The organism is Pseudomonas sp. GXZC (genome assembly GCF_026967615.1).
GTDB lineage: Bacteria > Pseudomonadota > Gammaproteobacteria > Pseudomonadales > Pseudomonadaceae > Aquipseudomonas > Aquipseudomonas azotoformans_A.
Genome location: NZ_CP114115.1, coordinates 5914238 through 5969682, shown reverse-complemented (window position 1 = coordinate 5969682; position 55445 = coordinate 5914238). Strand labels below are relative to the sequence as shown.

The following is a 55445-nucleotide window of genomic DNA, read 5'->3' as shown; positions in this document are numbered from 1 at the left end:
CTGAATTCGAAGGTTCCGACCTCAACCTGGCCGGCTGGACGCGCCAACTCACCGGCAAGCCGACCATCACTGTGGGCAGTGTCGGCCTGGATGGCGAGTTCCTGCAGTTCATGGTCAACACCGACAAGGTCGCGCAACCGGCCAGCCTCGAGAAGCTGCTGGAGCGCCTGAACAACGATGAGTTCGACTTGGTGGCGGTAGGGCGTGCGCTGCTGGTCGATCCGGATTGGGCGTTGAAGGTGCGCGAAGGCCGCGAGGGCGACATCCTGCCCTTCAGTCGTGAGGCGTTGACGACCCTGGTGTAAGCGGCGACAGGGCGGGCACCGGGTGCCCGTCCTTGCAGACCCCGCGCAACTGGCGTTCGAATTGCTCGATGATCGCTGGCCAACCCTGGCGACTCGCATGCTGGCGCGCATTCAGGCGCATGCGGCGCAGGCTTTCGGCGTCCTCCAGCAGCCAGTTGGCCGCCTCGCAAAACGCGTTCTCATCCCCCGGCATCGCCAGCACGCCGTTGTAGCCATGGCGAATATGCTGCGTCGCCGCTGCCTGATCGTAGGCCACCACACCCAACCCCGACGCCATCGCTTCCAGCACCACATTGCCGAAGGTTTCGGTCAGGCTGGGGAACAGGAACACGTCGCCTGACGCGTAGTGCCGCGCCAGTTCCTCACCGCGCAAGGTGCCGCAGAAAATCGCCTCCGGCAGTTCTTTCTCCATCGTCGCGCGTTGCGGGCCATCACCGACGATGATCAGCTTCATCTGACGCAGAGGATAGGTGTCCTGCAAGGTCTCGAAGCAGCGCTTGAGCAACCCCAGGTTTTTTTCCTGGGCCAGCCGGCCCACATAGAGTACGGCGGTTTGCTCACTGTTCAGCGCCCAACTTTCCCGCAATGCATTGTCGCGTTTGGCCGGGTGGAACAACTGGCTGTCCACTCCGCGCGACAACATGCCCAGACGCTCGAAATGCTTGCGTTCCAGTTCCAGGCGCTGGCTGGCGCTGGGCACCAGGGTCAGGGTCGAGCGGTTATGGAACCAGCGCAGATAGTGAGTGACCATCCGGCTCAGCATACTCATGCCATATTGGTTCGAGTACTGCTGGAAGTTGGTGTGAAAACCGCTGACCACGCTGATCCCCAGGCGACGTGCGGCACGCAGCGCGGACAAACCTAGGGGTCCTTCCGTGGCGATGTACAGCACGTCCGGGCGCTGACGGGTCCAGCGCCGCAGCAATTTGTGCATCGACGACTGCCCCCATTGCAGGCCCGGATAACCTGGCAGCGGCCAGCCACGGCACAGCAGCAGGGCGTCGTCGCTGGGGCGGCTCTGGTCGACACCTTGGCGTGGGCGCACCAGCTCGACTTGATGACCGCGAGCGCGCAAACCCTCGCACAGGCGACCAAGGGTATTGGCCACCCCGTTGATCTCTGGCGGGAAGGTTTCGGTAATGAGGGTGATGTGAAGCGAGGCTGTCGTCATGACCCACAGTGTCGCCGTGGGCCATGTCGTCATTGTGTCATCGAGATGATGGATTTATGACTGGGTCACTTTTTGCTGCTGTGCCATTGCCTCGGCACCTTGTTCACGCACCCAGAACAACGTGGCGCCGGCCACCGCTGCCGGCATCATCAACAGGTTGACCACCGGCACCAGCAGCACCAGGTAGACAATCCCACCGAAGCTCATGCTCTGCCAGCGTTTCTGGCGCAGCCAGGCGAGCATCTCGTTCCAGCCCAGCTTGTGGTTATCCGCCGGGTAGTCGATGTACTGGATCGCCATCATCCACACGCCGAACAGCAACCACAGCGGGGCGGCGATCAGGTTGACCACGGGTATGAACGACAGGATAAACAGGCCGATGGCCCGTGGCAGGAAGTAGCCCAGCTTGCGCATCTCGCGGGCCAGGGTGCGCGGGACCATGGCGATCAACTCGCCCCAGCTGAAGGCCGGGAAATCATCGGTGCCGCGTACCACCACTTCCACTTTCTCCGAGAGAAAACCGTTGAAGGGCGCCGCGATGATGTTGGCCAGCATGGTGAACGTGAAAAACACCATCAACACCACCAACACGACAAACAGGGGCCAGAGCAGGTAGTTCAGAAAGCTCAGCCAAGTCGGCAGCGTCGGCATCAGATGATCGACCCATAAGCTGAACTGATGACCGGCGAAATAGATCAAGCCGACGAACAGCACCAGGTTGATCACCAGCGGCAGCAGCACAAACAGGCGCAGGCCGGGGCTCAGCACCAGTTTGAGGCCTTCACGCAGGTATTGCGGGCCGGAAAGAGCAGGGGCGGGCATGGAGAACTCCGAACAAAGTGACGAACGCGCCGACCTTACCGGCTTTGTTTAACAGGCGAAAGCGGCGACATCAGTGGTAACAAAGGTGTTGATCAACAGCGGTGACTGCATAGAGACCACCTATGAGCTGGATTGTTATTCCGTATTTCCTTAATCTTGCCCCCCTCGATACGCTGCACCCATTATTTTTCAGGGTCTGCGAGTTGAAGCCTTCCCCAAGTGCTTCGTGGTCCCTTTTTTATTCCAGCCGCCTTGTAGTCTGGGTGGTCGATAGGAGTGAGTCATGTCTGATACCCGTCATTCGCGAGTGATTATCCTGGGTTCCGGCCCTGCCGGTTACAGCGCTGCGGTCTACGCTGCCCGGGCCAACCTCAAGCCGCTGCTGATCACTGGCATGCAGGCGGGTGGTCAACTGACCACCACCACCGAAGTCGACAACTGGCCGGGCGACGTCCACGGCCTGACTGGCCCGGTGCTGATGGAGCGCATGAAAGAACACGCTGAACGTTTCGAAACCGAGATCGTGTTTGACCACATCAACCAGGTCGACTTCTCCAAGAAGCCTTACAGCCTGACCGGCGACAGCGGCGTGTACACCTGTGACGCGCTGATCATCGCCACCGGCGCCAGCGCCCGCTACCTGGGCCTGCCATCGGAAGAAGCGTTCATGGGCAAGGGCGTTTCCGCCTGCGCGACCTGCGATGGTTTCTTCTACCGCAACAAGCCAGTCGCCGTAGTCGGTGGCGGCAATACCGCTGTGGAAGAGGCACTGTACCTGGCCAACATCGCCAGCACCGTGACCCTGGTTCACCGCCGCGAGACCTTCCGCGCCGAGAAGATCCTGATCGACAAGCTGCACGCCCGTGTGGCTGAAGGCAAGATCATCCTTAAGCTCAACGCCACCCTGGACGAAGTCTTGGGCGACAACATGGGCGTGACCGGTGCCCGCCTGAAGAACAACGACGGTAGCTTCGACGAGCTGAAAGTCGACGGCGTGTTCATCGCTATCGGCCACACCCCGAACACTTCGCTGTTCGAAGGCGTGCTGGAAGCCAAAGACGGTTACTTGGTGGTGCAGGGTGGCCGCGAAGGCAACGCGACTGCCACCAACATCGAAGGCATCTTCGCTGCCGGTGACGTGGCCGACCACGTCTACCGCCAGGCCATTACCTCGGCCGGCGCCGGTTGCATGGCGGCACTGGATGCCGAGCGTTACCTCGACGGTTTGAAGGATGCGTCGTTCTAAATCGTTGAAATAAAAAAACCGGCTGAGAGGCCGGTTTTTTTATGTCCGCGATTTGATCAGCGACGGGTCAGCGGCAGTGCGCTGAATTTCACACCGGCCAAGCCATTCGCAATCAACGCACGGATATTGCCGTGATCGCTGCCCTCAGGCGTCGCCACTACCGAGCGGTAATGCTCGCCAAACGCCAGCAGTGCTTCCTGATCGCTCAGACCTTCCAGCAGCGCCAGGCCCAGGGTCTTGCATGACCCTTCGTTCTGCCCGGCAGCGTTTTCCACGTCGCCATTGGTAAAGGCTTGCGGCTGGTAGTCATAACCGGCAGCGACAAATGCCAGGGTGTCGGCAAAAACATGTTCGCCACTGTTGAGGCTGGTGCGCAGGGTGTTCAGATCAGTCATGGGTTTTTCCTTTGGCGAACGCCGCCTGTTGGTCGGCGCTGGCTTCTTTCTGGTATTGGGCTTTCCACTCGGCGTACGGCATGCCGTACACCACTTCACGGGCGTCATCGAGGCTCAGCTCGATCTGGCGCTCGTCGGCCTCCGCCTTGTACCACTTGGACAAGCAGTTGCGGCAGAAGCCCGAGAGGTTCATCAGGTCGATGTTCTGCACATCCTTGCGGCTGTCCAGGTGCGCCACCAATCGGCGGAAGGCGGCGGCTTCGAGTTCGAGGCGTTGTTGGTCGTTCATAGGGCTCACTGATAATTCAGGGGTTAGCGGCTGGCCGCCAAAGTAATCGAAACCGACTCCGCAAAGCGCAAGGCATGGGGCTTGTCCACTTCGACTTCGGCGTACAGCACCGACTCATTGCTCATCACCAGGTCCAGCAGCTCCTGGGTCAGGCGCTCCAGCAGGGCAAAGCGGTTGCCCTCGACGTGGGCGATGATCGCCTTGGTGATGGTGCGGTAGTTCAGCGCATGGTCAATGTCGTTGTCGCGCACGGCTTCCTGGGCGGCATACAGGATGGTCAGGTTGATCAGCACATCCTGCTTGTTGAGAATCTCGTCCTCGTTAATGCCGATATAGGTGCGCAGGCACAGGTCCTTGACCCGGATGCGCGCCATGCCTGGTTGAAGTTGTGGCATTGCTACTTGCTCCGTCCGATCAGTTGCAGGAACTCCATGCGCGTGGTGTTCGACTCGCGGAACGCGCCGAGCATCACCGAGGTGTTCATGGTTGAATTCTGTTTTTCCACGCCGCGCATCATCATGCACATGTGCTGGGCTTCGATCACCACGGCTACCCCGGCGGCCTGGGTCACGTCCTGGATCGCGTCGGCGATCTGTCGGGTGAGGTTTTCCTGAATCTGCAGGCGCCGGGCGAACATGTCGACGATGCGCGCCAGTTTCGACAGGCCCAGCACCTTGCCGGTGGGGATATAGGCCACATGGGCCTTGCCGATGAAGGGCAGCAGGTGGTGCTCGCACAACGAGTACAACTCGATGTCCTTGAGGATCACCATCTCGTCATTGTCGGAGGTGAACAGCGCACCGTTGACGATCGTTTCCAGGCTCTGCTCGTAGCCGTGACACAGGTACTGCATGGCCTTGGCGGCGCGCTTGGGGGTGTCGAGCAGGCCTTCGCGCTCCGGGTCTTCGCCCAGGCCTTTGAGGATCTCGCGGTAGTGATGGGGCAGGGTCATACAACATCCTCACAAACGGCTTACTTGATATGCCGCCCGCCGTTGACGGTCAGGGTGGTACCGGTGACATAGGGGTTATCCAGCAAATAGCGAACGCTCTGGTAGATCACCTCGGGGCCGGGTTCGATGCCCAGTGCCGACTTGGCCAGTACCTTGGCGCGGTAGGCTGCGTCGTCGCCGTCGTTGAACATCACCATCGCCGGAGCAATGCCATTGACCTTGATCGTCGGCGCGAACTGCGCGGCAAACGACAACGTGAGGCTGTCGAGGCCGGCCTTGGTGGCGCAATAGGCGATGTGCTGGCGGCTGCCCTTGCGCACCACGTCATCGCTGATGTGCACGATGTCGGCGGGTGTCGAGCGTTGCAGCAAGGGTGAACAATGCAGGTTGATCAGGTACGGCGCAAGCATGTGCACGCTGAACATGTTGGTAAAGGCGCGGCTTTCGTCATCGGGCGTTTCCGCGATCCAGGCCGAGGCGTTGTGAATGATCGCGCGCAGGCGTTGGGTATGGTTGTTCAGCTCAGCGATAAACGCCAGGATGCCGGCCTCGCTGGAGAAATCGGCAAACACCCCGATCGCTCCGCGCTCGCGCAGGGCCTGTACGCCGGGCCGTTCGCTGCGGTAGCTGAAAATCACCGGATGGCCTTCGTCCAGCAGGCGCTGGGCGCAATGCAGGCCGACCCGCTGGCCGGCGCCGGTGATCAGGATCGGGGCGTTTGTCGCAGTCATGTGAGGCTCGAGTCGCTGGCAGATTGAAACTATACCAGCGACCGAGCGCCCCTGTACTCAAGCAGCGGCTTCGCTGGCCTTGCGTGGGGTCGGGGCAGGGTGCAGCCAATTGGCCAACAGATGGGTCGACAGTGGGATGAACCAGTACACCATCAGTGGCGTAAGGGCCATGGTGCTGACCAGCACGCGTGGCGCCAGGTCGAGCTCGCTGAGCAGGGGCCCCAGGACAAAATTGAACAGCAGCGACACCGGGAAAAACGCCAGCCAGATCGCCACCGCCTGCTTCCAGCGTGGAGGGCGGGCGCCGACTGCGCCAAACCAGCCATCGATACCACGTACGCGGTGCTCGGACGGGTCGGCAAACAGCTCGCTGCCACGGCTCAACCAGGCGCTGCGGGAGGCCGAAAACTCCCAGGCATGCAGGGTCTTTTCATCGGCGAAGCGGAAAATGATCTGGAATTCATCATCGTTGGGCGGCGGCGCGAGGACACCTGAACCCAGGTAGCCGGGAAAGTCCGTGGCCAATTGCTCGCCTTCGCGCAGCCAGGCCATCAGTTCTTCGTAGCGACCCTTGGCCACGCGGCGCGCAACCATCAGGGTGACGGGAGAGGTAGACATTGTGTATCTCCAAATAAGCGAGTGCGCTGGGCCGGGTAGGCGGCACACAAACGAGGCTGCGGGGTGTTGCAGCGACGTAGAAAAAACAGGCAAGGATTATTCCTGTTTTAGCGAAATACACCAGATACTTTGGTCGGTTCGTCGTTCAGCTTGTGTCGATCCGCTGAAAAAGCGTTAAATGGGATCCAAATCGACACGGATGTTTTTGACCTCTGATGCCCGAAACCATTGCTCCTCAACGCGAAACGACTTCCGACAACGGCACCGTTTGCGACGATCTTTTCCCTATCCGCGAAGTCGCTCGGCTGACCGGCGTCAACCCGGTGACCTTGCGTGCCTGGGAACGGCGCTATGGCCTGATCCAACCCACCCGCACCGAAAGTGGGCATCGGTTGTACTCGCGCACAGACATCGACACTGTGCACCGGATTCTCGACTGGATTGAACGCGGCGTGGCGGTGAGCAAAGTGGGGCGGATCCTGGCGCGCGACGCGTTGCTCAGCGAACCGGATGCCGCCCTCGGCGCGGAAGTGGAATGGGAGCAATGGCGCGGGCAATTGCGCCAGGCAATCAGCGCATTCGATGACCGCCAATTGGACCGTTTGTACGGCCAGATCTTTTCCGCCTATCCCCTCGCCGTGGTGTTCCAGGACATTCTCATGCCGCTCTGGCAGGCATTGTTGCGTCACCAAGGCCGCTTCGGCCAGGCCAGCGAGTGGCTGTTCTTCGATAATTTCCTGCGCTCGCGTACCGCACAACGTTTGCAGATGGCCGCCGCCGCACCGCTGCCTCGAGTGTTGCTGGCCGCCGTAGCCGGGGAGTGCCGCGAGCTGGAGTTGCTGGTCGCGGGTTTGTTGATGTCTGGGGAAAAACAAGCGGTCAAGGTCTTGGGCGTGGGCCAGCCATTCGATGAGTTGACGCTGATCTGTGAAAAGACCCAACCGCGAGCCTTGGTGCTGTTTTCCAATCGCGCCCCCAGCAGCGAGCTGCCGTTGCGGCTCAAGCGTCTGGCGCTGACCCTGGATTGCCCGTTGTTCTTGGCCGGCGATGCAGCGGACTTGGCGCAGGAAAGCCTCGCCGGTTCATCCATTGGCTGCCTGGGGAATGAAGGCCGGTTGATGCAGCGCCGCTTGCAGCAATTTCTGGGTGGTGGCCTGGATACCTGATCTCAGGCGTGGACTTCAGGATGGACCAGGCGGTGCTGGTGCAGGATGAACTGGCGCAGGCGCTCGGTTTCGTCGACGTCGCCCTGGCTCAGCCGATAGGCGAACAGCCCGCGCGCGGTTTCTCGTTCGAAGGTTCCGCGCAACGCAATGCGCTCGTAACCTGAAGGACTGAACCACAGTGAAAAGGTTTTCGGCGGCTTGACCCGGCCCCGAATCTCCACCAGCACACCCTTGAACGACACCTCATGCACCCACAATGCACCCGGGGTGCCCTTGATATTTTCCAGTGCCACCGGGGTTTCCAGCGCCAGGCGCCAGGGGCGGATCATCGGCCCGTCCTCGAAAATACTTGGTACGCCCAGGCGCAGGTGAACCGCATGGAACTCATCTTCCACCAAGTGCAGCGGGAAGGTCAGTTGCTGGTTGTCGAATTGCGCCTGGAGGGTGACGTGGTCATGAGCGGCGAGCCGAGTCAGCAAGTCGCGAATCTGCGCACCGCCGTTGACGGTCAGGCTCGACGAGGCATCCCGCAGGTTCAGTTGCGGGTTGTGTTGCATGTTCTGAATGAAGTCCAGTTCATCCTGGGTCAGAAGCGCGTCACGTTGCATCGCTCGTGCTCATTAGAGGGTACTAAAATGCCATTATCCCCCCTAATGACCTCCTTACCTAAATTTTGTTAGATCCGCTCGTCGCCTTGAGCACCGCCAGTTCAGCCTTGAGCTGCGCCAGCTCGGTCTCCAGCTGGGTGACGCGCTGCTGGGCTTTGACTTGCAGGGTGACGTCCTTTTGCACACCGACGAAGTACGTCTGCTCGTCCGCTTCGTTGTACACCGACGATAGCGACAGCTCGTTCCAGAAGTGGCTGCCGTCCTTGCGGTAATTGCGCAGGATTTCCCGGCAGGCCCCGCCATTTTCCATCGCTTCCCGAATCGCCATCAGCGCAGGCTGGTCACGGTCGCCCGATTGCAGGAAACGGCAATCCTGATAGAGGATTTCATCCGGGGTGTAGCCGGTCATGCGTTCGAATGCTGGGTTGACGTAGATCAGTGGCTTGTCTTTACCTTCGCGCTCGGCGATGACGATACCGTCATTGGAGGCATTGACGACCAGTTGCATCAGCTTGGCATTAATCATTGAGCGGTCCATGGCTTGTTTTCGAGCCTGGAGTTTATGGCAACTGTCGAATGTTGCACGGGCTGCGCCGAAATAATTGCCCCAGCTGTTAATATCCCAGGCTTTCACTCAACTACAGGATCAGATTGATGAAAGTCGCCATCCTTTCCGGCTCGGTCTACGGCACCGCTGAAGAAGTCGCCCGCCACGCTGCCGATATTCTCAAGGCCGCCGGCTTCGAGGCCTGGCACAACCCCCGCGCCACGTTGGCGGATGTGCAAGCGTTCGGCCCCGAGGCGTTTCTGGCGGTGACGTCCACCACCGGCATGGGCGAGTTGCCTGACAACCTGCAGCCCCTGTATTCGATGATTCGCGATCAACTGCCTGCCGCCTGGCGTGGCCTGCCCGGTGCGGTGATCGGCCTGGGCGACGCCAGCTATGGCGATACCTTCTGCGGCGGTGGCGAGCAAATGCGCGAGCTGTTTGGTGAACTCGGCGTGCGCGAAGTGCTGCCGATGCTGCGCCTGGACGCCAGCGAAAGCGTCACCCCGGAAGCCGACGCTGAACCGTGGCTGGCTGAGTTGGTCACTGCACTGCGCGGCTGACCGGAAATTCCCGCAATAACGCCAGCCAGGCCTGGGCGGCTTTCGACAGATAGGCGCCCGCACGCCAGGTAAACGCAATGTCCCAGCGCAGGTCGTCGGGCGCCTTGAGCGTCAGGCGCACCACGCCCGGTCGCACCAGCCCACGGGCAACCACACTGGGCAACAGCACCACGCCCTGGCCCGCCGCGACCAGGGCGGCGAGGAAATCCGCCTGGCCGCTACGGCCGATTTCCCTCGGAGTGAAACCCACCTGCTGGCAAGCCTGGATCAACCGATCATTGAGCACAAAGCTGCGCTGGTACATCAGGAACGGCGTGTCCGCCAGTTCCTCCAGGCGCACCTGGGCGTTTTGCGCCAGCGGGTGATCCATCGGCAGCAGGGCGTCGAGCGGCTCATCGCAGAAGGCTTGCCGGGCGAAGGCTGGATCACTGGAATTCAGGCAGCCACCCACATCCAGTTCACCATTGAGAATGGCCTGTTCGATCGTGCGGCTGCCGCCTTCCAGCAGTTGGATGGTGACCTTCGGGTAGCGCCTGCGGTACTCGGCAAACAGCCCCGCAAACAACGTATCCCCCGCCAATAGCGGCAGGCCCAGGCGCAACTCGCCGCGGGCCAGTTGCTGCATGTCATCCAGCTCACTCAGCAACTCCGTCTGCAAGCGCAGCATGGCTTCAGCCCGTTGCAGCACCACTTCGCCGGCAGCGGTCAGGCGAATGTGTGAACCGGTGCGCTCCAACAGCGGTGTGCCCAGGCTTTGTTCCAGTTGCGCCACCTGTTTACTGACGGCAGATTGACTGATGTGCAGGGTTTTCCCCGCTTGGGTAAAACCGCCTCGGTGGATCACTTCGACAAAGCTGCGCAGCTGTTTGAATTCCATGATCAGGATTCCCATTTGGAATAGTTGGCAGTCTAACAATTCGCTGTGGGGATGGGGTGCGCGTCTCTAAAATGGAGGCCTGCGAGGAACCAAAGCCCATGAAACGTTTCACCCGTCTGTTGATTGAATTGGTCGTGCTGTTGGCCATTTACCTGCTCGGTTGCCAATTGGCCGTGTGGCTGGCGTGGCCGATCCCTGGCGGCGTGGTGGGGCTGGGCCTGCTGCTGGCAACCTTCGCCAGCGGCCTGGTCAAGCCGGCGGCCCTGCAATTGGGCGCCGGCGTGTTGATGGCTGAAATGTTGCTGTTCTTCATTCCTGCGCTGATGAGCCTGCTGGACTACGGCGGCCTGTTGCGCAATGACGGCTGGCGCATCCTGCTGGTGATTGGCTTCAGCACCTTGGCGGTGATGCTGGTGACCGCGTTCACCGTCGAACTGGTGTGCCGCTGGAGGCTGCGCCATGAAGCTTGAGCTGATGCCGGTGTTCTGGCTCGCCTTGACCTTGGGCGCGTATGTCTTCAGCCGGTGGATCTACAGTCGTACCGGACGTTACCTGTTGTCGCCGCTGATCCTGGTGCCGGTACTCTTGCTGGCCGTGGCGGTGCCGATGAACACCGCCTACGCGGAATACTCCGCTGACACCCATTGGTTGATGCTGGTGCTGGGCCCGGTGACCGTGGCCTTCGCGGTGCCGATCTGGCAGCAGCGCACGTTGCTGGCGCGTTACTGGTCGGCCTTGTTGCTGGGCATGATCGCCGGCAGCGTGGCCTCCATCGCCACCTCGTTCGGCCTGGCCAAAGCCTTGGCGTTGGACGCCTCGGTGACCATGTCCCTGGTGCCGCGCTCCATCACCACGCCGTTCGCCATGCCCGTGTCGTCCGACCTCGGTGGTGTGCCTGAACTGACGGCCGTGTTCGTGATGTTCACCGGCGTGTTCGGCGCCATGCTTGGCGGTGTGCTGCTCAAGTGGTTGCCATTGCGCACCCCCTTGGCGCGCGGCGCGTTGTTTGGGGTGGGTGCCCACGGTGCGGGCGTGAGCCGAGCACACGAAGTGGGCGGTGAAGAGGGCTCCGTCGCGGGCTTGGTGATGGTGCTGACGGGGCTGCTCAACCTGTTCGCCGCGCCTTTATTGGCGGCACTTCTCTGACGTCGCTTGGATGGATTTCAACTATTCTCAACGCTGACTCGTACGGTCATCAAGCTGGCTGCCAAGGCAACTACGGCGGCCACGACGTCTGACTAGACTGGCCCATCACTCAAAAAAACAATAAGAAAATGCGCCAAGGAGGTCGTTGCCGTGAGCCTAGCCCCCGTTCTATCGCCACAGAATGTCAAAGATCAGGTCAGCGCTGCCGAATGGCAGACCCGTGTCGACCTGGCTGCCTGCTATCGCCTGGTGGCGATGCATGGTTGGGATGACCTGATCTTCACCCACATCTCGGCCAAGGTGCCGGGCACTGATGATTTCCTGATCAACCCCTATGGGCTGATGTTCCATGAGATCACCGCGTCGAGCCTGGTCAAGGTTGATCAGGCCGGCAACAAGCTGATGGACAGCCCCTACGAGATCAATCCGGCGGGCTACACCATCCACAGCGCCATCCACGAAGTGCGCCACGACGTAACCTGCGTGCTGCACACCCACACCGCTGCCGGTGTTGCGGTGGCGGCGCAGAAGCAAGGCGTGTTGCCGATCAGCCAGCAGTCGATATTCGTGCTGTCGAGCCTGGCCTATCACGCCTACGAAGGTGTGGCACTGAATCACGAAGAGAAGGCCCGCCTGCAGGCCGATCTGGGCGACAACAATTTCCTCATGCTGCACAACCACGGCCTGCTGACCTGCGGCAGCACCATCGCCGACACCTTCCTGATGATGTTCACGTTCCAGCGCGCCTGCGACATCCAGGTGCTGGCGCAAAACGGTGGTGCAGAATTGATCAACATCGGCCCACAGATTCTCGCTGGCGCCAGGGCAATGGTGGCGGCTGTCACAAAGAGCACACAAGGTATGGGGGGCGCGCTGGCCTGGCCGGCGTTGCTGCGCAAGCTGGACACTCAAGACCCTGGGTATAGAAGCTGATGCCACTCGCCGAGATCCCGCTGAGAGCCTGGCGCAAACGCAGCCAGACGTTCGACTTCCACGGCCGCACCATCCGTTATTGGGTGGCGGGGCAGGGCGAACCGTTGCTGCTGATCCATGGCTTTCCCACCGCCAGCTGGGACTGGCACTACCTGTGGCAGCCCCTGGCCCAGCGCAACCTGGTGATTGCCTGCGACATGCTCGGTTTTGGTGACTCGGCCAAGCCACTCGATCACGGATACTGCCTGCTGGAGCAGGCGGATTTGCAACAAGCCCTGCTGGAACATCTGCGTGTGGAGCAGCCGGTGCATGTGCTGGCCCACGACTACGGTGACAGTGTCGCCCAGGAACTGCTGGCCCGGCACTACGAGAGTCGCTTTCAGATGGCCAGCTGCGTGTTTCTCAACGGCGGGCTGTTTCCCGAAACCCATCGCCCGGCATTGGTGCAAAAACTCTTGCTCAGCCCGCTGGGCTGGATGATCGGCCGTGCCTTTGGGCGCAATGCCCTGGCGAACAGTTTCAGCCAGATCTTCGGCCCCAACACTCGTCCCAGCGAAAGCGCCCTGGATGATTTCTGGAGTTTGATCGACTGCCATGAAGGCACGCGCATCCTGCACAAACTCATTGCCTACATCCCTCAACGCAGGCGTATGCGTGAGCGTTGGGTGGCGGCGATGCAACAGGATGAAGTGCCGCTGCGGGTGATCGATGGCGAGATCGACCCGATCTCCGGCGCTCATATGGTGGAGCGTTACCGCGAGTTGGTGCCCCACGCCGACACGGTGCTGCTGGCCAATATCGGCCACTACCCGCAGATCGAGGCGCCGGTTCAGGTGCTCAAGCACTACCTGGCGTTCCGTGATCGGATTGGGCAACCGGCACCACGATTGGCCTATTCCTGAGCTGACGATTATCCCCCAGCCTTATCGAGCACCATTCAGCCCTGGCCGGCTTTATTGTGACCAAAGCCCCCGTGCCTGACACTCGACCCATTCCCATTGTCGCCTTTGGAGTTCGGTATGAGTCAGTCAGTGCAGTTCCAGGATAAGGTCGTGATCGTCACCGGTGCCGGCGGCGGGTTGGGCCGGGCGCATGCGCTGCTGTTCGCCAAACATGGCGCCAAAGTGCTGGTCAACGATCTGGGCGGTTCCACCCAGGGCGAAGGCGCCAATGCTTCGGCTGCCGACCGTGTGGTGGCACAGATCCGCGAAGCCGGTGGTATCGCCGAAGCCAACCATCACTCTGTCACCGACGGTGACAAGATCGTGCAGAACGCCCTCGACGCCTTTGGCCGTATCGACGTGGTGGTCAACAACGCCGGCATCCTGCGCGACAAGACCTTCCACAAAATGGACGACAGCGACTGGGACCTGGTTTACCGGGTACATGTCGAAGGCGCCTACAAAGTCACCCGCGCCGCCTGGCCCCATCTGCGCGAGCAAGGTTATGGCCGGGTGATCTTCACTGCATCCACCTCGGGCATCTACGGCAACTTCGGCCAGTCCAACTACGGGATGGCCAAGCTGGGCTTGTATGGACTGACGCGCACCCTGGCGCTGGAGGGCCGCAAGAACAACATTCTGGTCAACGCCATCGCCCCAACCGGTGGCACGCGCATGACCGAAGGCTTGATCCCGCCCCAGGTGTTCGAGCGCCTCAAGCCGGAGTTGGTCAGCCCGTTGGTGGTGTACCTGGGCAGCGAGGCCTGTGAGGAAACCTCGGGGCTGTTTGAAGTGGGCGGCGGCTGGATCGGCAAGACCCGCTGGGAGCGTAGCCTGGGCGTGGGCTTTGATCCGCAAGCGGGCTTCTCGCCCGATGACGTGGCGGCGCATTGGCAGCAGATTTGCGACTTCGAAGGAGCGGCTCACCCCAAGGACAACATCGAGGCGTTGAAGGAGATGATGGCCAATTTGCAGAAATTCAGCCTGTGATCGTTGCTTGAAAAAGCTTGAATGCTACGGGGCGCTGAGGGCGCCCCGTTTTATTCCAGGCATAAAAAAGGCCGCTGCATAGGCAGCGGCCGAAGTAAGACGTTGGATCAAGGAGCGACAAATCAACGTCAGTGAACACCGGTAACAGACTGAAAACAGGCATCAATCCATATGAATCTGGCTTTTCTTCCGGTTGTGGAAGCGGGCCGTTTGCCCTGAAAGCCCGGTAAGAATAGCCGCTTGTAACAAAATGAGTAATGCCGATTCGTGACAAGGACTGTTGCGCAATCAGCAACAGTTGCGCGGTCCTCCATACATTCCCCTGATAACCCACCATCCACCCAATGCATGCCTGTGCCCGAAGCCCAGGCCAGAGCGCCCTGTCATCCTTTCGAGCGACAACACGAATCCCTCCTTGGTGCGCTTATCGCTCCTGATGGGCGGCAGTAGGGTGGGGCCTTCTGTCACTCACCGGGGAAGACGCATGACAAGAACAACAATGCGCGCCATCTTCAGGCCACAGGCGCTGGCCGCTGCGGTTGCGTTGGGGTGCTGTGCCCAGGCACAGGCTGTTTCATTCAACATTGGCGAGATCGAAGGCCAATTCGATTCCTCGCTGTCGGTGGGCGCGAGCTGGGGCATGCGCGACGCCGATAAAAAGCTGGTGGGCACCGTCAATGGCGGCACTGGCCAGGCGTCTACCGGGGATGACGGGCGCTTGAATTTCAAGAAGGGCGAGACCTTCTCCAAGATCTTCAAGGGTATTCACGACCTGGAACTCAAGTACGGCGACAGCGGCGTATTCGTGCGTGGCAAGTACTGGTACGACTTCGAGTTGCAGGATGAAGATCGCGAATTCAAGCAGATCAGCAATCACCACCGCGATGAGGGCGCACGTTCCTCCGGCTACGAATTGCTCGATGCCTTCGTCTATCACAACTATTCGATTGGCGACCAACCGGGCAACGTGCGCCTCGGCAAGCAAGTGGTCAGCTGGGGTGAAAGTACCTTCATCGGTAACTCCATCAACAGCATCAACCCCATCGACGTCTCAGCCTTCCGCCGCCCCGGTGCGGAAATCAAGGAAGGGCTGATTCCGGTGAACATGCTGTTCGCCTCCCAGAGCTTGACCAACCAACTGACAGTGGAAGGTTTTTACCAACTGAACTGGGAAAATACCGTACTGGATAATTGCGGCACATTCTTTGGTGGGGATGTGGCGGCCCATGGCTGTAATGACAACTACACGGTGGGCAACCCGGCGATTGCGCCGTTGCAGCCAGTGGCCGCCGCGTTTGGGCAAGGCTTTCAAGTGACCCGTGAAGGTGTGATCGTGCAGCGTGCACGGGATCGTGATGCCCGTGACAGTGGTCAGTTCGGTACGGCGTTGCGTTGGTTGGGGGATGACACCGAATACGGCCTGTACTTCATGAACTACCACAGCCGCACCCCGACGGTGGGCACCATCACCAACAATACAAGCCTGGCCAGGCTCGGTGCGATCTCCGGTGCAGCCAATGGTATCGCGCCCGGCTCGGGTGCAGGGCTGGTCCAGAGCCTGATGCTCGGTCGTGGCCAGTATTACCTCGACTACCCGGAAGACATCCGCCTGTTCGGTGCGAGCTTTTCCACCACCTTGCCTACCGGCACGGCGTGGACCGGCGAGATCAGCTATCGCCCCAATGCCCCGGTGCAACTCAACACCACAGACCTGACCCTGGCCTTGATCAACCCCGTCGCCGGCCAGACCGCCTCGCCAATCCGCAGCAACTTTGGCGACGACAACAAAGGCTATCGCCGCAAGGAAATCACCCAGATCCAAAGCACCATGACCCAGTTCTTCGATCAGGTGCTGGGCGCCGAACGCCTGACGCTGGTAGGCGAGGCTGCGTACGTGCATGTCGGTGGGCTGGAAGACAAATCCAAACTGCGCTACGGCCGCGACTCGGTCTACGGTGCCTATGGTTTCCAAGGTGACACCGATGGTTTCGTCACCGCCAATTCCTGGGGCTACCGCGCGCGGGCGATCCTTGACTACAACAACGCGATTTTCGGGGTGAACCTCAAGCCCAACCTGTCCTGGTCCCATGACGTGGCCGGCTATGGGCCCAACGGCCTGTTCAACAAAGGCGCCAAGGCCATCAGCATCGGCGTGGACGCGGACTACCGCAGCACCTACACCGCCAGCCTGAGCTACACCGACTTTTTCGGCGGCGACTACAACACCCTGACCGACCGCGACTTCCTCGCCCTCAGCTTCGGCGCGAACTTCTGATCTGGCTTAAAGAAGGACAAGCATCCATGCGTAAGACAATTGCAGTGTTGGCCCTCAGCCTGTTGGCCGCCAACGTGATGGCAGCGGTATCGCCGGAAGAGGCGGCCAAGCTCGGCACCACCTTGACCCCGGTGGGCGCCGAAAAAGCCGGCAACGCCGACGGTTCGATCCCAGCCTGGACCGGTGGCATCCCGAAAAATGCCGGCGCCGTGGACAGCAAGGGCTTCCTGGCCGACCCGTTCGCCAGTGAAAAGCCGCTGTTCGTGATCACCGCGGCCACCGTCGACAAATACAAGGACAAACTCTCCGACGGCCAGGTGGCGATGTTCAAACGTTACCCCGAGACCTACAAGATCCCGGTGTACCCAACCCACCGTACGGTCAACCTGCCGCCGGAGATCTACGAATCGATCAAGCGCAGCGCGCTGAACGTCAAGCCGATCAATGACGGCAATGGCCTGGAAGGTTTCACCGGTAATCGCTATTACGCGTTCCCTATTCCGAAGAATGGCGTGGAAGTGCTGTGGAACCACATCACCCGTTACCACGGTGGCAACCTGCGCCGCATCATCACCCAGGCCACGCCGCAGACCAACGGCAGCTACACGCCGATCCGCTTCGAAGAAGAAGTTGCAGTGCCGCAATTGATCCCGGACATGGACCCGGCCAAGGCGGCCAACGTGCTGACCTTCTTCAAGCAGTCGGTGACGGCCCCGGCGCGCCTGGCGGGCAACGTGCTGCTGGTGCATGAAACCCTCGACCAAGTGAAGGAGCCGCGCCTGGCGTGGATCTACAATGCCGGCCAACGTCGCGTGCGCCGCGCGCCGCAAGTGGCGTATGACGGGCCGGGCACTGCCTCCGACGGCCTGCGCACCTCGGATAACTTCGACATGTTCTCCGGCGCCCCGGACCGCTACGACTGGAAGCTGGTGGGCAAGAAAGAGATGTACATCCCCTACAACAGCTACAAGCTCGACCAGCCGACCCTCAAGTACGACGACATCATCAAGGCCGGCCACATCAACCAGGACCTGACCCGCTATGAGCTGCACCGCGTGTGGGAAGTGGTCGGCACGGTCAAGCCGAGTGAGCGGCACATCTACGCCAAGCGCCACATGTACATCGATGAAGACAGCTGGCAGGTGGCACTGGTGGATCACTACGACGGCCGTGGTCAACTGTGGCGTGTCGCCGAAGGTCATGCGCAGTTCTATTACGACCACCAGACCCCGGCCTACACCGTGGAAACCCTCTACGACATCATCGCCGGGCGCTACATCGCGTTGGGCATGAAAAACGAGGAGAAGAGCAGCTTTGTGTTCGGTTTCGCGGCCAAGGCGGCCGATTACACCCCGGCAGCGTTGAGGGCCGAAGGGGTTCGCTGATCACCCTTTGATCTGGCCGGGACCCTTTAGGCTCCCGGCTTTTTTATGCCCGCCAATCACCCCGCTGAATACTTCTTCAACAACCACCGACCACAGGACTAGGGTAGGCGCCACGTTGCATAACAATAAAAAAGCAGGATGCAGCAATGACCGCCATGACACGCTGCCTGGACCGTCCTGGATTCATGCCTCGGCTGTCCGCCCATCATTTGTTGCGCCCACGCTTGGCCGAGCCTTTGCTGGTGGCGCAGGTCAGGGTCAAGTTGCTGTGCGCGCCCGGCGGCAGTGGCAAGAGCGCGCTGCTCGCCGAGTGCGCGTTGCAGGCACCCAAGGAGTGCCCGGTGTACTGGTTGCCGCTCAATGGTGTTGCCCTGAGCCCCCTCGATCTTTGCCAGCGCCTGGCGCAGAACCTGGGTTTGCCGTTCACCGATGAGGCGACACTGCTGTCGGACCTTGCGCGTTGGCAGGCTCCGGCCTGGCTGTTCCTCGATGACTTCTGCCGCTTGCCCGCGCCGGACACCGACGCCTTGCTGGATCGCCTGCTCACCGCCAGCAGCCCGGCCCTGACCTGGTGGCTGGGCGCGCGGCGTCGCCCGCTGTGCAATTGGCCGAGGTTGCTGCTGGACGATGAGCTGCTGGAGTTTGGCGCAGACTTGGCGTTCAGCCCTGCCGAGGTCCAGCAATTGCTCATTCATGCGCCGGGGCAGTCCGTCGACAGCGTGTTGCAGTTCAGTGCCGGCTGGTGTGCCGGTACGCGCATCGCCTTGCTGGGGGACGGCCACCCGGAAAAGACCTTGCTCGATTACCTGCAACACGAGCTGTTCAGCACCTTGCCAGCCGAGCTGGCCGAAGCCTGGCGCGTGCTGGCGCATCTGCCGCGTTTCAACGCAGGGTTGTGCGAGCACCTGTTCGGCTTTGGCGACGGTGATCAGTACCTGCATGATTTGCAGGCCCTTGGCGCGTTTATCCAGCCCTGGGAAGACACCGAGTGGCTGCAGGTCTTTCCACCCCTCGCCGATTTGCTGCGTGACGAGCCCTGGCCAGCCAAGCGTTCATGGCACCGCCGCGCCTGCCAATGGTTCACCGCCGAACAGGACTGGCAGGCCGCGTTTGAACAAGCGTTGCTGGCCGAAGAATATGAAGTGGCGGTGAGCCTGTTGCAGCACTTCAGTTTTGAAGACTTGTTCCGCCAGCAGAACGCGATGCTGCTGTTGCGCCTGCATGAACAGCAGGGTGATGAGCTGATGCTCGGCTCGGCGCAATTGGTCGGGTTGCTGACGGCGGCGTTGCTGTTCGCCGGGCGCTTCGAGCAAGCCGCGCAATGCATCCATCAATTGGCACGCTTTGCGCCGCAACCGACGGCGGCGCAACAGCGCTACCTGCTGGCGCGCTGGCAGGCGCAGTGGGGCTGGTTGCTGCATCTGGGCGGTGATGCCGAGCGCTCTCGCGAGCATTTTCTGGAAGCGCTGCAAGCCTTGCCCGACAGCGCTTGGACGTCGCGGTTAATGTGCCTTTCGGGCCTGACCCAGCAAGCCTTGCTGCGCGGTGAGCTGGATGTCGCCCAAGCCCTGAGTCGCGAAGCCTTGTGCCTGGCCCGTGCCCACGGCTCGTTGCTGCTCGAAGCCTTGTTGGAGCTGGACCACGCGCAACTGCTGGAGCAGCGTGGCGCCCCTTATCGGGCGCAAAGCCTGCTGGAAAATGTGCAGGCGATGTTGCTCAAGCAGCGCCTCAAGGCCGGGCCCTTGGTCGGGCGCATTGCCCTGCGGCGCGGGCACTTGGCGTTGCGGCAAGGGCAGGACAGCCTGGCCGCCGAGTGTTTCGAGGCGGGCTTGAAGATGTGCCTGCACAGCCAGGACAAACGCGTGCTCTACGGATTCCTCGGCCTGGCCCTGCTGGCCGCCAACCGTGGCGATTACGCCCAGGCCTTTGTGCAACTACGCGATGCCGAGCGGCTGATGCAGCAGCGTCAGGTGCCCGACACGGTGTACCGCGCGGTGTTGCTGCTGGTCAGCGGGCATTTCTGGTTGCAGCAGGGGCGTGCCGAATTGACGGTGGAAGCGGTGCGCCGTGTGCTTCGTCACTTCCGTGGGCCTCAGGCCCGGCAGGCGCCACCGGCCACGTTGGAGTTGGTGCCACGCTTGGAGTACCTGCTGGTGTTGGCGGAAGTGAAACTGGCTTGTGCCGATCAGCCGGTGGCGCGGCTCACGGCTTTGCTGGACACCACCCGCCAACGCGGCATGCTTTGCCTGGAAACCGAACTGCACCTGGTGCTGGGGGAGGTGGCCTGGCAAATCGGTGATTCCACGCTGGCGCGCCGCTCGCTGCAAACCGGGTTGGCGTTGGCGGCACGCTGCCAGGTGCAGCAGGCGATTCGTGAACTGCGGTTGCGCTCGCCGGGGTTATTGAGCGAGCTGGGCATGGAGCCGCAAACGCCAGTGTCAGGTGCGACAGAAAGCCCACTCAGCCAGCGTGAACTGGAAGTGCTGCAGTTGATCGCCCTGGGCAATTCCAACCTGGAAATCGCCGACCGGCTGTTTATCTCCCTGCATACGGTCAAGACCCACGCGCGGCGTATCCACAGCAAGCTCGGCGTGGAGCGGCGCACGCAAGCGGTGGCCAAGGCCAAGACGCTGGGGCTGATGACCTAGGCGCAAAACGCCTGGCGGTATTCGCCGGGGGTGGCGCCCATGGCCTGGCGGAAGCGATGGGTGAAGTGGCTGGCGCTGGAGAAACCGCACATCAAGGCGATTTCACTCAAGGGCAGGGCGCCACTGCGCAAGAGGGCCTGGGCGCGGGTCAGTCGGCGGGCCAACACGTACTGATGGGGCGGCAGGCCGAAGCTTTGGCGGAACATTCGCGCGAAGTGGTATTCCGACAGCGCACACATCCCGGCCAGTTGGCCCAGGCTGATCGGGTCTTCCAGTTGCTGGTCGATGTACTCCACCAACAGCCGTCGCTGATGCGCCGCCAGCCCGCCTTTCAGCCGCAGCCCCTCGCGGGCGCCGACCTGGCTGAGCAGGGTGTGACTGAGCATTTCGTGGGCCAGGCTGCTGGTCAGCAGGCGCTCGGCGGGTTCGTGCCAGTTCAGTGCGATCAACTGGTGAAAGCGCCGGGCCTGGCTGGCGTCTTCCAGGAAGGTGCTTTCGCGCAGTTGCAGGGTGCGCGGTTCGCGGTCGAGCAGGGTGACGCAGCCGAGGGCGAACTGCTCCGGGCTGAAGTACACATGGGCCAGGCGGATTTCGCCGTTGATCACCCAGGCCGACTGATGCTCGGCGGGCAGGATGCACAGCTTGTCGGGCCCGCCCTTGGTGCCGGGCTGGTCGCGCCGAAAGGTGCCAGTGCCGCCGCCGATGTAGCACGACAAGGTGTGATGGCTGGGCGCCTGGTAATCCTGGGCATCGTGATGGTTGCTCCACAAGGCTGCAGACAAGCCGTCACCGAGCTCGGCGCACGCTTCGAGGCGTGCATTGGGCGAGCGGTTAAGGGCTTGAAAGACTTGCAGGGATTCCAGATCAGGCATGGTTCGTACTCTCCGACGCCTTGCATCCTACTCCGCGCGGCGCGTGCTGTGCGCCCACCGCCCGACAAAAGCGCAAGATTGTGCAAGAGCGCGGCATGGATCGCGGGCCACACTGTGGCTCAATCGATGGAGCCCGCTATGAACCTTTCCCTGTATTTACTCACCGTGCTGATCTGGGGCACCACCTGGATCGCCCTCAAATGGCAACTGGGCGTGGTGGCGATTCCCGTGTCCATCGTCTATCGCTTCGGCCTGGCGGCGCTGGTGTTGTTTGCGCTGTTGCTGGTCAGCCGCAAGCTGCAGGTGATGAACCGGCGCGGGCATTTGATCTGCCTGGCCCAGGGGCTGTGTCTGTTTTGCGTGAACTTCATGTGCTTCCTGACGGCCAGTCAATGGATCCCGAGTGGGTTGGTGGCGGTGGTGTTTTCTACGGCCACGCTGTGGAACGCGCTGAATGCCCGGGTATTTTTCGGCCAGCGGGTGGCGCGCAATGTGTTGATGGGCGGCGGCTTGGGCTTGCTGGGCTTAGGCTTGTTGTTCTGGCCGGAACTGGTGGGGCATACCGCTAGCCCGCAGACCTTGCTCGGATTGGGGTTGGCGTTGCTGGGGACCATGTGTTTCTCGGCGGGCAATATGCTGTCGAGTCTGCAACAGAAGGCCGGTCTGAGACCGCTGACCACCAATGCCTGGGGCATGTTGTATGGTTCGTTGATGCTGGCGACCTATTGCATGGTGCGCGGGATTCCGTTTGAGATGGACTGGAGTGCGCGGTATGTCGGCGCATTGTGGTACCTCGTGATCCCTGGTTCGGTGATCGGTTTTACCGCGTACCTGACCCTGGTCGGGCGCATGGGGCCGGAGCGCGCGGCGTATTGCACCGTGTTGTTCCCGGTGGTGGCGCTGAATGTCTCGGCGTTTGCCGAGGGCTACCAGTGGACCGCGCCGGCGTTGGCGGGGTTGGTGCTGGTGATGCTGGGCAATGTGTTGGTGTTTCGTAAGCCCAAGCCCGCCCCTGTCCCCACCGAAAAAGCCTTACTTCAGCCCTAGCCGCTTGGCCATCCGACCGAGGTTGGCGCGGTCCAGGCCGAGTTCGCGGGCGGCGCTGGCCCAGTTGTGCTGGTGGCGCTCCAGGCAGGCGCTGATGACCTGGCGTTGGTAGTGCTCGGTGGCTTGGCGCAGGTCGCCTGTCACAACGGGTATCACCTCGGTGTGTGCTTCGATCACGGGTGCGCTGACGTCGGGCAGGTCCAGGTCCTGGGCATTCAAGCTGAGAATCTTCGGACGCTCGCGACAGTTTCCCAGGGCTTTCAGCGCGCTGCGTCCGATCAAATGCTCCAGCTCTCGTACATTCCCCGGCCAGTTATAGGCCAGCAGCGCCGCCTGGGCGTCGCTGGTCAGGCGCAGGCTGCCCAGGCCCATGCGTGAGCGGTTCTGTTCGAGGAAGAAACCGGCCAGCAGCAACACATCGCGCCCGCGTTCGCGCAGCGCCGGCACTTGCAACGGGTAGACGCTCAGGCGGTGATAGAAGTCGGCGCGGTAGCGGCCATTGCGTACTTCGTCAGCGAGGTCGCGGTTGGTGGCGGCGATCAGGCGCACGTCCACTTGGTGTTCCTTGTCCGAGCCCAGGCGTTGCAACTGACCGCTTTGCAGCACCCGCAGCAGCTTGGCTTGCACGGTCAGTGACAGTTCGCCCACTTCATCGAGGAACAGCGTGCCGCCGTTGGCCAGTTCGAACTTGCCACGGCGTTCGTTCAAGGCGCCAGTGAAGGCGCCGCGCACATGACCGAACAGCTCGCTCTCTACCAGGGTTTCCGGCAGGGCGGCGCAGTTGAGGCTGATCAGCGGTTTATCTGCGCGCGTCGAAGCGGCGTGGATGGCCTGGGCCACCAATTCCTTGCCCACCCCCGTTTCGCCGGTGATCAGCACGGTGAGGTCACTGCCGCCCACCAGCTTGATCTCTTCCACCAGGCGCTTGTGGGGTTTGCTCTGGCCGATCATCTCCTTGTGCTGCTGGCCGCTGGCCTCGCGGTAGATTTCGGCGCGCAGGGTCAGGCGTTCAATGCGTTCGGCCACGTTGACGGTAGCCGCGGCGAGGCTGGCGAAGGCTTGCAGGGCGTCCAGTTCCACGCGCTCGAAGCGCTCGGTGTCGAGGGCGTCCAGGGTCAGCAGGCCCCAGGGCTGATCGTCGACGAACAGCGGGCAGCCCATGCAATCGTGGACTTCTAGGTGCCCGTGCAGGCCATCGACCAGACCGTCGTAGGGGTCGGGCAATTCGCTGTCACTGTCAAATCGCGTGGGGCCGGGGCTGCTCAGCAGCACGGCGAAGCGCGGGTGTTCGCTGACCTTGAAGCGCCGGCCCAGGGTGTCGGCGCTCAAACCGTCGACGGCCAACGGCACCAGCCATTCGCCGTCCAGGCGCAACAGCGCGGCGGCGTCACAGGGCAGCAGGGCGCGCATCGCTTGTAGCAGGCGACGGTAACGCTCGCCTTCGGGCAGTTCGCGGGACAGGTCAGCGACCAGGGGCAGCAGGGTGGTGAGCAGCGATTGCGCAGTCATAATGACTCCTTGTAGTCCTTATGACTATACGTTGTAGGAAGTCATACTGACTACACATTAAATAAGTCATTGAAATATATAGGTTTATTAGTTGGCACGAATACTGAGTAGGTAAAGGCAATCAGTAAAGAAGCCCAGGAGGCTCCCATGCTTAGTGCCCAAGACCGTGCCATCGTCAAATCCACCGTGCCCCTGCTGGAAAGCGGCGGCGAAGCGCTGATCACCCATTTCTACCGCATGATGCTTTCCGAGTACCCGCAAGTTCGCCCGCTGTTCAACCAGGCCCACCAGGCCAGCGGCGACCAACCCCGCGCCTTGGCCAATGGCGTGTTGATGTATGCGCGGCATATCGACCAGTTGGACCAACTGGGTGACCTGGTGGCCAAGATCATCAACAAACATGTGGCCTTGCAGATCCTGCCGGAGCATTACCCGATCGTCGGCGCCTGCCTGCTGCGCGCGATTTCCGAAGTGCTGGGTAGCGAGATTGCGACCCCTGAAGTGATGAGTGCCTGGGGCGCGGCCTACGGCCAATTGGCGGATATCCTGATTGGCGCCGAAGCGGCGATCTATGACGAGAAAGCCCAGGCGCCCGGTGGCTGGCGCGGCGCGCGGCCGTTCATCGTGGTCAAGCGCGTGGTGGAGAGTGACGAAATCATCTCCTTCTACTTTGCCCCGGTGGACAACGGTCCGATTCTCGCCGCCGCGCCAGGCCAGTACATCGGCATGAAATTGGTGCTCGATGGCGAGGAAGTGCGCCGCAACTATTCGCTGTCGGCCCTGACCGATTCGGGCCTGTACCGCATCAGCGTCAAGCGCGAAGCCGGCGGGCGGGTGTCCAACTACTTGCACGACCAGTTGCACGTCGGTGCGACCATCGATCTGTTCACGCCTTCGGGTGAGTTCACCCTGGCAGCCAGCGACAAACCGCTGGTGCTGATCAGTGGCGGGGTCGGCATTACGCCAACCTTGCCGATGCTCGAAGCCGCCCTGGCTACCCAGCGCCCGGTGCACTTCATCCACTGCGCGCGCAATGGCGGGGTGCATGCGTTCCGTGATTGGGTCGATGCGCTGGCAGCACAGCATCCGCAGCTCAAGCGCTTCTACTGCTACTCCGAAGATGATGGCGTGAGCCCGGCGGCGGACAAGGTGGGCTTGCTCAGCCAGGAACAGCTTGCTGCGTGGTTGCCTGAACAACGCGACATCGATGCCTACTTCCTTGGCCCTAAAGGTTTCATGGGCGCGATCAAGCGCCACCTCAAGGCCTTGGGCGTGCCAGAGAAGCAAAGTCGCTACGAGTTCTTCGGCCCGGCTGCGGCGCTGGAATAAATACACCTATCCTGTGGCGAGGGAGCTTGCTCCCGCTGGACCGGGCTGGCGCTCCAGTGCGAAGCACTCCCAATATCTTGGGGCCGCTACGCAGCCCAGCGGGAGCAAGCTCCCTCGCCACAGTCCACTACAACATTTCCGCAGATTAATCCCCCGTTAACCCCCCTCTGTTTAAACCACTCCCTGTGTGTAAACTTGCGGCCATTGGCACAACCAAACAAAGGGAAACGGTGATGAGTGACGAATTGCGTTTAGGCAGGGAGCGGCGCTTTCTGGTGTTGCTGGGCATCATCTGCCTGGCGCTGATCGGCGGTGCGCTGTATATGCAGGTGGTACTGGGCGAGGCGCCATGCCCGCTGTGCATCCTGCAACGCTATGCCTTGCTGTTGATCGCGATCTTCGCGTTCATCGGCGCAGCCATGCGCACCAAAGGGGCGCTCACGTTTTTCGAAGGGCTGGTGATCCTCAGCGCCCTCGGCGGTGTGGCCGCAGCCGGTCACCACGTGTACACCCAGTTCTTCCCCCAAGTCAGCTGCGGCATCGATGTGCTGCAACCGATCGTCGATGACCTGCCACTGGCCAAGGTGTTTCCCCTGGGCTTCCAGGTCGACGGCTTCTGCAGCACCCCGTATCCGCCCGTGCTGGGCCTGTCCCTGGCGCAGTGGGCGCTGGTCGCGTTCGTGCTGACGGTGATCCTGGTGCCGTTGGGCATTTACCGGAATCGCCAGCGCAAAGCCTGAGCCCATCCCTGAAACGCCCCGGTCCTTCTTGAGGGAAGGCCGGGGCGTTTTTGTGTGTAGGGATTTGTGAATAGAACGTGACGTCGGACAACTTTGGGTGTGTGCAGTGTGCGACATGTTGTCACACGGAAGCTGCCGCAGGACGTTTCTGACCCGCCGAACGGCCGCTTAAATTTGCATAAAACGGCCAAGATGTGCTGTCAGTTCGTGGTTCTGACGAGGCCACGGACCTCGCGCCGCGCCAGCAATTGGGTGATGTCCGAATGCCTTGTTTTATGGGGGCTTGCATCGGTTTGGCATGCCCTTACAGCGCGTAAGGACTGTGGCGGATTGCCCTATAACACGGCAATTTTTGTGGTTTTTGTTGAGAATCTAACGCGATAAGATCGCGAACCTTTGCAATATTGGTGAAGGATTATTGCTGTAATCGATAAAAATTATTTCTTTATAAGACATGGTTTATACATCGCTAGCTAACTACAATCGCCCGCACTGAATGTCCGGTGCTGTTCACTATTTGAGCACTGGAGCGGTCGAGGGGCAGATGGATGGCTCTGTGCGACCCCAAGGTTCCGACAGCCTTTCAACTATCCGCACCAAATGGAATTGGTCTGTAACAAGGCCTTTAACCACGAAATCGAATAAGAACTCACCGCAGGTCCGTGAAACGCCTCCTTATGGCGCGATGGGCAGGCTCTTATTCAATCGAAGAGAAATGCCAACCCTTGGCAGGGTGAAGTGTTGGCGATCAAAACCCAACTGCATTGCGCAAGCTGCTTTAGAGGTCGTGAGATGAGTAAAAACAGGTACCCCCGATTACTAGGCTTTTTGCCGCTGCTTGGCATGATGTTAATGCTGGGAGGCTGCAAGTGGACCTTGATGGACCCAAAAGGACAGATCGGTCTGGATCAACGAAACCTGATCATCACCGCCACCCTGCTGATGTTGTTGGTTGTGGTGCCTGTGATCATCATGACCTTCGCCTTCGCCTGGAAATACCGCGCGTCGAACACCAGCGCGACCTACGCGCCGAAGTGGTCGCACTCCACCAAGATTGAAATCGCAGTGTGGCTGGTGCCGATCCTCATCATCATCGCCCTGGGTTACATCACCTATAAGTCGACCCACGAGCTGGACCCGTACCGTCCGCTGGAGTCCGACGTCAAGCCGATCAACATCGAAGTGGTCGCGCTGGACTGGAAGTGGCTGTTCATCTACCCGGACCTGGGTATCGCCACGGTCAACGAAATCCAGTTCCCGGAGAACACTCCGCTGAACTTCCGGATCACCTCCGACGCCGTGATGAACTCGTTCTTCATCCCAGCCCTGGGCGGTCAGATCTACGCGATGGCAGGCATGCAGACTCGCCTGCACCTGATCGCCAACGAAAAAGCTGAAATGGAAGGCATCTCCGCAAACTACAGCGGCGCTGGCTTCACCGGCATGAAATTCAAAGCGATCTCGACGAGCCAGGAAGGTTTCAACGCCTGGGTAGCCGAAGTCAAGGCCGCACCTAAACAGCTTGATCAAGCTGAATACGACGCCCTGACCAAACCAAGCCAGAACAACCCAGTCGCTCTGTACTCCGCGTATGAGCCGGACCTGTTTCAGAAAATCGTCGACAAGTACGAAGGTATGAAGCCAGGCAAGCCGGTCAAGCACGAGAAGAAAGAAGTGGCCGCGGTTGAAGGTTCTGACACGGGCTCGCATTCAACTGCTGGGGCAGAGGAGTAAACGATGTTTGGTAAATTAAGTTGGGATGCGGTCCCGTTCCACGAGCCGATCGTAATGGTGACTATCGCCATGATCGCGCTGGGTGGTCTGGCACTGTTTGCAGGTATCACGTACTTCAAGAAGTGGACCTACCTGTGGACCGAGTGGCTGACTTCGGTCGACCACAAGAAAATCGGCGTCATGTACGTCATCGTTGCCATGGTCATGCTGCTGCGTGGTTTTGCCGACGCCATCATGATGCGTACCCAGTTGGCCATGGCCACCGAGGGTTCGCCTGGCTACCTGCCACCTGAACACTATGACCAGATCTTCACCGCTCACGGTGTGATCATGATCATCTTCATGGCGATGCCATTCTTCACCGGCCTGATGAACCTGGCCTTGCCGCTGCAGATTGGCGCCCGTGACGTTGCCTACCCGTTCCTGAACTCCCTGAGCTTCTGGCTGCTGGTTTCCGGCGTAGTGCTGATCAACGTGTCCCTGGGCGTCGGCGAATTCGCCAAGACCGGTTGGGTTGCGTATCCGCCATTGTCGGGCCTGCAATACAGCCCTGGCGTGGGTGTGGACTACTACATCTGGGCGCTACAGTTATCAGGACTCGGGACGACATTGACGGGGGTCAACTTCCTGGCCACCGTCCTGAAAATGCGCGCCCCTGGCATGAAACTGATGGACATGCCGATCTTCACCTGGACCTGCACCTGGGCCAACGTCCTGATCGTGGCTTCGTTCCCGATCCTGGCTGCTACCATGGCGCTGCTGTCGCTTGACCGTTACCTGGATTTCCACATTTTCACCAATGAACTTGGTGGCAATCCAATGATGTACGTGAACCTGTTCTGGGCATGGGGTCACCCTGAGGTGTACATCCTGATCCTGCCAGCGTTCGGTATCTTCTCCGAAGTGATCTCGACCTTTACCGGCAAGCGCCTGTTCGGTCACCACTCGATGGTTTACGCATCGGGCGCGATCTCTGTACTGGGCTTCATGGTGTGGCTGCACCACTTCTTCACCATGGGTTCGGGGGCCAGCGTCAACGCCTTCTTCGGCCTGGCGACGATGCTGATTTCCATCCCGACGGGGGTGAAGCTATTCAACTGGCTGTTCACCATCTACCACGGTCGTCTGCGCATGACCAGCCAGGTTCTGTGGACCCTGGGCTTCATGGTGACCTTCGCCATTGGCGGCATGACCGGCGTACTGCTGGCCATCCCGGGTGCTGACTTCGTGCTGCACAACAGCCTGTTCGTGATCGCTCACTTCCACAACGTGATCATCGGTGGTGCGGTATTCGGTTACATCGCTGGTTTCAGCTTCTACTTCCCGAAAGCGTTCGGCTTCAAGCTGCATGAAGGTTGGGGCAAGGCTGCATTCTGGTTCTGGATCTCGGGCTTCTTCGTCGCGTTCATGCCGCTCTATGCACTGGGCTTCATGGGCATGACCCGTCGTCTGAACGCCACCACCAACCCTGAGTGGGTGCCGTACCTGTACGTTGCCATGTTCGGTGCGGTGATGATCGCTGTGGGCATCGCCTGCCAGCTGATCCAGCTGTACGTGAGTGTCCGTGACCGTAAGCAGAACGCTTGCGACTCCGGTGACCCATGGAATGGCCACACCCTGGAATGGTCGACTTCGTCGCCTCCGCCGTTCTACAACTTCGCCGTGATCCCGACTGCGAACACCATTGATGCGTTCACCGAAGCCAAGGAAGACGGTACTGCGTACCAGCGTCCTAAGCACTACGAGCCGATCCACATGCCAAACAACACCGCCACTGGCGTGGTGATGGGTGCGCTGTTGACCGTGTTCGGTTTCGCGATGATCTGGCACATCTGGTGGCTGGCAATCGCGAGCCTGGTGGGCACTATCGGTTACTTCATCATTCACGCTGCCCGTGATGATCAAGGCTACATGGTGCCGGTCGAGACGATCGAACGCATCGAAGCCGAGCAGCACGCTCGCCTGGTAGCCGAGAAGAAAATCCCGGCCAACCGTGTAGAAACCTCGTTGGAACAGGCTTAAACCATGTCGAACTTAGTGACCAATGCTGGACACGCCCATGTCGATGACCATGGGCACGATGACCATCACCACGACTCGGGGCCGATGACCGTTTTCGGTTTCTGGCTCTACCTGATGACCGACTGCATCTTGTTTGCGTCGATCTTCGCGGTGTACGCGGTACTGGTAAACAACGTAGCGGGTGGCCCGTCGGGCCACGACATCTTCGAACTGCCTTACGTGCTCGGCGAAACCGCCTTGCTGTTGTTCAGTTCGATCACCTACGGCTTCGCCATGTTGGCCTTCTACAAGGGCAACAAGAAAGGCGTACTGAGCTGGTTGGCACTGACCTTCCTGTTCGGCCTGGGCTTCATCGGCATGGAGATCAACGAGTTCCACCTGCTGATCTCCGAAGGCTACGGCCCGCACCGTTCCGGCTTCCTGTCCGCGTTCTTCACGCTGGTAGGCACCCACGGTCTGCACGTAACGGCTGGCCTGCTGTGGATGGCGGTGATGATGTATCAGGTCAATAAACACGGCCTGACCAACACCAACAAGACTCGCCTGAGCTGCCTGAGCCTGTTCTGGCACTTCCTGGACGTGGTCTGGATCTGCGTCTTCACCGTTGTTTACCTGATGGGGACTCTGTAATGGCTAATGCACACTCCCATGACCATGACAGCCATGATGCGAGCCACGGCAGCGTAAAGTCGTACGCCATCGGCTTCATCCTGTCGGTAATCCTGACGCTCATCCCGTTCGGTCTGGTGATGTACCCGACCCTGCCTAAGTCGATCACCTTGATGATCGTGCTGGCATTCGCGGTGATCCAGGTTCTGGTTCACCTGGTGTACTTCCTGCACCTGGACCGTTCCAAAGAGCAACGCGATAACGTGATTGCGTTCGTGTTCGCAGGGTTGGTAATCCTGCTGCTGGTTGGCCTGTCGATATGGATCATGTTCAGCATCCATACGTTCATGATGGCGAAGTGAGGTAAGACCCGATGTCGCTTAAGCACTTTATCCAAATCACCAAACCGGGGATCATTTTCGGTAACGTGCTTTCTGTGGCGGGCGGTTTCTTCCTGGCCTCCAAGGGACATGTCGATCTGGCCATCTTCCTGGCTGCAATGATCGGCACTTCCCTGGTGGTAGCTTCCGGATGCGTGTTCAACAACTGCATTGACCGTGACATCGATATCAAGATGGAGCGCACCAAGAATCGCGTGCTGGTGCAGGGCCTTATCTCCCTGAAACTGGCACTGATCTACGCGACCGTCCTGGGTGTTGCCGGTGTGGCGTTGTTGTACAAGGTGGCCAACCCTCTGGCGGCGCTGTTTGCCGTGATCGGTTTTGTCATCTACGTCGGCCTCTACAGCCTGTACCTCAAGCGCAAGTCGGTTCACGGCACGCTGGTGGGCAGTCTGTCGGGGGCGATGCCGCCGGTGATTGGTTATGTGGCTGTAACCAATAGCTTCGACATGGCCGCGCTGACGCTACTGGTGATGTTCAGCCTGTGGCAGATGCCGCATTCCTACGCCATCGCGATTTTCCGCTTCAATGACTACCTGGCTGCGTCGATTCCGGTTCTTCCGGTTAAACGTGGCATCCAGGTGGCCAAGAAACACATCCTGCTGTACATCCTGGCCTTCCTCGTGGCGACCTTGATGCTGACCTTCAGTGGCTACGCCGGCATGAGCTACCTTGCCGTCGCCGCCGCCATGGGCATGTACTGGTTGTACATGGCCTGGACCGGCTACAAGGCGGTGGATGACACCGTCTGGGCACGCAAGCTGTTCGTGTTCTCGATCTTCACCATCACCGCGCTCAGCGTGATGATGTCCCTGGATTTCCAAGTGCCGAAAGAGCTGTTGCTGACCTACGCTCACTGAGTGGTCCGGCAGTGAAAAAGCCCCGCCTTCGAGAGAAGCGCGGGGCTTTTTCTTGGCGATGGTTTAAATCCCTGGGTATTTTTATCGTCATACCCTTCAGTGCGTGCTGTGCGAATCCATCCCTCGCCAACAAGGAGTTGCCACATGGTCAACGTTAGTCGTCGGTCCCTTCTCGCTGTAAGTGCTGCCCTGCCATTGCTGGGTCGGCTGGATTGGGCGATGGCAGCGCCGCCGCCAGCAAAGTCTGACAAGGTACGCCTCAACTACAACGAAAGCCCCTACGGCCCCTCAGGTGCTGCGCGTGAAGCGATGCAGCGAGGCATCGCCACCTCCGGACGCTACCCTTACGGGCATATGTACAGGTTGGCCGGGCTGTTTGCCCAGCAGCAGGGTATTGCCGAGGAACAGGTGGCAGTGTTTGCAGGCTCCATGGCCGCGTTGCGTTATGCCGTACTCGCATTCACCACCGAAACCCGCGGCCTGGTGATGGCCACACCGTCTTATGAAGTGCCGCGCCAGGCCGCCGAGTCGAACAAGGCGCCGGTGAAGGAAGTCAGCCTGGATGCCGAGCATGCCCACGACATTCCGGCCATGCTCGCCGCAGACCCGCAGGCGGGCATGCTCTACCTGTGCAACCCCAACAACCCCACTGGCACCATTACGCCGACCGAAGCCATCCGCCACGCGTTGGCGAACAAACCCAAAGGCAGCGTGCTGGTGGTGGACGAGGCCTACATTGACTTCGCCGATGTGCCCAGCGTTGTAAGTTGGATCAAGGACCACGACGACCTGCTGGTGCTGCGCACCTTCTCGAAAATCTACGGTATGGCCGGAGCCCGCCTGGGCTTGGCGATCGGCCATCCGGCATTGTTGGAGCGCCTGGCCGTGTTTGGCGGCGACAACGTACCGGCTGGCACCACCTTGCTCGGCGGCCTGGCCAGCCTGGAGGACGTGAAGCTGTTGCCACAACGCAAAGCGCTCAACAATCAACTGCGTGATGAAACCGTAGCCTGGTTGAAGGGGCGTGGTTTCACCTGCACGGCTTCCCAGGCCAATTGCTTCATGATCGACGTGAAGCAACCGGCGGAGCAGGTGATCGAGAAGCTGGCGGCGCAGGGCGTGCTGATCGGCCGAGTGTTTAAAGGCTGGCCGCAGTGGGTGCGGGTGACGGTGGGTAACCAGCAGGAAATGCAGCGTTTTCGCGAGGTGTTCGCGCAGCAGATCGTGAGCATTTAAGCCCCTGAGGCCTGTTTCATTCTCGTCCTTTACAGCGTATTTTTTACGCGATGAGTCGACGTTGTCTCAAGCGCTTCGGGATAGAAGCCTTCAGCTCACGTCGCTGGCCTCATTCCGTAGTCAACGATCAAGGACGATACCTATGCGACGCGATGCCCAACCCAACGATGCGCCCGAATCCGTGCGGCAATTACTCGACGTTGAACTGAGCCGGCGCGGGCTGGGACATTTCGAGGTCTACCAGTGCGGGCCGACGCTGGATGAAGCAGAGATCATTTCCAACTACCCCGAAGCCTTGGAGCAGTCCGACACCGCTGATGATTTTTATCGGCGCGACCGGCTGGTCTCCCTCACCCGCAAGCGCATCAAGCCGTTTTTCTGGAGTGACGAAAATCTGCTCAAACCTGCCGCCGACGCGGTGCCTGTGCCGGGCCCGTGCAAGCCGGTGGGCGAAGGCGCCAGTTTTATCGTGCATGGCAATCAGGGGTTCTACTCGGTGCTTAACCTTTGCAGCTTTGGTGAAGGCCAGCAGTTTCGCGAGACAGTGCTGGCGAACCAGAGTGAGCTGCAGATGTTGTTGGTGTCGGTCTATGACGAGGCCCTGGAAAACCGTCCGCCCGTCGAGCGGCCTAACGTGCTGACTCCCCGCGAGACTGAAGTCTTGTCCTGGTCGAGCCTGGGCAAGACCTACAACGAGGTGGCGCTCCTGACCAGCATGACGTCCCATACGGTCAAATTCCACATGACGAACATCTTCGCCAAGTTGGACGTCACCAACGGCAAGTCAGCGGTTCGCAGGGCCTTGGAATTGGGTTACATACGTTCCCCGTCATAAGCCCCGAACAGGTCCGGCGCTGCTGTCTACCTGTCCATATGGGCAGCTTGTTGGCAGGCCAGAGGTGCATTACGTTTCCCCGCTATTGAGTCCGATGCCGGATGAGCCGGCATCGTCATGGCGAGGGAGCGGTTCCATGAAACGTTGCGAAACCGGTTGCAGGGTGTCCCGATGATGGGCACTTACCGAGCCTTGCGCAGCCTGAATGCTCGGCTGCAGTCACTGTTCATGATCACCTTGGTGTTCCGTATGGGGACCCTCGCGTTTCCCTTCTATGCGGCGTACCTGATCCAGCAACACGCCGTATCGTCGGGCACTGCCGGGCTGTTGGTGGGGTTGTACGGTGTCGGAGCGTTATGCACCGACCTGGTCATCGGCGCGGTCATCAAGCGTTTCTCGGCGCATCGGGTGATCCTGGCTTCACTGCTGCTCAATGCGTTGCTGCTGCTGATCATCCCTTCGGTGGACAACACCCTTGCACTCTTGCTGCTGTCTTTTCTCTGGGGCGCCTGCTACGAAGCGTTCACGCCCGCGACTTACTCCGAGACGGTTGCTCACAGTTCGCTGGATGCTCGCAAAGTGGCGTTTTCCTGTAACCGCCTGGCAATCAATATCGGGATGGCCATTGGGCCCTTGCTGGGAAGCCTGGTGTTCCTGCGCAATGCGGATGCGGTGTTCTACATCAACGCGGCCCTGTCGCTGTTGGCCTTCGGTGCGTGCCTGGTGTTCGGGCGAGCAACACCCACGACGTCGGGCTTGCCTGTTGTCGGCAAAGGTGAGGGGTTGCCCGAGATGGCGGCCCATGAACGCTCGCGGCTGCTGGTGATATTGCTGGCGGCACTGCCGGTGCATGTGGCTTACGCGTTGCCCCCCACGTTTCTGTCGGCCTTCATCATCCATTACACCTCGCTGCCGACCTATTACGTGGGCGTCATCTTCTTCATCAATGCGCTGTTAGTGATTGTGTTCGAAGTGCCGATCAACCTGCGTATGGTGCACGTGTCCAGTAGCCGCTCGCTGGCCGCAGGGTTCCTGCTGGCGGGCGTTGGCTTCTTTTTGATGGGGTTCGGGCAGGTGGGGGCATTGTTGATGGTGGCCACGGTGTTGTGGAGCCTTGGCGAGATGATCGTGTTCCCCGGCATTACTCACTACATCAGCAGCATTTCCAGCCGTGGCACGGTGGACCGCAACCTTGGCTACTACTCGGCAGGCGTGAATATCGGCGTCATGATCGCGCCGTCGCTGGCGTTCATGCTGGTGTCGCGGCCGTCCTTGCCGTCGCCATGGTTGCTGGCAGGTTTTATCTTGTTGCTGTTCGGCGTCGCCGTTGGAGTGATGAAAACCTCGACGGTGCTATGGAACAAGCAAGCCTGAATGGGCGAGGCGCACCGCATTGCGCGGACGCCTCGTTGCACTAGGTCATGACTGGGCGCTGATGGCGTAGCCGTCGAAGGCGCTTTGTTGCTGCAACGCGGTCACGATGCTCTTGCGGGTGACCGGTTGCTCGGTGCCACTGTTGTCGACGAAGGTTTCACTTTCCAGCTCCGCTTCGCTGCCTTCACCCACGAATGCAAAGCCCAGGAACTCGAACGCTTCACGGTCGACGTTCGGCTTGGAGCGCGGCGTGCGCAGCGGCAAGGTGACGCTGATGCCATCCTTGCTGATCACAAACACTTCGGCTTCTTTCTTGGGCCGTGAGGTTTTGCTCTTGCCGGCGCTCGGGTTGCTGATGGCCTGGTGGCTCTGGTTCAGCACCTTCAATGCCAGGCCATAGACCAACGCCTGGAACTCGGGATCGTCCTTGAAGCTGGACAGGATACGGCTGATCGAAAATTGGCTGCTCAGGTCTTCCAGGGCAGCGTTATCGGCGGCCTCGGCGTCCTTGAGTTGTTTGAGCTGGCCCATCAGTTCGTAGGCCTTGTCGTCGTCGAAGGCATCGTGGGCCTGACGGATGGCCACGCGCAGTTCGCGGATCTGGTCGCTTTCCTTGGACGTGTGGAACGCGTCCAGCACCATCTCGCTGATGATCTTGGCCGCAGGCAGGTGCTGTGAAAGATTGATGGCGTTTTCGTATTCAGCTTTGGCGTGCAAGGCGACTACGGATTCTTCGGGGGCGGATTGTTCGGTGTAAGAATCGGACATTGAAATTTCACTACTTCAGTAAACGAGGACAAAAAAGCGTCGGGCATTTTCAGGGGGCAGGGAGGTCAGGTCAAGGCAGCACAATGCCCTTATCCCGACGCAACGCCGTCAGCGCCCGCTGCAACCGTACGGCCCGTCCGCAAAACAGACCTACGGTAAACCCCGATACGCCTCCCACTGCCATCAGCATCGACGGCGTGCTCAGCAGCAGCGGATGCACGGCTTGCTGGTAACCGAAGTAGTACTTCACCGCGAAGAACAGTTGCGAGATCAGCAGGGTTTTCCAGGTGCCCGGCAATACCAGGGTCTCGCCATTGGCATCCAGTTGCGCCCCTTCAGCGTTGAACAACACCATCCCCACCAGGCTGCCCAGCACCGCGCCGGCAACCCAGGCGCCGCTCAACAGGATTGAAGGCGCCAGTGACATCAACGACCACACCACCAGCACCACCGGCAGGATCACCAGCGAGCGACGATTCTCGCGCCCGCCCAGGCAGGCCTTGATGCCGTAGTAGCAAATCCACAGGTAAATGGCGTAGACCCAAATGGGCGTGCCTTGGAGGATGTCGAGCATGGTGTGCGTCCGTGCAGAGATGCGTTGGCTAGATTTTGGAAGGTATCAGGTGACTGCTGGTAAATGCTGTCAGTAGTGATAACGGCACATCAGTATCTGTACTTCGTCGTCTTCAATACCATAAACCAGACGATGCTCTGCAGTGATCCGTCGAGACCAGAAACCACTCAGGTTGTGTTTGAGCGGCTCAGGCTTGCCAACGCCGTCGAATGGATCCCGCTGGATGGCTTTGATCAGCAGGTTTATACGCTTGAGCCCTGCCTTGTCGTTCTGTTGAAACCACAGATAGTCGTCCCAGCCCTCAGGGGTAAAGAGTATTTTCATTCTTCAATTAACCGCCTTGGCTTCGCTTTACCGGCTCTCAGGCTGTTGACTGAGTTGATGAGGCGTTCGGCATTTTTAGGCGAGCGCAGCAGATAGGCAGTCTCTTCAAGGGCATTGAATTCTGACAGTGAAATCATCACCACCGGCTCACCCTTTTGCCGGGTCAGTAGCAGTGGAATGTGATCTTCGTTAACCCGGTCCATTGTTTCGGCCAGATGAGCGCGGGCATTGGTGTAGTTGATAGTTTCCATGACGGTGTCCTCGTTCGATGGCTGGAACGTACAGAAATACGTACAGGTCTTCAAGGGGTATCTTATCAACGGTCGAGCGAATGACGTGCCAGCTATTTGCCCCTGATCCACATCAACACTCCCCGCCCCCAAAACCGTTACAACACAAAGGCCTGATGAACCCATAAAAACGACCACTGACCTGCGCCAAGGGGACCGCCCACGCCAGGTTATTAAAGGACTAATGCGATGGCGCTTTCCCTTTCCCGCCTGGCCTTGCTGGGGGCGACGCTCTGCTTGTCTCTTCCCCTGCACGCCAACGTTCCCGACGCTTCGCTGATCGAACAGGGCAAATACGTTGCGCAACTGGGCGACTGCATCGCCTGCCACACCGCCAAGCAAGGCAAGGTGATGGCCGGCGGCCTGGAGCTGAGCACGCCGATGGGCACGATCTTTTCGAGCAACATCACGCCGGACCGCGAGACCGGCATTGGCGCCTACACCTTCGAGCAGTTTGACCGTGTCATGCGCGAAGGCGTGACGCCGACGGGGATGAACCTGTACCCGGCGATGCCGTATCCGTCCTACGCCAAGATGAGCGAACCCGACATGCGCGCCCTGTTTGTGTACCTGATGCAAGGCGTCGAACCGGTGCAGCAGGCCAATCTTGAGGCGGACATGGGCTTCCCGTTCAACCAGCGCTGGGGCTTGGCATTGTGGAATTTCGCCTTCCTCGATAAACGGCCTTTCAAGCCGGATCCGACACGTGATGAACCACTCAACCGTGGTGCCTACCTGGTCCAGGGCCTGGGCCACTGTGGCTCCTGCCACACGCCACGGGGCATCGCGTTCCAGGAAAAAGCCCTGAGCGACGAAGGCTCCAGCGGCCAGCACTACCTGGCCGGTGAAACCGTCGAGCATTGGCGTGCCCTGAGCCTGCGCAACCTGTGGACGGTGGAAGACACCGTGCAACTGCTCAAGACCGGGCAGAACCGCTTTGCCACGGTCGCCGGCAACATGGCCGATGTGATTCACCACAGCACCCAGCACTTCAGCGATGATGACCTGACCGCCATCGCTAGCTATCTGAAGTCGCTGCCGCCCGGCAAGGACGACCTGCCCATGCCGTCCGTGGCCCTGGCGCCTGCCACGCCACCGGCAGATCTGTTCACCAGTCGTGGCGGCCTCGGGTACATGCAGTTCTGCAGCGACTGTCATCGCAGCGACGGTGCGGGTGTGAAAGGTCTGTTCCCACCCCTGGCCGGCAACCCGAGCATTGCGTCTAGCAACCCGACGTCACTGTTGCACATCACCCTGACGGGCTGGGAAACCGCACAAACGGCAACGCATCCACGGGTCTACACCATGCCGGGTTTCGCCCGTTTGAAGGATCAGGAAATCGCCGAGATCCTCAGTTTCGTGCGCACCCGCTGGGGTAACGAAGGCACGCCGATCAGCGCTGCCCAGGTGAAGAAACTGCGCGATCAACTCAACCCAGCTACCACCGATTCGTCGGCCTTCGAAACTCCGCGCCTGGCCGAGTTGCTCGCGGCGCCCAACGCCGACCAGGTGGTTCGAGGTATGCGCCTGCACCTGCAAACCAAGGAGTTGCTGCCTAACAACGTCGGTAACTCGCTCAATTGCACCAGTTGCCATCTCAACGCTGGCACGGTGGCAGATGGCTCGCCGTTTGTGGGCGTCTCGGCGTTTTTCCCCAGCTATGCGCCGCGCGCGGGCAAGGTGGTGACCCTGGAAGAGCGCATCAATGGCTGCTTCCGTCGCTCGATGAATGGCAAACCCCTGCCGCCGCAATCGGCGGACATGCAAGCGATGGTCGCCTACTTCGGCTGGATGAAAAACAACACCCGCCCCGAAGACAAGGTGGCCGGGCGCGGCGTGGGCAAGGTCGACCCGGCGATCAAGCCGGACCTGGCCAATGGCAAACAGGTCTACGCCAAGCAATGCGCGGTGTGCCATGGCGACAACGGCCAGGGACTGGCACGGGCCGATGGCGAACTGATCTATCCGCCGCTGTGGGGCGATCAATCGTTCAACATCGGTGCCGGCATGGCGCGCACCTACACGGCCGCGGCGTTCGTCAAACGCAACATGCCGATTGGCTTCCACGAAAAATTCCCGTTGGGGCAGGGCGGCTTGTCGGACCAGGAAGCGGTGGATGTGGCGGCGTATTTCTCCGGCCAACCGCGCCCGGACTTCCCGGACAAGGTCAAGGACTGGCCGAACGGCGGTAAACCTGTCGATGCGCGTTACTAGTCCAACTGTTTGAGGCAGGCCTCGAGAATGCCCAGGCCTTCCTCCAGCACCGCAGGCTCGATGGTCAGCGGTGCCAGCAGGCGGATGATGTGCCGCGACTTGCCGCTGGGCATCAGCAACAAACCGGCGTCCCGCGCCAGGCCGAGTAGTTGGGCCAGCTGTTTCGGCGCGGGTGTGCCGTCGGTGTTGGCCAGTTCGATGCCGCGCATGGAACCAATGCCGGTCAGGCGGCCGAGGTAGGGTGTCAGGCCTTGCGCACGCCAGGTCTCATAACGGCTGACGATGGCTTCTTCTTGCTGTGAGCCCCAGGTTTTCAGGTGTTCATCGGTCATTGCATCCAGCGTTGCCAGCGCTGCTGCACAGGCGATGGGATTGCCGGAGTACGTGCCGCCCAGGCCACCTTTGGGCAGATTGTCCATCAACGCCTTGCGCCCTACGACGGCGCCCAGCGGTACACCGCCGGCGATGCTTTTACCCAGCAGGATCAAGTCCGGCTCGATCCCCAGGCGCGAGAAAGCAAAACGCTCGCCGGTACGGCCAAAGCCCGATTGGATTTCATCGGCAATCAGCAGAATGTTGTTTTCGTCGCAAAAGCGCCGCAGCGCCTGGGCGAATTCAATGTCCAGCGCCAGGAACCCGCCTTCGCCCTGCACCGGCTCGATGATGAAACAGGCCACGTCGTTGACGTCGATTTCCACGCTGAACAGGCGGTCCATGGCCTTCAGTGCTTCGGCGCAGGTCACGCCGTTATGGGCGCTGGGGTAGGGCAGGTGATACACAGGGCCGGGTAATACCCCGACCTTTTGCTTGTAGGGCGCGACCTTGCCATTCAAGTTGAGCGTGGCCAGGGTACGGCCGTGAAAGGCACCATCAAACGCGATCACTGCGGTGCGACCGGTGGCGCCGCGCACGATCTTCAGCGCGTTTTCCGCCGCCTCCGCGCCGCTGTTGGTGAGCATGCCGCTGACGGGGTAGTCCACCGGGATAAACGCAGTAAGACGGTTCATCAGCTCGATGTAGGGCGCGTGAGGTGCTGCGTTGAACGCGTAATGGGTCAACTGAGTCGCCTGGTCACGAATGGCTTCGACCACGCCGGGGTGGCAATGACCGAGGTTGAGCACACCAATGCCGCCGACAAAATCGATATAGCGTTTGCCCGAGGTGTCCCAGACCTCAGCGTTTTTGCCGTGGCTGAGGCTGATGGGGTGAACGATGGAAATCGACTGGCTGATGGTTTCGCGGCTCATGAATCGGGGACTCGGCAGTGACGGGCTTGTTTTTATCTAAGCCGGGCGCCCGCCCTTGCCGCAAACGAAATAAAGTCGCCGGGTCATGACTGAAAGTCGGGATGTGTGCCGACGTACTCCACCATCCAGTTGAGGAAGGCTTTCACCTTGGGAATCTCGCCGGCATGTTCGGCATGGGCGATGAAGTGCGCGCCGCTGCTGGGCATCGCATAGTGCCAGGGAATCATCAGGCTGCCTTGAGCCAATTCATCCGCCACCAGATACTGCGGCACCAGCGCCACGCCATAGCCTGATTGTGCCGCGCGGATGCACATGTAGAACGTGTCGAAACGCGGCCCATGGTAGCTATTCTGTGAGTGCAGGCCCTGTTCCAGGAACCATTCGTGCCAGGCTTCCGGGCGCGAGGTGCATTGCAACAAGGTGTGGTGTGACGAGGCATCGCTGCCTTCGGCGACAAAACCTGGTGCACACACCGGCACCACCGCCTCACGAAACAGCTCGAGGCAGGTCGCCCCCGGCCAGGAGCCCTGACCGAAGAAAAACGCGATGTCGGCCTTGGCCTGCAACACGTCGAAAGGCTCCAGCTCGTTGCGCACGTCCAAGTGGATATTCGGATGTTTCGCCGCGAAATCCTTGAGCTTGGGTACCAGCCAGCGGTCGCCGAAGGTGGGTTGTGTGGCGATGCGCAGTACTTCAGTTTCGCCGCCGTAGGTGAGGATGTAGCGGCTGGAGATGTCCACCTGGGTGAGGATCTTGTGCACTTCGGCCAGGTACAACGAGCCCGCTGGCGACAGGTACAAACGCTGGCGCACCCGTTCGAAAAGATTATGGCAAAGCATTTCTTCCAGCTGCGCCACCTGCTTGCTCACCGCACTCTGGGTCAGGTGCAGCTCTTCGGCGGCGCGAGTGAAACTCAAATGGCGGGCGGCGGCCTCGAAGCATTGCAGGGCCGTCATCGAGGGGGTCAAGCGTTTTGAAATCATGCACTTCATTCCAAATCGGAAGGAGCCTTTGCCTAAAGGTCGTTTGTGGCAGTGGCGCAAAGCCGTTGATACTGCCCGGCAGCACTATAAACCGGCGCGGGCTGTGGAGCGCCGAATAATAAGGAATGACAGGGAGCGCCTTGCATGAACCCATTCAAAACTACTTTGGCCGCCATCGGTGCCACCGCCGTGCTGGGCTTGGCGAGTACCGTCCAGGCGGGCACGACCCTGGACGCTATCCAGAAAAAAGGCTTTATCCAGTGCGGTGTCAGTGACGGGCTGCCGGGCTTCGGCGTTCCGGACAGCAAGGGCAAGATGACCGGTATCGATGTGGACGTGTGCCACGCCGTGGCAGCGGCTGTTTTCGGCGATGCGTCGAAAGTGAAATTTACCCAGTTGACCGCCAAGGAACGCTTCACCGCGCTGCAATCCGGTGAAATCGACCTGATCTCACGCAACACCACCTGGACCAGTTCCCGCGACTCGGGCATGGGCCTGGTGTTCACCGGCGTGACCTACTACGACGGCATCGGTTTCTTGGTGAACAACAAGCTGGGCGTCACCGCAGCCAAGCAATTGGACGGCGCCACCGTGTGCATCCAGGCCGGTACCACCACCGAACTCAACGTGTCCGATTACTTCCGCACTCACGGCATGAAATACACGCCGATCACCTTCGACACCGCCGACGAAAGCGCCAAGGGCCTGGAAGCCGGGCGTTGCGACGTGCTCACCACCGACCAGTCAGGCCTGTACGCCCAGCGCATCAAGATGGCCCACCCGGATGAGTTCGTGGTGTTGCCGGAAGTGATTTCCAAGGAACCGCTGGGGCCGTTGGTGCGCAAGGGGGATGACGAGTGGTTCAGCATCGTCAAATGGACCCTTTTTGCGATGCTCAATGCCGAGGAAATGGGCATCACCTCGCAGAACGTCGAAGAACAGGTCAAGACCACCAAGAACCCGGATATCGCGCGGTTGCTGGGGGCGGACGGCGAATACGGCAAGGACCTGAAACTGCGCAAGGATTGGGTGGTGCAGATCGTCAAGCAAGTGGGTAACTACGGCGAAGTGTTTGAACGCAATATTGGCCAGGGCAGCGTGTTGAAGATCAAGCGCGGGCTCAACGCGCTGTGGAACAACGGCGGCATCCAGTATGCGCCGCCGGTTCGCTGACACACTGGGGTGTCATTCGGACACCCCATCCTTCCCTGCTGCCTTGGCGCGATACAACGCCTGATCGGCGCGCGCGATCAAGGCGGCGGGGGACTCATCCGTTTGACGCTCGGCCACGCCCAGGCTCAAGGTGACCTTGAAGTCGTCCCGGTGCGGACTGTTCTTCAACTTCAAACGGATACTCGCCGCCATTGTCTTGGCGATCTCCAGCGAGGTTTTGGGCAAGACCAACACAAACTCATCGCCGCCCCATCGGGCCAGCAGGTCACCTGGGCGGATACAGCTTTGCAGGCATTCAACCACCTGCACCAGCGTCTGATCGCCCACACCGTGGCCGTATCGGTCATTGATCGACTTGAAGTCGTCGATATCCATCGCAATCAGCACCAGTGGCAGGCGAAAGCGCTGGGCGCGGTCGCACTCTTCCAGCAACACTTTTTCCAGGCGGTAGCGATTGGCGACCAGGGTCAGGGCATCCCTTTCGGCGAGGGAGCGGTTTTCATCCAACTGTAGCTGCAACTGCTGATTGACCCGCGACAGCTCGCGCGTGCGTTCGGCCACCAGGGCTTCAAGGGACTGATTACGCTGCTCCAACTGTTCAACGGAGCATTTTCTGAGATGAATATCACGGTGGGCGCCTACCATGCGCGCCACCGAGCCATCCACATTGCGCGCAATGACATAACCCCGATCTTCGATCCACAGGTAACTGCCATCTTTTTTGCGACAACGGTACTCGGCCTGGTAGTGGGGCGCGCGGCGGTGGATGTAGTCGTCGAATACCTTCATCACGTGGGGATAGTCATCCGGGTGGATCACGCTCTCCCAGGTGAACACGCTGTTCTCCAGCGCATGGCGGTGATAGCCCAGCATCGCGTACCAGCCTGGGTTGCGGTAGACGAACCCGGTATTGGCGTTCCAGTCCCAGATCCCGTCGCTGACCAGTTCCAGGACGGTGTGCAGCATGTCGGCATTGAAGTGAGAGAAATCCTGCTTCAACGGGTTATTGTCGGAGGCATCGTCCATCTGCGCATTCCCTTGCGTAGCCGGGCACCTGAGGCCCGCCATTGTTGTCGCCGATACTCCGTGGCTGGGGCTACTGTACAACGGGGGCTGGAGGCTTTGAATAGGGCAGATGTACGGCTTACGACTGATGGCTAAAGGCTATTATTTTGGGGCCGTCATCCTCGTCGGCACCTTCCCGTCCGCATTGTGCTGGTAAATCGCTTCAGGCTGACCTCTTTCATTGAAAAACACCTGGCCGATCCCCGCAGAATTCCATAACCGCTCACCGGCTTCGGCATGCTCAGGAATATGTGGCACCACCTGCATGGTACGGCGGCGCGTGAACCAGTTGAGAGGCGAGCGGGGTGAGTAGAGCCAGCGGTTGAGGCGGTCGAACCACTCCAGTAACCGTGGTGGGAATTCGTTCTTGATACCGCTGCTGGTGATCTGCCAGATCCTGGGGCCGGCGTTGCGATGGCGGATCAGCACTTCGTAGACGAACGAGTAGTGCACGTCACCTGAGAGGATCACGTAGTTACCTGGCGTGCGTGAGTGACGGAAGATATTGAGGATCACCTGTGCAGCGCCGCGATGGGCCATCCAGTTTTCCGCGTCCACCAGCAAGGGGTGGCCGCACCAGCTGAAGACTTTCTGCACCGTCTCGATCAGCTTGACGCCAAAGATCGGTGCGGGCGAGACGATGATGGCCGAGGGATGATCCAGCAGCTCCTGTTGCAGTTCGCTCAAGGCTTCCCAGTCCAGCAGGCCGGACGGTTGCTTGAGGGTGAACTCGCTGCGCCAGCGGCGGGTGCGGGTGTCGAGTACCACCAAGGCAGGGGTGGTAGGCAGTACGTAGTGCCAGCGTTGGAATTTCAGCAGTGTTTCGAGCAGTTCATCCTGCGCCGTGGCGTCGAGATGGTTGGCTTGGGGCTGAGCAGTGAGCGCCTGTGTCTGGCTGACCAGTTCGCCGAATGCATCCGGTTGGTTGCCCCAGCCTTGGCACAGCAGGTAAGCCAGCAGGGCGTTGCCGATGATGCGCTTGGAGAAGGGATGGCCGTAGGCGGTCTCTTCCCATTGGGCGCTGAGGTTCCAGTCATCGGTGATGTCGTGATCATCAAAGATCATCAAGGTGGACAGGTGGGCGAAGACCCGCGCGACGCCTGGCAGGCCATCGCGAAATCGCTCTATCTGCACCTGTTCACGGGCGTAACGCTGCTGTCGTTCTGTATTCAGATGCGGCGGTTGAGGCGCGATCAGTGTCCAGGGCGTTGGCGACCACACCAGCAAGTACATCGCGATGACTTCGGCAAACGTCACCAGGTGGTTGTCGGCGGTGCTGCTGGTGAAAATTGGTTTTTTCACGCCCCCAAAAAAGCGTTCGCGCAGGGTTTCGTTGCTGTCCAACGCCGGCAGCAAGTCGGCGCGATGGTAATAACTGGCGTGATGTTCATAGAGGCTGGCGCTGTCATCGATTACGGCGCCTTCCAGGCATTCGTCGAACAGGCCCAGGCGTGCGATCAATGCGTGAATCGCCCGCAACATTGGCCCGGCGACATCATCGGCGTAGACCTGGTCGCCACTCATCATCAGCAGGGCCGGGCGGTCGCTCGGGCTTTGGGCGTCGGCCAACAGTCGGTCGACACACAGCAGCCCCTCGCCGGCTGTGTGATGGGGTTTGCGGCAGGAGCCATGGACCAATTGATGGATGCGGCTGTGCAAAACGAAACTTGGGAATTGGGTATTGGCGTACAGCAGGTGCGGTGCCCAGTCGGCGATGCCGGTGTTGTCAAACCGCAGGTCGTAGCTGATCGCCACGTCCAGGGGCAGCGCTTCGTCCAACGGCACATCAATCAGGTGGATAAAGGCATGGCGCCCCACGGGTACGACCTGGCAGTTGTCCAAGGGGACCTCCAGGATTCGGGCAGGCAGATGCAGCTTCAGCGTCAATTCGAGTGCTCGGCTCCCCACCAGCCACAACACCAGGCGCCGAGGTTCGAGGCGTCGCAACAGTGGGCCAGCCAGTACGGCGGGCAGTGTGTCGGTGAGCGGCATGCAGGCAAGGTTTCCAGGCGGGATTGGACCGCAAAGATTAATCCAGTGAATGTCATGGTTTTGTTAAGGGAGAGTACGAAGGGCCGTGCACTGCCCTTCGCATGAGGTGGTTACAGCACTCGGCCTCCACCCAGGCTGTCCATCCCACCGCCGTTTCTGCGTCGGTCACTGTTCCTGGTGCGATCAGGGTCAGCGGCGTTCAGTTGTGTTTCGTCAATGCTGCGCTTCCTGCGCTGGGGCTCTGCATCATCCTGCTGCAGTGGGGGGTATTGAAAGTTGCCCAGTGAGTGATTGATTGCGCTAAGCATGGATGTTTCCTTCTATAGGAGTAGAGGATTACTTCACCTTTCGCAGCGAAGTGAGATCAAACCTATAGAGGGTGAAAAAGACCGGCTATAAACGCGCTGCTGCAAGATATGACTGGCGTTGGCGCCTTTTTTCAAAAGTCGTCAGAGGCGCCATTCGCGCAACTGTCTAGACCGGGAGATGTAGCGCCTTGCTTGCCTTCCCGCACAAACGCTGCCCGATTTTCCGCCACCACATTACGCAACGCGCTGTAGTAATCCGGCAGTTTCTGCAGGCTGTCGGTGAGCGGCAAGAGCGATGCCCGCGTATCGACCGTACCGCCGACCAGGCTGAGAGTGCCCAGGGTCTGTACCGTATCGCTGTCGCCCAGCGGCGAGACCAGGAAGCTCAAGACCTTGCCTGCTGCGTCCCGGCTGTTGCTGGTGCCCAGCAAGGGCAATTCGACAATGGGGCCGCTGCCCATGCCCCACACGCCGAATGTCTGGCCGAAGTCTGCTGTGTGGCGCGGGATGCCCAGGCGGTCTGACACGTCGAACAACCCCACAACGCCCACCGTCGTGTTCACTGCGAAACGCACCAGGGTATTGACCGAACGTCGCGGGTTGCCTTGCAGCAGATCATGGATAAACACCTTCGGCTCGCTGAAGTTGCTCGCGAAGTTATGCACACCCTGCTGGAAAAAATCCGGCAGGTAACGGTAGCCGCGAGCCACGGGAGCCAGGGCGTAGTCGTCCACCGCACGGTTGAAGGCAAACACCCCCCGGTTGACCGGTTCGGCCGGGTCATACACCGGGTAGTTCACCTGTGCACATTGCGTGGTGGGCGTTACGGGCGCCGGGCTCGCACAGCCCGTCAGGTAAGACACAGTCAGCAACAGCACGGCCTGGCGGGCCAGATGCTGGGGGTAGGTCAGCGAGCGCATGGGCACAGTCTCCGCAAAAGGGAGGCCGATGCTGGCATTGCGGCCTTGCGCAAAGATGTCTGGTTTATTGCGTCGTTGACGCTTTATTGCAGGGTTGAAATATATGACGGGCCGCGCCGAATGGTTTTAGATGGCACCTTGTCCCAGCCCAGTGAAGACCGTCGGTGAGCAACCTGTTGATCGTGGACGATGACCTTGAAGTCCTCGCCCTACTGAAGAAATTTTTCCTGCAACACGGCTATACGGTCGAGACCGTGGCCAGTGGCATCGAACTGTGGGCGGCCATGGAGCGCCAGCCCGCCGACCTGATCATCCTCGACCTGATGCTCCCCGGCGACAACGGCTTGCTGTTGTGCCAGCGCCTGCGGCAGCAATACGCCACGCCGGTGATCATGCTCACCGCCATGGGCGAACTCAGTGACCGTGTTGTGGGCCTGGAAATGGGTGCCGATGATTACCTGAGCAAGCCTTTCGACGCGCGAGAATTGCTGGCCCGAGTGCGTGCGGTGTTGCGCCGGGCGGGGGAGAGCCGGCCGCCCTTGGGCGATGCCGCGCGCCCGCTGATCCGTTTTGCCGGCTGGCAACTGGACCTCACGCGCCGCGAACTGCGTTCGCCCGACCAAGTGATGATCCCATTGTCGTCCGGCGAGTTTGACCTGCTGCTGGTGTTTGTCGAACACCCGCAACGGGTGCTCAGTCGCGAACAACTGCTGAACCTGGCGCGCGGCCACAGCCATGATGCATTCGACCGCAGCATCGACGTGCAAGTGAGCCGCCTGCGTCGCAAGCTGGAATTCGATACCAAGCGCCCGGCGATGATTCGCACGGTGCGCAACGGTGGCTACCAATTCACCGCCAGCGTGACCCGTTCATGAAGCTGCGTCCGAGCGACACCGTGGCGCGCTGGATCGCGCTGACCATCCTGATTGCGATGTTGACTGCGCTGGCGTTCAACGCTTTGTTCGTGCAACTGGCAGGGGTATGGGCCCGACCCCCACTGACCGAAATCGGGTTGTTGGAAAGGATCGCCGTGGTGGTGCGCGTGGTCGAGGCCTCCGAACCGTCGCAACGTTCACATTTGGCCCAAGCAGTCGGTGACGAAGGGTTCACGGTGACGTGGGCCGCCCAGCGCCAGGCCTTGGGGTTGCCCGTTCTGGCCGACCCCGACTTTCACTCGGGCGAGCAGGCCTTCAAGCACCTGCTCCAGGGCCCACCTCGTCCGATGGAGGCGTATGAACCGTCTGACTGGCCCGACGGCAATGGCCGCTACGCGCTGCTGGTGCGACTGGCCGACCAATCCTGGCTGATGTTCAGCGCGCCGTCGCGCAGTTGGGGGCTGGACGATGGTGCACGTAGCCTGATCGTGGCGCTGCTGGTGCTGATCTCGACCGCGCTGGTCACCCTGGTCGCGACCCGTCGCCTGGCCCGACCTCTGCAGCACTTCACTCAGGGCGCGCGGCGCTTTGGTGCCGACTTTCGGGCGCCGCCCATCGAGCCGGTCGGCCCGCACGAAATCCGCCAGGCGATCCTCGCCTTCAACAGCATGCAAGCGCAACTACGGCATTTCATCCAGGACCGCACCCAAATGCTCGCCGCCATTTCCCACGACTTGCGTGCGCCGCTGACCCGGCTGCGTCTGCGCGGTGAGTTCATCGAGGACGCTGATCAACAGCAAAAGCTGTTTCGTGACGTGGACGAAATGCAGGCCATGATCAACACCGCTCTGGAGTTTTTCCGCGATGACGCCCGGCTGGAACAAGCCACCCAACTGGACCTGGCGGAATTACTGCAAACCCTGATCGACGACTACCGTGACCAAGCCATCGAACTGACCTTTTGCGGCCCGCCGCGCCTGGTGTATTTCGGCCGTCCGCTGGGCCTCAAACGCGTGATGACTAACCTGATGGACAACGCGATTCACTACGGCACCGCGCCGCAGATCGAGTTGCAGCAGAAGAATGGAGAGGTGGTGGTTCGAGTACTGGATCGCGGGCCAGGCATTCCCGTTGAGCATCGTGAGCAGGTGTTCCTGCCGTTCTATCGCCTTGAAGGGTCACGCAACAAAAGCACGGGCGGTGTTGGCTTGGGGCTCTCTACCGCTCGGGCGATTGTGCTGGAACATGGCGGCACCTTGACCCTGGCCGAGCGCCAGGGTGGAGGGTTGGAGGCGGTGGTGGTGTTGCCCATTTAAACGTGGCAAGCGAGGATCTTGTGGTGAGCGGGGCAAGCCGGCTCACCACAACAAGCCCGCTCACCACCGACGACCGGTTTCTCACAGAATAGCAATCAGCCCCCGGAGCCGTTCATTCAGGTATGTGAGTCGTCAATCACCTTCGGCACCGTAAATCGAAACTCGCTGCCACGGCCCACCTCACTTTCGGCAACAATCTTGCCGCCATGGGCCTGGACGATGCCTTGTGTGATGTACAACCCCAGCCCGCTGCCGGTCGGGTTGTTTTCCGCCTGGGTCCAGTAGCGGTCGAACACGTGAGGCAGTTGTTCCGGCGCAATACCTTCGCCGGAATCGCGCACCGAGAACACGATTTCTTCGCCATTGCTCATGGCGCTGATCCCGATGTTGCCCTGGCGCGGAGTGAACTTGATGGCGTTGCCGATCAGGTTCGACAGCACCTGGAACAGGCGCTCCGGGTCGGCATTGATTTGCAGGCCCGGTTCGGCGTTGAACGACAGATCGATGCCTTTCTCCATCGCCAGGGGCGCCAGCAACGAGTAGGCCTCGTCGAAAATCTGGCTCACATCCAGGATCACCGGCCGCACCACATAGCGCCCGGCCTCGATTTTCGAGGTGTCGAGCAAGTCTTCCAGCAGCACGTTCATACGTCCGGCGGCCTGTTGCATGGTGTCGATGGCCGAGGAAATCCGCCGCGACGTGTGTGGGCCATCGGAACTGAAGGCCTTCTGCATCATGCCGCACAGCATGGAGATGACCGTCATCGGGTTGCGCAGGTCGTGGGACACCACTGCCACCAGCTCATCGCGGGCGCGCACGGCTTGTTGCTCGCGCAGCACCTGGCGAGCCAGGTCGTTTTCCAGGGCCGAGCGGCGCAGGTCATTGGCGGCAAAGTGGTCGCCATGGCTCCACTTGGTGGAGATGCCGGCCATTTCCACCTTCCAGATTTCAAACGAGGTGCGTGGGCGAAGGCGCAGGCCGGCGTCGGAGTTTTCCAGGTCCAGCGGTTTTTTTGGGTCGCCGCTCCAGTTGATGTTCTCTTTCACTTCCGGGCGGAACCACAGCACGCCGTTATCCACAGGCTTGGGCAGACTCATCGCCAGCACGCCACTGGCTACCTGTTGGAACTCGACGGCCGGCGGGTACACCGACGACAGGTTATGGCTGGAGAACACCGGCTCGCCACCTTCTTGCAGCCACTTGTGCAAGGCACGGATCTGCGCCGGCTCCGGGCAGTTACCGTAGCGGTGCAGTTGCTTGTCTTCGATGATCGCCACACCGCCGGACAGGGTCAGGTCCATCAGTAACTGACCTTGCTGTGCCAGCCCGTCGAACACGTTTTCTTCCGAGCGCTTCATCGCCTGGTCGAGCAAGGCCAGGGCCTCGACTTTCTCTTCACGCTGACGGCTCAGGTCCAGGGCTTCCATGGCGCTGATCTGCAGCGACAGCACCTGGCCGATGGTTTGGCAGGCTGTGCGCAGGTCATTGGGCACCAGCAACGGCTCACGGTTGCCGCAGCTGATCAGGCCCCACAGTTTGTCGCCCTTCATCAGCGAGATACTCATGGACGACAACACACCCATGTTCTGCATGTACTGGCAATGAATCGGCGACACGCTGCGCAGGGTGGCGAAGCTCAAGTCCAACGGCTGGCCGGTGTCCGGGCGCAGCTTGGGCAGCAGAGGCACAGGCTCGTAGGCCGCGTTCGGGATGATGCGTAGCCAATTGGTGCGATACAGCTCACGGGCTTGCTCCGGGATGTCGGACGCGGGGAAGAACAACCCGTTGAACAGTTCCATAGACGGTGCCGACGCTTCGGCGATCACTTGGCCATGGCCTTCGTCTTCGAAGCGATAGATGAGTACCCGGTCGTACCCGGTCATGGCCTGGATTTCATTCACGCTGATTTCGTACAGTGCTTGCAGGGTTTTCGCCGACTGCAAGCGCTGCAGCATTTTGCCCAGGTCACTGGTGCGACCATTCAGCGCCCGTGGGCGGAAATCCTTGAGCAGCGGCTCGAACTCCAGTACCAGCACCTGCTGATGGCGATGCAACAGGCCTTCGAATTCCGCGCCGTTAAACATGACGTGCAAGGGCGGCGCATCGAAAAACGTATTGTTTTGCGCCATGTCGGCAACCGCCTTGGCGCGCTCTGCGCCTACAAGCGTGTGCAGTGGCTGGCCCAGCAACGCCTCGGCGGCATGGCCGAACAAAGTGGCGACGTTGGCGCTGACCTGGATGATGTTCAGGTCCGGCTCCGACAACGTCAGCAGCACGCCGTGGGGCTGGATGGCGCCGGGGAAACGGATGGGCTCGTCGGCACAGTTGGCAAGCAGCTCTTCAAAATCTTCGGGTTTCATAGCAGTACCTCCTGGCTGTCGAGCCATTGCTCAAAGCAGCTGAATGTTGATCGGGCAGCGTCCACTGCGCGCTGTTTGGCTGGCGCGTCGAGTGGCTGGTTGCCCAGGTAATCAAGAAAGTCTTTCCAGCGTCGGCCGGTCTCTACCCCGTAGATATTGAGAAACGCACCGCCGTTGTCGGCATTCACGTTCAGGCGCTGGTCCATTTCCCGGCGCAGTACTTGGCCGCCCAGGGTCGCGCCTTCGAGTACATACAAGGCGCCCAGGCAGGCAGCGGGGGTGTCGAACGTGGGGAGTTCAAGGCAACGGGGCAGGGTGTCGACAGCTCGGTCATCCAGGCCCAAGGCATTGAGATCACTGACCAGCGTCGGCGTTTTCACACGCAACGCGCAGTCATAGCCGTCAGGAATCAAGCCACTGTCGTACAGTGCTGACTCGACTGGGCCATAAAAACCGTAATACGCCTGGAGTAAGCGCTGGTACCAATCGGCATCCAGTTGCTCGGAGAAAAACGGCAGGCGCTTTTCCAGCGCCACATGCAACAGGGCCGTGCCTGTGCGCAACGCTTCCAGCAATGAGGGCGCACCAACGTCATGGGCCTGTGAATGCATTCAATGAGCTCGAACTGTGGGCCTCTCGGCCATGAATGACGCGTGGAAATGGGCGACGATTCTACACACCTCAAAGCCTTATTCTGTACGCACAAGGCGAAAAGGCTGACCAGCGGATCAGAAAAGTCGCTCCTTGCTCATTAATGACCGCAGCGTTTGCCCTGAAGTTCGGTATAAATGATGTCGTGACGCTATCAATGCATGGACGACCCCTGTTGGGTCAGCGCCGTTTGCACACACTCCAGCAAAATCTCGGCACTCCACGGTTTGGGTAGAAACCGTACGGAGCCTCCCAGTTGAGCCGCCAGTTTAGTGTTGCCGGAGGTCAGCAGCACCGGCACCGTTGGCCAACGATGGGCCACCACCCGGCTCAAGTCATAACCATTGAGCAATCCCGGCATCTGGATATCACTGACAATCAAGTCCACCGGATCATCGCCCCGTTCCAGGTAAATCATCCCTTCATCCGCCGAAGGAAACGACGTCACCAGCGCGCCGAAATCCTCCAGTACATCCACCATTAACGATCGAATGATCTCGTCGTCTTCCAACACTAAAATCGATGGCTGAGCCATGATCCTTACTCCACCATCAGGGTTCATAGAGGTGGAGTAGAACACGTCTATATAGGTTCGATTGGATATCTATGGGGCGATGGATGGTCGTTTCAGAGGTGCTATCCGGTAAAGTGCAGGGCTCGCTTCTACGTGCTCAAGGATTGATATGTTTATCCGCGACCCTTTGGTTCCAGAACTGATCTAGAAATGGAGTCCCCATGAAGTACCGTGCTTTGATGACCCTCGCCCTGATCCTCACCACAAGCCCCGCCTTCGCCGCCGGCGACGCCGAGGCCGGCGGCAAGCTCTTCACCAAGACCTGCGGCGGTTGCCACAGCATCGGCGAAGGTGCGCGAGGTGGGTTCGGGCCAGAACTCAACGGCATCATCGGAAGGCCCGCCGGGACCACCACGGACTATCAGTACTCCGACGCGATGAAAAACTCCGGCGTGGTCTGGACCCGGGACAAACTCGCCGCCTACATCGAAGCACCGAAGAAAGTGGTGAGCGGCACGCGCATGATTTTCTGGGGCATCAGTGATCAGGAGAAAATCGAAAACATCCTGGCCTATCTGGAAACCTTTCAACCCAAATGATCACTCGCGTACGTTTCTGAACAGCATCAATCGCGCACTCTCATGCAGCCCTCGGGTCAGCCCCTGCAAGCGCTGAAACTCTTCAGGGTGTTGTTCGGCCACGTCGTCTCGCGGGGTTTGCGACGCCAGGTCATGCAATGTCGGTGAACTACCGTCGTGCTGCATCTGCAACAGGAAGTCCTTTGTTACGCCGCCAATGATCGGGAAAGTCCCTTCGCGCAACACCAGCGGTACCACGCGTTCGCCCTCAGGCGCGGGCTGCTGGATGTCGCGTCCCATCGCGCCGTTGCGAAACGGCATACCGGCCATGCCCGCCACGGTGGGCAGCAGGTCGGCCAGGCCCACAGCTTCTTCAATCACCCGAGGTTCCAGGCCGGGGGCGTGGATCAGCAGCGGTACGTTGTTACTCTCCAAACCCAGTTGCTCGAACGCCGGCGCCATGTGCGGGATCTGGCTGATGCGCGTGTTGTGGTCACCAAAGAACACAAAGATGCTGTTGTCATACCAGCCGCCGGCCTTGGCGATGTCCATCAGGCGACCGATGTTGTAGTCCAACAGGCGTACCGCGTTGTACTGCTCGACGCTGCGCGAACCGGCGGCCTGGACCTGTTCCAGGGTCACGTCCTTTATCTGGAAACCGTCGTTCTGCTTGGGAATGGTGAACGGGCGATGGTTGCCGGAGGTTTGCAGGTAGGCGAAGAACGGCTGGTCCTTGGGCACGCCGCGCAGCAACACGTCGCCTTCCTTGAACAGGTCCAGGTCGGAAATGCCCCACACGTCCACCCGTGGTGAACGCCAGTGGCTTTCGTCATACAACTGCACGCCGTCGATGCTCTGGCGGATCAGTGCATTGATATTCGCCCAGCCGGCGTTGCCGCCGATCATGTAGAACTTCTGGTAACCCTCGAACGCGTTGATCAGCGTGTGCTGCCGGGTGATCAGCGGGTTGCGCGTGGCGGTTTCCTGGCGTGTCACGTCCGGCACGCCGCTGATGCTCGCCCACACGGTCTTGGCGGTGCCGGTGACGGGTACGTAGAAGTGTTTGAAGAACCAGCTCTGGCTGGCGAGTTTGTCCAGGTTTGGCGTGGGGTTCAGCGGGTTGCCGTAGGCACCGACGGCGCTGGTGCCGAGGGATTCAAGCATCACGAAAACTACGTTGGGCGGGCGCTCGCTGGCCAGTCGGTAGGGTTGCACGCCTTGTTCGCGGGTGAAGTTCAGTTGCTGCGCGTCGGGCTGATCAACTCCCAGGTAGTGGGCGATTTGCGGGTAATGCTCGCGCACTTGGGCTTCATCGAATTGCGATTGGCCGACCTTGAGCGTGTCGTACAGGAACAGCACCGGGTTCAGGCCCACGGCGGCCACCTGGCTATTGCCGGAGAAGAACGCATCGCTCCAGCGCAGGGGCACCGGGTTTTCCAGGTTCAGGTTGGCGACGCGGCCGAGCAGGGCCAGCAGCACCACGACAATGCCGATCGCCGAGACCGATGCCAGGGTCCACTTGCCGATGACGGTGTTGGGTCGATCCAGGGTCAGGCGCTCCAGGCACACCAGCGCCCACACCCACAGCGCCACTGCCGCCAGCCAGCAAGTGGTTATCCACAGCACTGGGTAGGTTTCCCATACCATCTGTTGAGATATCTGCGCGTCTTGCAGGTAGCGCAGCACTGTTGCGTTGATGCGGACGCCGAGGTAGGCGTAATGGCCGAAGTCGATGATGTAGACGAGGCCCACCAGGGCCAGTGCGACCACCAGATACCCGCGAGCCAGCCAGCGCAGAGCGGGCTGGGTGATGAGGTTCCACCGTGGCAGCCAGGCCAGGAGCGCCAGCGGCAGCAGGATCAACACCGCCAGGCGCAGGTCGAAGCGCAGGCCGATGCCCAGGGTTTCCAGCAGTTGCGGGGTGTTGAATGCCAGGCCGGAAAAGCCCACGACAAATACCAGGCGCAACGCCGCCAGCAACACAAACACCAACCCGATCGCGCCCACGCCGTAGCGCAAGCGGCGTGATTGCAACGCACTCATTGTTGACCTCTCTGCCATTTCAAAAAGACCGCGCTGGCCAGCAACCCCACGGTGGCGATCAGGCAGTAAACCGT

The 55445-nt window shown here is 60.4% G+C and carries 55 protein-coding genes (2 of these 55 running past the window's edge); 28 read left to right on the top strand and 27 right to left on the bottom strand.

What is annotated here, in order from left to right; genetic code table 11:
* Positions 1 to 305, top strand: the end of a protein-coding gene (locus tag OZ428_RS28240) for an NADH:flavin oxidoreductase (protein WP_269131999.1). Its footprint begins 799 nt before the window's first position; 305 of the gene's 1104 nt are visible here — the last part of the coding sequence; the start codon falls outside the window, past its left edge; the stop codon is at positions 303 to 305.
* Here OZ428_RS28240 and OZ428_RS28235 read toward each other — a convergent pair.
* Together OZ428_RS28235 and cysZ are read right to left on the bottom strand one after the other, a co-directional pair.
* Positions 274 to 1476, bottom strand: a complete 1203-nt coding sequence (locus OZ428_RS28235) for a glycosyltransferase family 4 protein (RefSeq protein WP_061434043.1) — start codon at positions 1474 to 1476, stop codon at positions 274 to 276. The genes OZ428_RS28240 and OZ428_RS28235 overlap by 32 nt on opposite strands.
* A 54-nt stretch (positions 1477 to 1530) precedes the next feature.
* The gene (cysZ, locus tag OZ428_RS28230; protein WP_033896192.1) at positions 1531 to 2298 is read right to left on the bottom strand and encodes a sulfate transporter CysZ; all 768 of its coding nucleotides are present in this window, start codon (positions 2296 to 2298) and stop codon (positions 1531 to 1533) included.
* 283 nt (positions 2299 to 2581) lie between these two features.
* On the opposite strand from cysZ, the gene trxB reads away from it, so the two are divergent.
* Positions 2582 to 3544 carry a thioredoxin-disulfide reductase gene (gene trxB / locus OZ428_RS28225; protein ID WP_010206474.1) on the top strand — a complete coding sequence of 321 codons (963 nt, stop codon included), beginning with the start codon at positions 2582 to 2584 and terminating at the stop codon, positions 3542 to 3544.
* A gap of 56 nt (positions 3545 to 3600) precedes the next feature.
* On the opposite strand, the gene OZ428_RS28220 is transcribed toward trxB, so the two are convergent.
* The 6 genes from OZ428_RS28220 to OZ428_RS28195 are packed head-to-tail and all read right to left on the bottom strand — an operon-like array spanning position 3601 to position 6529.
* Positions 3601 to 3939, bottom strand: coding sequence for a HopJ type III effector protein (locus OZ428_RS28220; RefSeq protein WP_269131998.1), 339 nt, complete (start codon positions 3937 to 3939; stop codon positions 3601 to 3603).
* Positions 3932 to 4228, bottom strand: a complete 297-nt coding sequence (locus OZ428_RS28215) for a DUF1244 domain-containing protein (RefSeq protein ID WP_010206472.1) — start codon at positions 4226 to 4228, stop codon at positions 3932 to 3934. The genes OZ428_RS28220 and OZ428_RS28215 overlap by 8 nt, the downstream gene beginning before the upstream one ends.
* A gap of 23 nt (positions 4229 to 4251) precedes the next feature.
* A complete protein-coding gene (folX, locus tag OZ428_RS28210; protein ID WP_003176029.1) occupies positions 4252 to 4623 on the bottom strand; it encodes a dihydroneopterin triphosphate 2'-epimerase in 372 nt (123 codons plus the stop codon).
* 2 nt (positions 4624 to 4625) lie between these two features.
* Positions 4626 to 5180, bottom strand: a complete 555-nt coding sequence (gene folE / locus OZ428_RS28205; RefSeq protein ID WP_033896195.1) for a GTP cyclohydrolase I FolE — start codon at positions 5178 to 5180, stop codon at positions 4626 to 4628.
* A 20-nt stretch (positions 5181 to 5200) separates the two neighbouring features.
* The gene (folM, locus tag OZ428_RS28200) at positions 5201 to 5911 is read right to left on the bottom strand and encodes a dihydromonapterin reductase (RefSeq protein WP_269131997.1); all 711 of its coding nucleotides are present in this window, start codon (positions 5909 to 5911) and stop codon (positions 5201 to 5203) included.
* A 57-nt stretch (positions 5912 to 5968) separates the two neighbouring features.
* On the bottom strand, positions 5969 to 6529 hold the full coding sequence (locus OZ428_RS28195) for an antibiotic biosynthesis monooxygenase (protein WP_269131996.1): 561 nt from the start codon (positions 6527 to 6529) through the stop codon (positions 5969 to 5971).
* Between the two features lie 215 nt (positions 6530 to 6744).
* Here OZ428_RS28195 and OZ428_RS28190 point away from each other — a divergent pair, with 215 nt between their 5' ends.
* Positions 6745 to 7695, top strand: coding sequence for a MerR family transcriptional regulator (locus OZ428_RS28190; protein WP_269131995.1), 951 nt, complete (start codon positions 6745 to 6747; stop codon positions 7693 to 7695).
* A gap of 2 nt (positions 7696 to 7697) precedes the next feature.
* On the opposite strand, the gene OZ428_RS28185 is transcribed toward OZ428_RS28190, so the two are convergent.
* Positions 7698 to 8303: a hypothetical protein gene (locus tag OZ428_RS28185; RefSeq protein WP_033896199.1), complete on the bottom strand. Its 606-nt coding sequence runs from the start codon at positions 8301 to 8303 to the stop codon at positions 7698 to 7700.
* Positions 8304 to 8361: 58 nt separating this feature from the next.
* Entirely contained in the window at positions 8362 to 8829 is a 468-nt protein-coding gene (locus OZ428_RS28180) for a PAS domain-containing protein (protein ID WP_269131994.1), read from the bottom strand.
* Positions 8830 to 8957: 128 nt separating this feature from the next.
* Between OZ428_RS28180 and OZ428_RS28175 the strand changes: the two genes are divergently transcribed.
* On the top strand, positions 8958 to 9413 hold the full coding sequence (locus tag OZ428_RS28175) for a flavodoxin (RefSeq protein WP_177002073.1): 456 nt from the start codon (positions 8958 to 8960) through the stop codon (positions 9411 to 9413).
* On the opposite strand, the gene OZ428_RS28170 is transcribed toward OZ428_RS28175, so the two are convergent.
* Positions 9394 to 10290 (bottom strand): LysR family transcriptional regulator, encoded by an 897-nt coding sequence (locus OZ428_RS28170; protein ID WP_033896202.1) that lies wholly within the window; start codon positions 10288 to 10290, stop codon positions 9394 to 9396. The two genes, OZ428_RS28175 and OZ428_RS28170, sit on opposite strands and share 20 nt — an antisense overlap.
* A 98-nt stretch (positions 10291 to 10388) precedes the next feature.
* On the opposite strand from OZ428_RS28170, the gene OZ428_RS28165 reads away from it, so the two are divergent.
* From OZ428_RS28165 to OZ428_RS28130, 8 genes are all read left to right on the top strand, one after another.
* Positions 10389 to 10760, top strand: coding sequence for a CidA/LrgA family protein (locus OZ428_RS28165; RefSeq protein ID WP_033896203.1), 372 nt, complete (start codon positions 10389 to 10391; stop codon positions 10758 to 10760).
* On the top strand, positions 10750 to 11436 hold the full coding sequence (locus tag OZ428_RS28160) for an LrgB family protein (protein WP_269131993.1): 687 nt from the start codon (positions 10750 to 10752) through the stop codon (positions 11434 to 11436). The genes OZ428_RS28165 and OZ428_RS28160 overlap by 11 nt, the downstream gene beginning before the upstream one ends.
* A 150-nt stretch (positions 11437 to 11586) precedes the next feature.
* Entirely contained in the window at positions 11587 to 12369 is a 783-nt protein-coding gene (locus OZ428_RS28155; protein WP_269131992.1) for a class II aldolase/adducin family protein, read from the top strand.
* Positions 12369 to 13271: an alpha/beta fold hydrolase gene (locus OZ428_RS28150; RefSeq protein WP_033896206.1), complete on the top strand. Its 903-nt coding sequence runs from the start codon at positions 12369 to 12371 to the stop codon at positions 13269 to 13271. The genes OZ428_RS28155 and OZ428_RS28150 overlap by 1 nt, the downstream gene beginning before the upstream one ends.
* Before the next feature lie 117 nt (positions 13272 to 13388).
* Positions 13389 to 14300 (top strand): SDR family oxidoreductase, encoded by a 912-nt coding sequence (locus tag OZ428_RS28145; RefSeq protein ID WP_269131991.1) that lies wholly within the window; start codon positions 13389 to 13391, stop codon positions 14298 to 14300.
* A gap of 484 nt (positions 14301 to 14784) precedes the next feature.
* Complete coding sequence (locus OZ428_RS28140) at positions 14785 to 16575, top strand: DUF1302 domain-containing protein (RefSeq protein ID WP_269131990.1); 1791 nt, start codon at positions 14785 to 14787, stop codon at positions 16573 to 16575.
* 26 nt (positions 16576 to 16601) lie between these two features.
* Complete coding sequence (locus OZ428_RS28135) at positions 16602 to 17960, top strand: DUF1329 domain-containing protein (RefSeq protein ID WP_269131989.1); 1359 nt, start codon at positions 16602 to 16604, stop codon at positions 17958 to 17960.
* Between the two features lie 146 nt (positions 17961 to 18106).
* Positions 18107 to 20608 (top strand): LuxR C-terminal-related transcriptional regulator, encoded by a 2502-nt coding sequence (locus OZ428_RS28130; RefSeq protein WP_269131988.1) that lies wholly within the window; start codon positions 18107 to 18109, stop codon positions 20606 to 20608.
* On the opposite strand, the gene OZ428_RS28125 is transcribed toward OZ428_RS28130, so the two are convergent.
* On the bottom strand, positions 20605 to 21480 hold the full coding sequence (locus OZ428_RS28125; protein WP_269131987.1) for a helix-turn-helix domain-containing protein: 876 nt from the start codon (positions 21478 to 21480) through the stop codon (positions 20605 to 20607). The two genes, OZ428_RS28130 and OZ428_RS28125, sit on opposite strands and share 4 nt — an antisense overlap.
* Positions 21481 to 21618: 138 nt before the next feature.
* Here OZ428_RS28125 and OZ428_RS28120 point away from each other — a divergent pair, with 138 nt between their 5' ends.
* Positions 21619 to 22527, top strand: coding sequence for a DMT family transporter (locus OZ428_RS28120; protein ID WP_269131986.1), 909 nt, complete (start codon positions 21619 to 21621; stop codon positions 22525 to 22527).
* Here the strand turns inward: OZ428_RS28120 and norR are convergent.
* Positions 22513 to 24036 carry a nitric oxide reductase transcriptional regulator NorR gene (gene norR / locus OZ428_RS28115; protein ID WP_033896213.1) on the bottom strand — a complete coding sequence of 508 codons (1524 nt, stop codon included), beginning with the start codon at positions 24034 to 24036 and terminating at the stop codon, positions 22513 to 22515. The two genes, OZ428_RS28120 and norR, sit on opposite strands and share 15 nt — an antisense overlap.
* Before the next feature lie 147 nt (positions 24037 to 24183).
* Here norR and hmpA point away from each other — a divergent pair, with 147 nt between their 5' ends.
* The 10 genes from hmpA (at position 24184) to OZ428_RS28065 (ending at position 35176) form a co-directional block, all read left to right on the top strand.
* Positions 24184 to 25365 (top strand): NO-inducible flavohemoprotein, encoded by a 1182-nt coding sequence (gene hmpA / locus OZ428_RS28110; RefSeq protein ID WP_269131985.1) that lies wholly within the window; start codon positions 24184 to 24186, stop codon positions 25363 to 25365.
* Positions 25366 to 25598: 233 nt separating this feature from the next.
* Positions 25599 to 26105, top strand: coding sequence for a disulfide bond formation protein B (locus OZ428_RS28105; protein ID WP_010206438.1), 507 nt, complete (start codon positions 25599 to 25601; stop codon positions 26103 to 26105).
* A 792-nt stretch (positions 26106 to 26897) separates the two neighbouring features.
* A complete protein-coding gene (cyoA, locus tag OZ428_RS28100; protein WP_028617882.1) occupies positions 26898 to 27839 on the top strand; it encodes a ubiquinol oxidase subunit II in 942 nt (313 codons plus the stop codon).
* Between the two features lie 3 nt (positions 27840 to 27842).
* A complete protein-coding gene (cyoB, locus tag OZ428_RS28095) occupies positions 27843 to 29861 on the top strand; it encodes a cytochrome o ubiquinol oxidase subunit I (protein WP_269131984.1) in 2019 nt (672 codons plus the stop codon).
* A 3-nt stretch (positions 29862 to 29864) separates the two neighbouring features.
* A complete protein-coding gene (locus OZ428_RS28090; protein WP_010206435.1) occupies positions 29865 to 30491 on the top strand; it encodes a cytochrome o ubiquinol oxidase subunit III in 627 nt (208 codons plus the stop codon).
* Positions 30491 to 30832: a cytochrome o ubiquinol oxidase subunit IV gene (gene cyoD / locus OZ428_RS28085; RefSeq protein ID WP_010206434.1), complete on the top strand. Its 342-nt coding sequence runs from the start codon at positions 30491 to 30493 to the stop codon at positions 30830 to 30832. The genes OZ428_RS28090 and cyoD overlap by 1 nt, the downstream gene beginning before the upstream one ends.
* Before the next feature lie 11 nt (positions 30833 to 30843).
* On the top strand, positions 30844 to 31731 hold the full coding sequence (gene cyoE, locus OZ428_RS28080; RefSeq protein WP_003194050.1) for a heme o synthase: 888 nt from the start codon (positions 30844 to 30846) through the stop codon (positions 31729 to 31731).
* A gap of 144 nt (positions 31732 to 31875) precedes the next feature.
* On the top strand, positions 31876 to 32967 hold the full coding sequence (gene ptaA / locus OZ428_RS28075; RefSeq protein ID WP_269131983.1) for a pyoverdine biosynthesis transaminase PtaA: 1092 nt from the start codon (positions 31876 to 31878) through the stop codon (positions 32965 to 32967).
* Between the two features lie 142 nt (positions 32968 to 33109).
* The gene (locus OZ428_RS28070; RefSeq protein WP_269131982.1) at positions 33110 to 33802 is read left to right on the top strand and encodes a helix-turn-helix transcriptional regulator; all 693 of its coding nucleotides are present in this window, start codon (positions 33110 to 33112) and stop codon (positions 33800 to 33802) included.
* 171 nt (positions 33803 to 33973) lie between these two features.
* The gene (locus OZ428_RS28065; protein WP_269131981.1) at positions 33974 to 35176 is read left to right on the top strand and encodes an MFS transporter; all 1203 of its coding nucleotides are present in this window, start codon (positions 33974 to 33976) and stop codon (positions 35174 to 35176) included.
* Positions 35177 to 35221: 45 nt separating this feature from the next.
* On the opposite strand, the gene OZ428_RS28060 is transcribed toward OZ428_RS28065, so the two are convergent.
* The 4 genes from OZ428_RS28060 to OZ428_RS28045 form a co-directional block, all read right to left on the bottom strand.
* Positions 35222 to 35944 carry a hypothetical protein gene (locus tag OZ428_RS28060; protein ID WP_269131980.1) on the bottom strand — a complete coding sequence of 241 codons (723 nt, stop codon included), beginning with the start codon at positions 35942 to 35944 and terminating at the stop codon, positions 35222 to 35224.
* Positions 35945 to 36014: 70 nt separating this feature from the next.
* Positions 36015 to 36518 carry a DUF6622 family protein gene (locus OZ428_RS28055; RefSeq protein WP_269131979.1) on the bottom strand — a complete coding sequence of 168 codons (504 nt, stop codon included), beginning with the start codon at positions 36516 to 36518 and terminating at the stop codon, positions 36015 to 36017.
* Positions 36519 to 36587: 69 nt separating this feature from the next.
* On the bottom strand, positions 36588 to 36842 hold the full coding sequence (locus OZ428_RS28050; protein ID WP_135309690.1) for a Txe/YoeB family addiction module toxin: 255 nt from the start codon (positions 36840 to 36842) through the stop codon (positions 36588 to 36590).
* Positions 36839 to 37093, bottom strand: coding sequence for a type II toxin-antitoxin system prevent-host-death family antitoxin (locus OZ428_RS28045; RefSeq protein WP_033896223.1), 255 nt, complete (start codon positions 37091 to 37093; stop codon positions 36839 to 36841). The genes OZ428_RS28050 and OZ428_RS28045 overlap by 4 nt, the downstream gene beginning before the upstream one ends.
* A gap of 228 nt (positions 37094 to 37321) precedes the next feature.
* On the opposite strand from OZ428_RS28045, the gene OZ428_RS28040 reads away from it, so the two are divergent.
* Positions 37322 to 39346: a c-type cytochrome gene (locus OZ428_RS28040; RefSeq protein WP_269131978.1), complete on the top strand. Its 2025-nt coding sequence runs from the start codon at positions 37322 to 37324 to the stop codon at positions 39344 to 39346.
* On the opposite strand, the gene OZ428_RS28035 is transcribed toward OZ428_RS28040, so the two are convergent.
* Both OZ428_RS28035 and OZ428_RS28030 read right to left on the bottom strand, forming a co-directional pair.
* Complete coding sequence (locus tag OZ428_RS28035; RefSeq protein ID WP_269131977.1) at positions 39343 to 40593, bottom strand: 2-aminoadipate transaminase; 1251 nt, start codon at positions 40591 to 40593, stop codon at positions 39343 to 39345. The genes OZ428_RS28040 and OZ428_RS28035 overlap by 4 nt on opposite strands.
* 83 nt (positions 40594 to 40676) lie before the next feature.
* A complete protein-coding gene (locus OZ428_RS28030) occupies positions 40677 to 41576 on the bottom strand; it encodes a LysR substrate-binding domain-containing protein (RefSeq protein ID WP_269131976.1) in 900 nt (299 codons plus the stop codon).
* Between the two features lie 144 nt (positions 41577 to 41720).
* Between OZ428_RS28030 and OZ428_RS28025 the strand changes: the two genes are divergently transcribed.
* On the top strand, positions 41721 to 42749 hold the full coding sequence (locus OZ428_RS28025) for an amino acid ABC transporter substrate-binding protein (protein WP_269131975.1): 1029 nt from the start codon (positions 41721 to 41723) through the stop codon (positions 42747 to 42749).
* A 12-nt stretch (positions 42750 to 42761) separates the two neighbouring features.
* Here OZ428_RS28025 and OZ428_RS28020 read toward each other — a convergent pair whose 3' ends face one another.
* From OZ428_RS28020 to OZ428_RS28010, 3 genes are all read right to left on the bottom strand, one after another.
* Entirely contained in the window at positions 42762 to 43775 is a 1014-nt protein-coding gene (locus tag OZ428_RS28020) for a sensor domain-containing diguanylate cyclase (protein ID WP_269131974.1), read from the bottom strand.
* Between the two features lie 141 nt (positions 43776 to 43916).
* Positions 43917 to 45806: an alkaline phosphatase D family protein gene (locus OZ428_RS28015; protein WP_269131973.1), complete on the bottom strand. Its 1890-nt coding sequence runs from the start codon at positions 45804 to 45806 to the stop codon at positions 43917 to 43919.
* A 439-nt stretch (positions 45807 to 46245) separates the two neighbouring features.
* On the bottom strand, positions 46246 to 47034 hold the full coding sequence (locus tag OZ428_RS28010) for an MlaA family lipoprotein (protein ID WP_269131972.1): 789 nt from the start codon (positions 47032 to 47034) through the stop codon (positions 46246 to 46248).
* A 164-nt stretch (positions 47035 to 47198) separates the two neighbouring features.
* On the opposite strand from OZ428_RS28010, the gene OZ428_RS28005 reads away from it, so the two are divergent.
* Together OZ428_RS28005 and OZ428_RS28000 are read left to right on the top strand one after the other, a co-directional pair.
* Positions 47199 to 47909, top strand: a complete 711-nt coding sequence (locus OZ428_RS28005; RefSeq protein WP_033896231.1) for a response regulator — start codon at positions 47199 to 47201, stop codon at positions 47907 to 47909.
* Complete coding sequence (locus OZ428_RS28000) at positions 47906 to 49225, top strand: sensor histidine kinase (protein ID WP_269131971.1); 1320 nt, start codon at positions 47906 to 47908, stop codon at positions 49223 to 49225. Before OZ428_RS28005 ends, OZ428_RS28000 begins: the two co-directional genes overlap by 4 nt.
* Before the next feature lie 116 nt (positions 49226 to 49341).
* On the opposite strand, the gene OZ428_RS27995 is transcribed toward OZ428_RS28000, so the two are convergent.
* From OZ428_RS27995 to OZ428_RS27985, 3 genes are all read right to left on the bottom strand, one after another.
* Positions 49342 to 51585 (bottom strand): ATP-binding protein, encoded by a 2244-nt coding sequence (locus OZ428_RS27995; protein WP_269131970.1) that lies wholly within the window; start codon positions 51583 to 51585, stop codon positions 49342 to 49344.
* Entirely contained in the window at positions 51582 to 52196 is a 615-nt protein-coding gene (locus OZ428_RS27990; protein ID WP_269131969.1) for a biliverdin-producing heme oxygenase, read from the bottom strand. Before OZ428_RS27990 ends, OZ428_RS27995 begins: the two co-directional genes overlap by 4 nt.
* Before the next feature lie 194 nt (positions 52197 to 52390).
* Positions 52391 to 52771: a response regulator gene (locus tag OZ428_RS27985; RefSeq protein WP_016979625.1), complete on the bottom strand. Its 381-nt coding sequence runs from the start codon at positions 52769 to 52771 to the stop codon at positions 52391 to 52393.
* Between the two features lie 200 nt (positions 52772 to 52971).
* Between OZ428_RS27985 and OZ428_RS27980 the strand changes: the two genes are divergently transcribed.
* Entirely contained in the window at positions 52972 to 53349 is a 378-nt protein-coding gene (locus OZ428_RS27980; protein WP_028617863.1) for a c-type cytochrome, read from the top strand.
* Here the strand turns inward: OZ428_RS27980 and OZ428_RS27975 are convergent, their stop codons facing one another.
* On the bottom strand, positions 53350 to 55371 hold the full coding sequence (locus OZ428_RS27975) for an LTA synthase family protein (protein ID WP_269131968.1): 2022 nt from the start codon (positions 55369 to 55371) through the stop codon (positions 53350 to 53352).
* Positions 55368 to 55445, bottom strand: the final stretch of a protein-coding gene (locus tag OZ428_RS27970) for a hypothetical protein (RefSeq protein ID WP_269131967.1). 516 nt of this gene lie beyond the right edge of the window; 78 of the gene's 594 nt are visible here — the last part of the coding sequence; its start codon lies beyond the right edge, outside the window; it ends in the stop codon at positions 55368 to 55370. The genes OZ428_RS27975 and OZ428_RS27970 overlap by 4 nt, the downstream gene beginning before the upstream one ends.

What these genes read in the sequence shown, in the direction of transcription:
- trxB (WP_010206474.1), top strand. Translation starts at nt 2,582, where the DNA reads ATGTCTGATACCCGTCATTCGCGAGTGATTATCCTGGGTTCCGGCCCT.
- OZ428_RS28055 (WP_269131979.1), bottom strand. Translation starts at nt 36,518, where the DNA reads ATGCTCGACATCCTCCAAGGCACGCCCATTTGGGTCTACGCCATTTAC.
- OZ428_RS28090 (WP_010206435.1), top strand. Translation starts at nt 29,865, where the DNA reads ATGTCGAACTTAGTGACCAATGCTGGACACGCCCATGTCGATGACCAT.
- OZ428_RS27985 (WP_016979625.1), bottom strand. Translation starts at nt 52,771, where the DNA reads ATGGCTCAGCCATCGATTTTAGTGTTGGAAGACGACGAGATCATTCGA.
- OZ428_RS28050 (WP_135309690.1), bottom strand. Translation starts at nt 36,842, where the DNA reads ATGAAAATACTCTTTACCCCTGAGGGCTGGGACGACTATCTGTGGTTT.
- OZ428_RS27990 (WP_269131969.1), bottom strand. Translation starts at nt 52,196, where the DNA reads ATGCATTCACAGGCCCATGACGTTGGTGCGCCCTCATTGCTGGAAGCG.
- OZ428_RS28035 (WP_269131977.1), bottom strand. Translation starts at nt 40,593, where the DNA reads ATGAGCCGCGAAACCATCAGCCAGTCGATTTCCATCGTTCACCCCATC.
- OZ428_RS28180 (WP_269131994.1), bottom strand. Translation starts at nt 8,829, where the DNA reads ATGATTAATGCCAAGCTGATGCAACTGGTCGTCAATGCCTCCAATGAC.
- OZ428_RS28135 (WP_269131989.1), top strand. Translation starts at nt 16,602, where the DNA reads ATGCGTAAGACAATTGCAGTGTTGGCCCTCAGCCTGTTGGCCGCCAAC.
- OZ428_RS28150 (WP_033896206.1), top strand. Translation starts at nt 12,369, where the DNA reads ATGCCACTCGCCGAGATCCCGCTGAGAGCCTGGCGCAAACGCAGCCAG.
- OZ428_RS27995 (WP_269131970.1), bottom strand. Translation starts at nt 51,585, where the DNA reads ATGAAACCCGAAGATTTTGAAGAGCTGCTTGCCAACTGTGCCGACGAG.
- hmpA (WP_269131985.1), top strand. Translation starts at nt 24,184, where the DNA reads ATGCTTAGTGCCCAAGACCGTGCCATCGTCAAATCCACCGTGCCCCTG.
- folE (WP_033896195.1), bottom strand. Translation starts at nt 5,180, where the DNA reads ATGACCCTGCCCCATCACTACCGCGAGATCCTCAAAGGCCTGGGCGAA.
- OZ428_RS28130 (WP_269131988.1), top strand. Translation starts at nt 18,107, where the DNA reads ATGACCGCCATGACACGCTGCCTGGACCGTCCTGGATTCATGCCTCGG.
- OZ428_RS28220 (WP_269131998.1), bottom strand. Translation starts at nt 3,939, where the DNA reads ATGACTGATCTGAACACCCTGCGCACCAGCCTCAACAGTGGCGAACAT.
- OZ428_RS27980 (WP_028617863.1), top strand. Translation starts at nt 52,972, where the DNA reads ATGAAGTACCGTGCTTTGATGACCCTCGCCCTGATCCTCACCACAAGC.
- OZ428_RS28000 (WP_269131971.1), top strand. Translation starts at nt 47,906, where the DNA reads ATGAAGCTGCGTCCGAGCGACACCGTGGCGCGCTGGATCGCGCTGACC.
- OZ428_RS28195 (WP_269131996.1), bottom strand. Translation starts at nt 6,529, where the DNA reads ATGTCTACCTCTCCCGTCACCCTGATGGTTGCGCGCCGCGTGGCCAAG.
- OZ428_RS28185 (WP_033896199.1), bottom strand. Translation starts at nt 8,303, where the DNA reads ATGCAACGTGACGCGCTTCTGACCCAGGATGAACTGGACTTCATTCAG.
- cysZ (WP_033896192.1), bottom strand. Translation starts at nt 2,298, where the DNA reads ATGCCCGCCCCTGCTCTTTCCGGCCCGCAATACCTGCGTGAAGGCCTC.
- ptaA (WP_269131983.1), top strand. Translation starts at nt 31,876, where the DNA reads ATGGTCAACGTTAGTCGTCGGTCCCTTCTCGCTGTAAGTGCTGCCCTG.
- cyoD (WP_010206434.1), top strand. Translation starts at nt 30,491, where the DNA reads ATGGCTAATGCACACTCCCATGACCATGACAGCCATGATGCGAGCCAC.
- OZ428_RS28140 (WP_269131990.1), top strand. Translation starts at nt 14,785, where the DNA reads ATGACAAGAACAACAATGCGCGCCATCTTCAGGCCACAGGCGCTGGCC.
- cyoB (WP_269131984.1), top strand. Translation starts at nt 27,843, where the DNA reads ATGTTTGGTAAATTAAGTTGGGATGCGGTCCCGTTCCACGAGCCGATC.
- OZ428_RS28030 (WP_269131976.1), bottom strand. Translation starts at nt 41,576, where the DNA reads ATGATTTCAAAACGCTTGACCCCCTCGATGACGGCCCTGCAATGCTTC.
- cyoE (WP_003194050.1), top strand. Translation starts at nt 30,844, where the DNA reads ATGTCGCTTAAGCACTTTATCCAAATCACCAAACCGGGGATCATTTTC.
- OZ428_RS28070 (WP_269131982.1), top strand. Translation starts at nt 33,110, where the DNA reads ATGCGACGCGATGCCCAACCCAACGATGCGCCCGAATCCGTGCGGCAA.
- OZ428_RS28120 (WP_269131986.1), top strand. Translation starts at nt 21,619, where the DNA reads ATGAACCTTTCCCTGTATTTACTCACCGTGCTGATCTGGGGCACCACC.
- OZ428_RS28125 (WP_269131987.1), bottom strand. Translation starts at nt 21,480, where the DNA reads ATGCCTGATCTGGAATCCCTGCAAGTCTTTCAAGCCCTTAACCGCTCG.
- norR (WP_033896213.1), bottom strand. Translation starts at nt 24,036, where the DNA reads ATGACTGCGCAATCGCTGCTCACCACCCTGCTGCCCCTGGTCGCTGAC.
- OZ428_RS28060 (WP_269131980.1), bottom strand. Translation starts at nt 35,944, where the DNA reads ATGTCCGATTCTTACACCGAACAATCCGCCCCCGAAGAATCCGTAGTC.
- OZ428_RS27975 (WP_269131968.1), bottom strand. Translation starts at nt 55,371, where the DNA reads ATGAGTGCGTTGCAATCACGCCGCTTGCGCTACGGCGTGGGCGCGATC.
- OZ428_RS28010 (WP_269131972.1), bottom strand. Translation starts at nt 47,034, where the DNA reads ATGCGCTCGCTGACCTACCCCCAGCATCTGGCCCGCCAGGCCGTGCTG.
- OZ428_RS28065 (WP_269131981.1), top strand. Translation starts at nt 33,974, where the DNA reads ATGATGGGCACTTACCGAGCCTTGCGCAGCCTGAATGCTCGGCTGCAG.
- OZ428_RS28145 (WP_269131991.1), top strand. Translation starts at nt 13,389, where the DNA reads ATGAGTCAGTCAGTGCAGTTCCAGGATAAGGTCGTGATCGTCACCGGT.
- cyoA (WP_028617882.1), top strand. Translation starts at nt 26,898, where the DNA reads ATGAGTAAAAACAGGTACCCCCGATTACTAGGCTTTTTGCCGCTGCTT.
- OZ428_RS28045 (WP_033896223.1), bottom strand. Translation starts at nt 37,093, where the DNA reads ATGGAAACTATCAACTACACCAATGCCCGCGCTCATCTGGCCGAAACA.
- OZ428_RS28165 (WP_033896203.1), top strand. Translation starts at nt 10,389, where the DNA reads ATGAAACGTTTCACCCGTCTGTTGATTGAATTGGTCGTGCTGTTGGCC.
- OZ428_RS28015 (WP_269131973.1), bottom strand. Translation starts at nt 45,806, where the DNA reads ATGCCGCTCACCGACACACTGCCCGCCGTACTGGCTGGCCCACTGTTG.
- OZ428_RS28160 (WP_269131993.1), top strand. Translation starts at nt 10,750, where the DNA reads ATGAAGCTTGAGCTGATGCCGGTGTTCTGGCTCGCCTTGACCTTGGGC.
- OZ428_RS28170 (WP_033896202.1), bottom strand. Translation starts at nt 10,290, where the DNA reads ATGGAATTCAAACAGCTGCGCAGCTTTGTCGAAGTGATCCACCGAGGC.
- OZ428_RS28020 (WP_269131974.1), bottom strand. Translation starts at nt 43,775, where the DNA reads ATGGACGATGCCTCCGACAATAACCCGTTGAAGCAGGATTTCTCTCAC.
- OZ428_RS28175 (WP_177002073.1), top strand. Translation starts at nt 8,958, where the DNA reads ATGAAAGTCGCCATCCTTTCCGGCTCGGTCTACGGCACCGCTGAAGAA.
- folX (WP_003176029.1), bottom strand. Translation starts at nt 4,623, where the DNA reads ATGCCACAACTTCAACCAGGCATGGCGCGCATCCGGGTCAAGGACCTG.
- OZ428_RS28040 (WP_269131978.1), top strand. Translation starts at nt 37,322, where the DNA reads ATGGCGCTTTCCCTTTCCCGCCTGGCCTTGCTGGGGGCGACGCTCTGC.
- OZ428_RS28025 (WP_269131975.1), top strand. Translation starts at nt 41,721, where the DNA reads ATGAACCCATTCAAAACTACTTTGGCCGCCATCGGTGCCACCGCCGTG.
- folM (WP_269131997.1), bottom strand. Translation starts at nt 5,911, where the DNA reads ATGACTGCGACAAACGCCCCGATCCTGATCACCGGCGCCGGCCAGCGG.
- OZ428_RS28235 (WP_061434043.1), bottom strand. Translation starts at nt 1,476, where the DNA reads ATGACGACAGCCTCGCTTCACATCACCCTCATTACCGAAACCTTCCCG.
- OZ428_RS28215 (WP_010206472.1), bottom strand. Translation starts at nt 4,228, where the DNA reads ATGAACGACCAACAACGCCTCGAACTCGAAGCCGCCGCCTTCCGCCGA.
- OZ428_RS28190 (WP_269131995.1), top strand. Translation starts at nt 6,745, where the DNA reads ATGCCCGAAACCATTGCTCCTCAACGCGAAACGACTTCCGACAACGGC.
- OZ428_RS28105 (WP_010206438.1), top strand. Translation starts at nt 25,599, where the DNA reads ATGAGTGACGAATTGCGTTTAGGCAGGGAGCGGCGCTTTCTGGTGTTG.